Annotated in this window: 52 protein-coding genes, 3 tRNA genes and 3 pseudogenes (1 of these 58 running past the window's edge); 35 read left to right on the plus strand and 23 right to left on the minus strand. The window is 39.0% G+C overall.

Going from position 1 to position 57,671, the window contains the following annotated elements:
• The 3 genes from EHQ59_RS09480 to EHQ59_RS09490 all read right to left on the minus strand — a co-directional run.
• The coding region (locus tag EHQ59_RS09480; RefSeq protein WP_244245468.1) for a hypothetical protein at positions 1-720 on the minus strand (720 nt) is incomplete at its 3' end.
• The gene (locus EHQ59_RS09485) at positions 717-1,106 is read right to left on the minus strand and encodes a DUF2200 domain-containing protein (RefSeq protein ID WP_135619428.1); all 390 of its coding nucleotides are present in this window, start codon (positions 1,104-1,106) and stop codon (positions 717-719) included. The genes EHQ59_RS09485 and EHQ59_RS09480, both read right to left, overlap by 4 nt.
• Before the next feature lie 6 nt (positions 1,107-1,112).
• A complete protein-coding gene (locus tag EHQ59_RS09490; protein WP_135619429.1) occupies positions 1,113-1,670 on the minus strand; it encodes a dihydrofolate reductase family protein in 558 nt (185 codons plus the stop codon).
• Positions 1,671-2,045: 375 nt separating this feature from the next.
• On the opposite strand from EHQ59_RS09490, the gene EHQ59_RS09495 reads away from it, so the two are divergent.
• Together EHQ59_RS09495 and EHQ59_RS09500 are read left to right on the plus strand one after the other, a co-directional pair.
• Positions 2,046-3,476 carry a hypothetical protein gene (locus EHQ59_RS09495; protein WP_135619430.1) on the plus strand — a complete coding sequence of 477 codons (1,431 nt, stop codon included), beginning with the start codon at positions 2,046-2,048 and terminating at the stop codon, positions 3,474-3,476.
• Positions 3,477-3,510: 34 nt separating this feature from the next.
• Positions 3,511-4,083 (plus strand): phage tail protein, encoded by a 573-nt coding sequence (locus tag EHQ59_RS09500; protein WP_135619431.1) that lies wholly within the window; start codon positions 3,511-3,513, stop codon positions 4,081-4,083.
• A 112-nt stretch (positions 4,084-4,195) separates the two neighbouring features.
• Here EHQ59_RS09500 and EHQ59_RS09505 read toward each other — a convergent pair whose 3' ends face one another.
• The 3 genes from EHQ59_RS09505 to EHQ59_RS09515 are packed head-to-tail and all read right to left on the minus strand — an operon-like array spanning position 4,196 to position 6,338.
• Positions 4,196-4,654: a DUF3995 domain-containing protein gene (locus EHQ59_RS09505; RefSeq protein ID WP_244245469.1), complete on the minus strand. Its 459-nt coding sequence runs from the start codon at positions 4,652-4,654 to the stop codon at positions 4,196-4,198.
• 20 nt (positions 4,655-4,674) lie between these two features.
• Complete coding sequence (locus EHQ59_RS09510; protein ID WP_135619432.1) at positions 4,675-5,280, minus strand: hypothetical protein; 606 nt, start codon at positions 5,278-5,280, stop codon at positions 4,675-4,677.
• Positions 5,277-6,338, minus strand: coding sequence for a WG repeat-containing protein (locus EHQ59_RS09515; RefSeq protein ID WP_244245470.1), 1,062 nt, complete (start codon positions 6,336-6,338; stop codon positions 5,277-5,279). The genes EHQ59_RS09510 and EHQ59_RS09515 overlap by 4 nt, the downstream gene beginning before the upstream one ends.
• A gap of 420 nt (positions 6,339-6,758) precedes the next feature.
• On the opposite strand from EHQ59_RS09515, the gene lsa14 reads away from it, so the two are divergent.
• From lsa14 to EHQ59_RS09535, 4 genes are read left to right on the plus strand one after another with little or no spacing between them, the layout of a single operon-like run.
• Positions 6,759-7,151: an adhesin Lsa14 gene (gene lsa14, locus EHQ59_RS09520; RefSeq protein WP_135619434.1), complete on the plus strand. Its 393-nt coding sequence runs from the start codon at positions 6,759-6,761 to the stop codon at positions 7,149-7,151.
• Between the two features lie 12 nt (positions 7,152-7,163).
• Entirely contained in the window at positions 7,164-7,481 is a 318-nt protein-coding gene (locus tag EHQ59_RS09525) for a TRL-like family protein (RefSeq protein WP_135619435.1), read from the plus strand.
• Between the two features lie 2 nt (positions 7,482-7,483).
• Positions 7,484-7,819: a TRL domain-containing protein gene (locus EHQ59_RS09530; RefSeq protein ID WP_135619436.1), complete on the plus strand. Its 336-nt coding sequence runs from the start codon at positions 7,484-7,486 to the stop codon at positions 7,817-7,819.
• A gap of 3 nt (positions 7,820-7,822) precedes the next feature.
• Positions 7,823-8,818, plus strand: a complete 996-nt coding sequence (locus tag EHQ59_RS09535) for a hypothetical protein (protein WP_135619437.1) — start codon at positions 7,823-7,825, stop codon at positions 8,816-8,818.
• Between the two features lie 141 nt (positions 8,819-8,959).
• Here EHQ59_RS09535 and EHQ59_RS09540 read toward each other — a convergent pair whose 3' ends face one another.
• Both EHQ59_RS09540 and EHQ59_RS09545 read right to left on the minus strand, forming a co-directional pair.
• Positions 8,960-9,742, minus strand: a complete 783-nt coding sequence (locus tag EHQ59_RS09540; protein WP_135619438.1) for an alpha/beta hydrolase — start codon at positions 9,740-9,742, stop codon at positions 8,960-8,962.
• Between the two features lie 14 nt (positions 9,743-9,756).
• Positions 9,757-9,960, minus strand: coding sequence for a hypothetical protein (locus EHQ59_RS09545; RefSeq protein ID WP_135619439.1), 204 nt, complete (start codon positions 9,958-9,960; stop codon positions 9,757-9,759).
• A 123-nt stretch (positions 9,961-10,083) separates the two neighbouring features.
• Between EHQ59_RS09545 and EHQ59_RS09550 the strand changes: the two genes are divergently transcribed.
• From EHQ59_RS09550 to EHQ59_RS09565, 4 genes are all read left to right on the plus strand, one after another.
• On the plus strand, positions 10,084-11,577 hold the full coding sequence (locus EHQ59_RS09550) for a protein adenylyltransferase SelO (protein ID WP_244245472.1): 1,494 nt from the start codon (positions 10,084-10,086) through the stop codon (positions 11,575-11,577).
• Positions 11,578-12,316: 739 nt separating this feature from the next.
• Complete coding sequence (locus EHQ59_RS09555; protein WP_135619441.1) at positions 12,317-12,568, plus strand: hypothetical protein; 252 nt, start codon at positions 12,317-12,319, stop codon at positions 12,566-12,568.
• Positions 12,569-12,715: 147 nt separating this feature from the next.
• On the plus strand, positions 12,716-13,624 hold the full coding sequence (locus EHQ59_RS09560; RefSeq protein ID WP_244245473.1) for a hypothetical protein: 909 nt from the start codon (positions 12,716-12,718) through the stop codon (positions 13,622-13,624).
• Positions 13,625-13,823: 199 nt separating this feature from the next.
• Entirely contained in the window at positions 13,824-14,507 is a 684-nt protein-coding gene (locus tag EHQ59_RS09565; protein WP_135619442.1) for a hypothetical protein, read from the plus strand.
• A 108-nt stretch (positions 14,508-14,615) separates the two neighbouring features.
• On the opposite strand, the pseudogene EHQ59_RS09570 reads toward EHQ59_RS09565, so the two are convergent.
• Positions 14,616-14,798, minus strand: a pseudogene (locus tag EHQ59_RS09570) (response regulator); the annotation flags it as partial.
• A 300-nt stretch (positions 14,799-15,098) separates the two neighbouring features.
• Positions 15,099-15,866, minus strand: coding sequence for a hypothetical protein (locus EHQ59_RS09575; protein ID WP_135619443.1), 768 nt, complete (start codon positions 15,864-15,866; stop codon positions 15,099-15,101).
• A 515-nt stretch (positions 15,867-16,381) separates the two neighbouring features.
• On the opposite strand from EHQ59_RS09575, the gene EHQ59_RS09580 reads away from it, so the two are divergent.
• A complete protein-coding gene (locus tag EHQ59_RS09580; RefSeq protein ID WP_135619444.1) occupies positions 16,382-17,509 on the plus strand; it encodes a hypothetical protein in 1,128 nt (375 codons plus the stop codon).
• Positions 17,506-18,624, plus strand: coding sequence for a hypothetical protein (locus tag EHQ59_RS09585; protein ID WP_167481394.1), 1,119 nt, complete (start codon positions 17,506-17,508; stop codon positions 18,622-18,624). The genes EHQ59_RS09580 and EHQ59_RS09585 overlap by 4 nt, the downstream gene beginning before the upstream one ends.
• Positions 18,625-18,712: 88 nt before the next feature.
• On the opposite strand, the gene EHQ59_RS09590 is transcribed toward EHQ59_RS09585, so the two are convergent.
• Entirely contained in the window at positions 18,713-19,594 is an 882-nt protein-coding gene (locus EHQ59_RS09590) for a hypothetical protein (RefSeq protein WP_135619446.1), read from the minus strand.
• 128 nt (positions 19,595-19,722) lie between these two features.
• Positions 19,723-21,873, minus strand: a complete 2,151-nt coding sequence (locus tag EHQ59_RS09595) for a PAS domain-containing hybrid sensor histidine kinase/response regulator (RefSeq protein ID WP_135619447.1) — start codon at positions 21,871-21,873, stop codon at positions 19,723-19,725.
• A gap of 327 nt (positions 21,874-22,200) precedes the next feature.
• Between EHQ59_RS09595 and EHQ59_RS09600 the strand changes: the two genes are divergently transcribed.
• A complete protein-coding gene (locus EHQ59_RS09600) occupies positions 22,201-22,887 on the plus strand; it encodes an SH3 domain-containing protein (protein ID WP_135619448.1) in 687 nt (228 codons plus the stop codon).
• 240 nt (positions 22,888-23,127) lie between these two features.
• Here the strand turns inward: EHQ59_RS09600 and EHQ59_RS09605 are convergent, their stop codons facing one another.
• On the minus strand, positions 23,128-23,484 hold the full coding sequence (locus EHQ59_RS09605; protein ID WP_135619449.1) for an Lcl C-terminal domain-containing protein: 357 nt from the start codon (positions 23,482-23,484) through the stop codon (positions 23,128-23,130).
• Positions 23,485-23,639: 155 nt separating this feature from the next.
• Here EHQ59_RS09605 and EHQ59_RS09610 point away from each other — a divergent pair, with 155 nt between their 5' ends.
• Positions 23,640-24,131, plus strand: coding sequence for a DUF6933 domain-containing protein (locus EHQ59_RS09610; RefSeq protein ID WP_135619450.1), 492 nt, complete (start codon positions 23,640-23,642; stop codon positions 24,129-24,131).
• A 264-nt stretch (positions 24,132-24,395) separates the two neighbouring features.
• Here the strand turns inward: EHQ59_RS09610 and EHQ59_RS09615 are convergent.
• Positions 24,396-24,578: pseudogene (locus tag EHQ59_RS09615) on the minus strand (rod shape-determining protein); the annotation flags it as partial.
• 192 nt (positions 24,579-24,770) lie between these two features.
• On the opposite strand from EHQ59_RS09615, the gene EHQ59_RS17790 reads away from it, so the two are divergent.
• The 3 genes and pseudogenes from EHQ59_RS17790 (at position 24,771) to EHQ59_RS09630 (ending at position 29,530) form a co-directional block, all read left to right on the plus strand.
• On the plus strand, positions 24,771-25,064 hold the full coding sequence (locus EHQ59_RS17790) for a hypothetical protein (protein WP_208652357.1): 294 nt from the start codon (positions 24,771-24,773) through the stop codon (positions 25,062-25,064).
• A gap of 603 nt (positions 25,065-25,667) precedes the next feature.
• Positions 25,668-26,998: pseudogene (locus EHQ59_RS09625) on the plus strand (DDE-type integrase/transposase/recombinase).
• 513 nt (positions 26,999-27,511) lie between these two features.
• Positions 27,512-29,530 (plus strand): delta-60 repeat domain-containing protein, encoded by a 2,019-nt coding sequence (locus tag EHQ59_RS09630; protein ID WP_135619451.1) that lies wholly within the window; start codon positions 27,512-27,514, stop codon positions 29,528-29,530.
• A 278-nt stretch (positions 29,531-29,808) separates the two neighbouring features.
• On the opposite strand, the gene EHQ59_RS09635 is transcribed toward EHQ59_RS09630, so the two are convergent.
• The 3 genes from EHQ59_RS09635 to EHQ59_RS09640 form a co-directional block, all read right to left on the minus strand.
• A complete protein-coding gene (locus tag EHQ59_RS09635) occupies positions 29,809-30,444 on the minus strand; it encodes a transposase (protein WP_244245474.1) in 636 nt (211 codons plus the stop codon).
• The gene (locus tag EHQ59_RS17840) at positions 30,414-30,605 is read right to left on the minus strand and encodes a transposase zinc-binding domain-containing protein (RefSeq protein WP_244245475.1); all 192 of its coding nucleotides are present in this window, start codon (positions 30,603-30,605) and stop codon (positions 30,414-30,416) included. Before EHQ59_RS17840 ends, EHQ59_RS09635 begins: the two co-directional genes overlap by 31 nt.
• 454 nt (positions 30,606-31,059) lie before the next feature.
• Complete coding sequence (locus tag EHQ59_RS09640) at positions 31,060-32,082, minus strand: rod shape-determining protein (RefSeq protein WP_002972591.1); 1,023 nt, start codon at positions 32,080-32,082, stop codon at positions 31,060-31,062.
• 143 nt (positions 32,083-32,225) lie between these two features.
• On the opposite strand from EHQ59_RS09640, the gene EHQ59_RS09645 reads away from it, so the two are divergent.
• The 4 genes from EHQ59_RS09645 (at position 32,226) to EHQ59_RS09660 (ending at position 40,083) form a co-directional block, all read left to right on the plus strand.
• Positions 32,226-33,827, plus strand: a complete 1,602-nt coding sequence (locus EHQ59_RS09645; protein ID WP_135619452.1) for a Ppx/GppA phosphatase family protein — start codon at positions 32,226-32,228, stop codon at positions 33,825-33,827.
• Positions 33,824-36,391 (plus strand): SpoIIE family protein phosphatase, encoded by a 2,568-nt coding sequence (locus EHQ59_RS09650; RefSeq protein ID WP_135619453.1) that lies wholly within the window; start codon positions 33,824-33,826, stop codon positions 36,389-36,391. Before EHQ59_RS09645 ends, EHQ59_RS09650 begins: the two co-directional genes overlap by 4 nt.
• Before the next feature lie 187 nt (positions 36,392-36,578).
• Positions 36,579-38,618 carry a Kelch repeat-containing protein gene (locus EHQ59_RS09655; protein ID WP_167481395.1) on the plus strand — a complete coding sequence of 680 codons (2,040 nt, stop codon included), beginning with the start codon at positions 36,579-36,581 and terminating at the stop codon, positions 38,616-38,618.
• A 253-nt stretch (positions 38,619-38,871) separates the two neighbouring features.
• Entirely contained in the window at positions 38,872-40,083 is a 1,212-nt protein-coding gene (locus EHQ59_RS09660) for an MFS transporter (protein WP_135619455.1), read from the plus strand.
• A 147-nt stretch (positions 40,084-40,230) separates the two neighbouring features.
• On the opposite strand, the gene EHQ59_RS09665 is transcribed toward EHQ59_RS09660, so the two are convergent.
• Positions 40,231-41,715: a leucyl aminopeptidase gene (locus EHQ59_RS09665; protein WP_135619456.1), complete on the minus strand. Its 1,485-nt coding sequence runs from the start codon at positions 41,713-41,715 to the stop codon at positions 40,231-40,233.
• On the minus strand, positions 41,712-42,185 hold the full coding sequence (gene bcp / locus EHQ59_RS09670; protein ID WP_135619545.1) for a thioredoxin-dependent thiol peroxidase: 474 nt from the start codon (positions 42,183-42,185) through the stop codon (positions 41,712-41,714). Before bcp ends, EHQ59_RS09665 begins: the two co-directional genes overlap by 4 nt.
• Before the next feature lie 78 nt (positions 42,186-42,263).
• Between bcp and EHQ59_RS09675 the strand changes: the two genes are divergently transcribed.
• Together EHQ59_RS09675 and EHQ59_RS09680 are read left to right on the plus strand one after the other, a co-directional pair.
• Positions 42,264-42,662, plus strand: a complete 399-nt coding sequence (locus EHQ59_RS09675; RefSeq protein ID WP_135619457.1) for a hypothetical protein — start codon at positions 42,264-42,266, stop codon at positions 42,660-42,662.
• Between the two features lie 28 nt (positions 42,663-42,690).
• A complete protein-coding gene (locus EHQ59_RS09680; RefSeq protein WP_135619458.1) occupies positions 42,691-44,163 on the plus strand; it encodes a potassium/proton antiporter in 1,473 nt (490 codons plus the stop codon).
• Between the two features lie 25 nt (positions 44,164-44,188).
• Here EHQ59_RS09680 and EHQ59_RS09685 read toward each other — a convergent pair whose 3' ends face one another.
• Both EHQ59_RS09685 and EHQ59_RS09690 read right to left on the minus strand, forming a co-directional pair.
• Positions 44,189-45,559 (minus strand): APC family permease, encoded by a 1,371-nt coding sequence (locus tag EHQ59_RS09685; RefSeq protein WP_135619459.1) that lies wholly within the window; start codon positions 45,557-45,559, stop codon positions 44,189-44,191.
• The gene (locus EHQ59_RS09690) at positions 45,560-46,075 is read right to left on the minus strand and encodes an LIC10415 family protein (protein WP_135619460.1); all 516 of its coding nucleotides are present in this window, start codon (positions 46,073-46,075) and stop codon (positions 45,560-45,562) included.
• 174 nt (positions 46,076-46,249) lie between these two features.
• On the opposite strand from EHQ59_RS09690, the gene sppA reads away from it, so the two are divergent.
• From sppA to EHQ59_RS09745, 11 genes are all read left to right on the plus strand, one after another.
• Positions 46,250-47,215, plus strand: a complete 966-nt coding sequence (gene sppA, locus EHQ59_RS09695) for a signal peptide peptidase SppA (RefSeq protein ID WP_135619461.1) — start codon at positions 46,250-46,252, stop codon at positions 47,213-47,215.
• Positions 47,212-47,820, plus strand: a complete 609-nt coding sequence (locus EHQ59_RS09700) for a hypothetical protein (RefSeq protein ID WP_135619462.1) — start codon at positions 47,212-47,214, stop codon at positions 47,818-47,820. The genes sppA and EHQ59_RS09700 overlap by 4 nt, the downstream gene beginning before the upstream one ends.
• Positions 47,821-48,561: a 5'/3'-nucleotidase SurE gene (surE, locus tag EHQ59_RS09705; RefSeq protein WP_135619463.1), complete on the plus strand. Its 741-nt coding sequence runs from the start codon at positions 47,821-47,823 to the stop codon at positions 48,559-48,561.
• Between the two features lie 5 nt (positions 48,562-48,566).
• A complete protein-coding gene (locus EHQ59_RS09710) occupies positions 48,567-49,238 on the plus strand; it encodes a tetratricopeptide repeat protein (RefSeq protein WP_135619464.1) in 672 nt (223 codons plus the stop codon).
• Between the two features lie 59 nt (positions 49,239-49,297).
• Positions 49,298-49,369 (plus strand) — tRNA-Pro (locus EHQ59_RS09715).
• 17 nt (positions 49,370-49,386) lie between these two features.
• A tRNA-Arg gene (locus tag EHQ59_RS09720) sits at positions 49,387-49,460 on the plus strand.
• Between the two features lie 18 nt (positions 49,461-49,478).
• A tRNA-His gene (locus EHQ59_RS09725) sits at positions 49,479-49,550 on the plus strand.
• Positions 49,551-50,319: 769 nt separating this feature from the next.
• Positions 50,320-52,185: a methyl-accepting chemotaxis protein gene (locus EHQ59_RS09730; protein WP_135619465.1), complete on the plus strand. Its 1,866-nt coding sequence runs from the start codon at positions 50,320-50,322 to the stop codon at positions 52,183-52,185.
• A gap of 101 nt (positions 52,186-52,286) precedes the next feature.
• Complete coding sequence (locus EHQ59_RS09735; protein WP_135619466.1) at positions 52,287-52,910, plus strand: DUF2306 domain-containing protein; 624 nt, start codon at positions 52,287-52,289, stop codon at positions 52,908-52,910.
• A gap of 131 nt (positions 52,911-53,041) precedes the next feature.
• Complete coding sequence (locus EHQ59_RS17950; RefSeq protein WP_135619467.1) at positions 53,042-55,237, plus strand: ABC transporter substrate-binding protein; 2,196 nt, start codon at positions 53,042-53,044, stop codon at positions 55,235-55,237.
• 96 nt (positions 55,238-55,333) lie between these two features.
• On the plus strand, positions 55,334-55,630 hold the full coding sequence (locus EHQ59_RS09745; RefSeq protein WP_135619468.1) for a DUF805 domain-containing protein: 297 nt from the start codon (positions 55,334-55,336) through the stop codon (positions 55,628-55,630).
• Between the two features lie 191 nt (positions 55,631-55,821).
• On the opposite strand, the gene EHQ59_RS09750 is transcribed toward EHQ59_RS09745, so the two are convergent.
• Entirely contained in the window at positions 55,822-56,910 is a 1,089-nt protein-coding gene (locus EHQ59_RS09750) for a tyrosine-type recombinase/integrase (RefSeq protein ID WP_135619469.1), read from the minus strand.
• 295 nt (positions 56,911-57,205) lie between these two features.
• Here EHQ59_RS09750 and EHQ59_RS09755 point away from each other — a divergent pair, with 295 nt between their 5' ends.
• Positions 57,206-57,421 carry a hypothetical protein gene (locus tag EHQ59_RS09755; protein WP_135619470.1) on the plus strand — a complete coding sequence of 72 codons (216 nt, stop codon included), beginning with the start codon at positions 57,206-57,208 and terminating at the stop codon, positions 57,419-57,421.
• A gap of 145 nt (positions 57,422-57,566) precedes the next feature.
• On the opposite strand, the gene nadB is transcribed toward EHQ59_RS09755, so the two are convergent.
• A protein-coding gene (nadB, locus tag EHQ59_RS09760; protein ID WP_135619471.1) for an L-aspartate oxidase crosses the window boundary here: on the minus strand, positions 57,567-57,671 show its 3' portion. The gene runs 1,497 nt beyond the window's last position; the window shows 105 of its 1,602 coding nt (coding positions 1,498-1,602); the start codon falls outside the window, past its right edge; its stop codon occupies positions 57,567-57,569.

The following is a 57,671-nucleotide window of genomic DNA, read 5'->3' on the forward strand; positions in this document are numbered from 1 at the left end:
TACTTTTGTTAATAAATTCTGACCAATTGTATTTAAAGAATCTACTTTAACATGAACTGCATCTTTAGAGTCACGGATTTCTAAAAAAGTATGGAGTAGAGGCAAACTTGCCATTTGATTCACTAATATAATCTTGGTTAAAGCTCTCTTTTCTAAATCTTCTAAAAGGAAAGTTTCAAATTTTGTTAATTTGATTTTTTGTGTTACAAGATAATTTTGAATGAATAAAGATTCTACAGCATAAGCATCTGCTTCAAATAAGGCTTTTACAATTCGATTGTTCTTATAAAATATAAAATAACTTTGACTATTGAAAAAATCATACGCATGAGTGAATTCGTGAACAAGTGCAGAGTAAAAGATACTTGGGTTTTTTTCATATTGGTCTAAAAAATATGTACCCACAACGATTGCTGGTTTTCGTTTTTCATTATAAAAATCAACAAATCCCATAGCGGACAAATCTTGATTTGCTTCTACATCGATTAAAAAAGTGACTTCTCCTTTAACGACTTGGTTCATCATGAAATTAACTTTTTGCTCTACTAAATCATGTTTTTTTGTGGAAGATTTGTATACGATTTCAAACTGTGTGATTGCGTTTCGTAATATAGGTTCATAATCTTTGAGAGTTTTTGTTTCTGCAAAAATAGAATAAGGAAAGAAAAGAAATAAGAACGGTAGGATTGTTTTCTTTAAAAGTTTTGTGGATGGATTCACTTGATTTGCTTCTGCTTTGTTTCTGGTTTTCTTAATATTTTTTCCATGGACTTACCTTTTGCAAGTTCATCCACAAGTTTATCTAAATAACGAACTTTTTTGGCGATTGGATTTTGAATTTCTTCCACTCGGTAGCCACAGATTAGTCCTTTGATGAGTTTTGCATTTTCATTTAGCTTTGCTTTGGCGAAAAAAACTTCAAAGGATACATTCTCTTTGATTAATCTATCAATTGTTTGTTCATCGAAGGAAGTAAGCCAAGTGATCACTTGGTTCAATTCCGCCTTCGTTTTTCCTTTTTTTTCTACTTTGGACAAATACAAAGGATACACAGATCCGAATTTCATCGTAGCTAATTTTTGAATGTGTTCTTCCGTTGGTTGCATTGGCATTTACCTGCGTGTTTGGTAATGAAGGGCTATTGTTCCCGAAGGGAAAGTTTTAGAATCGAGTAAATCCAAAAAAAGAGAATTCGTTAACGAATGTTCACCAAATAGTCGTGGGCCACTTCCGACAAGGACTGGATGGATGACAAACCGATACTCATCGATGAGTCCAACCTGAGAAAGTTGGGCAGCAATACTCAAACTACCGATACAAATATCTCTTCCTACTTGTTTTTTTAATTTAGAAACAGTTTCGACTAAGGGAAGATTGGCGACAGTTGTATTTGGGTCATCTACCTTGGTGATGGTGCGAGAAAATAATATTTTCTCCATACCAGTAAACACCTCCGCAAATTCATTGCTAACCTTTGACATGGATTTGTTTTTTGCCACTTCCGGCCAAAACGGAACCATCAATTCATATGTTGTTCTACCATAAAGAATTTGGTCTGCAGTTTTTAATAAATCAGTGAAATATTGATGTAACACATCGTCCACTACCATGCCTGTATGACCATAAAATCCATCGGCACTTGTATTGATCCCAAAGATAACTTTTCTCATTCGTCTTTTTTTAAAAAGTAAGTCAGATCTTGAAAGTACATTTTGGAGTAGGAGTAAGTCAATTTGCGAAATTCGGACAGTTTGATCGCCAATACGATATTAGGTGATTTAGGGAATAGGATCATTTTTGAACGATTGTTCTGCAGTTCAGTTGCATTAACGGACTAAAGTTGGGAAATGGATATGGTTCTACTTTTGTAAATTTATTGTTAGTTGAAAAAAAAGTTGACTAAGCAATTCGCATTTCTGACATTTGGCGACACTATCATACGCTAAAGTCATCTTTATGTATGATTATTGATTTGAAAACTAAAGGTAAAAAATATGCGCAAAGTAATGTTTGTTATCTTTGCTTTTTCGTTTTGTAACATATCCATGTGCAAAAGTGAAAGTGGGGTAACTAATTTAGATAAGATGTTTGTGTTTGGTTCATTTTTTGCTTCCAACTCAGTTTCAGTAAAACCTGAAACAGGAACAGTGATCCAAGCACCAACTATGAGTTTGACGATACCACTAGGTGCGTTAGACGAAGAAACGGTCATAACGTATTCTGAAACTTCCTTGCCTCCCGCAAACGATTCAGTTGTTCCAATCCAGGTGGCTTATCAGTTTGGTCCAGAACATTTGCAATTTAACAAACCAGTTCAAATGAAAATTTGTTATGATGCAAGACCTGAATTTTTGCAAGGCAAACGTGAGGATTCTTTACAGATCCAACACTATGATCCCAATACAAAAAAATATATCAGTTATGGTGGTGATGTTGATTTAGTAAACCATTGTGTAACTACATCAATCTATCATTTCTCCAATTATATTTTGACAGCTCAAAATTTAGTTTTGGGAAATAACCCTCCCACAATTGGTGGTGCAACGTTTTTTCCTGGTAGGTTAATTGAAGGTCTTCCCGCAGTTGTAAGAACGACGATTACGGATTGGGATGCGTCGGCGATTGTAACAGCTAGGTTTTATTATCGAACACAAGGTAGTGGTTCGATTTTCAAAAGCATTAACATGTTACCAGATGAAAACGATGGAACCAATCAATTTTACCAAGCGAAAATTCCAGCAACCGATATCGTAGCAGCAGGATTGGAATACTACATCGAAGTTTATGATTCGTTAAATGCTCGAGTGACAAGGCCGGCAACTGCTCCAACGGCATTCGATACAATCAATGGCGATATAAGAGATGCTGCATCACCAATTCGGTTTCAAACAACGATCACACGTATGACTGCTGGTTTTTCACGAGACCTAACTGTACAGGTAAAAGGAAATTCGTCTGCAACCTATTATCCAGTGCCAGCGGAAACTATGACGTTTGCAGGTGGAAAAGGTATTACCTCGAGACCAACTTGGCTTAGTGCACGTTATACGGCTCAAATCATTGGTGGTTCTTACATTCAGGCAAGTTATGGAAATTTGAATCTATCCATGCCGATCAATGTATATCCAGGAGTGATGGTTCGAATGTTGATTTTATACAATTCAGCAGAATTACCAAATCCTTTTGAGGTCACAGCTGGATCTACCACTGCACTTGATGCTGTCGGATATGATTCATTTAACAACTTCATATTTGTTCATCCAACATTTGCCTCGGATGGAGTGATCGGTTCTTTCGCGGATCCATTTTCGGATTTTGGAAAATTTACTGCCTTGTATTATCCAACCGATCGAACGGGAACAATCTCAGTGAGTTTAGGTGGATTCACTTCCACATACAACATTTTGGTGAAGGGATTTGGTGTGCTATGTCAATATGATGTAGGAACATTTGATTCTACATGCATATTCAATTGAAAAAATTTTGAGAAAACATAAGAGGAAAAATGATATGAAAGGTAATATTAAAGAATATTTAAAAAGTGGATTTTATAAAGGTGTAGGAATCACTTTAGGTTTTTTTACAACCAGTTTGGTTGCGGCAGCAGCAGCGATGAATCTATTTGCTCCAGGAGAAGTGATCAGTTCTGCAAGACTCAATCAAAACTTTATGATCGCAGCTCCCGAAGGAGCAGTCGTTGCATTTTATTTGAACAATTGTCCAGAAGGTTGGGCTCCAGCTGATGGAACGAATGGAACACCAAATTTACGCGGTGCTTTTGTGAGAGGGATTGACAATAGCGGTAGCACTTTGCGTGATCCTGATGGAATTCGTGCCATCGGTGATGATCAAGACGATGCATTTCAAGGTCACTTTCATGATCTTCATTCTAACTATGCTTCATATTCTGGGGTTATGGGTGGAATCATTGTTACACGTGATTCTCCTGCGATTGGATACACAGCAATTCAAGCTGGATCTGCAAGTACAATCAAAACCGACGGAATTAATGGAACCCCAAGAATCGCCAATGAAACTCGTCCGAAAAACGTTGCATTGACGTATTGTATGAGAAAGAACTAAGTCTCTTACAACATTTCTTAGTAGAAGAGAAGTGTTCGATTTGTAAAGATCGATCACTTCTCATTGATTCCATCTTCTCTCTTTGTATTGAATTTCACCTAACACCAATCCCTTACCATCCAATCATCATCACCAAAAACGTGATTCCGAGAAAGATACAAAGTGGGTTGTAAATACGTTTGGTATTCTTAACAAAAATTGGTTTCCAATGTTTGGTGATGAAGGGTAAATATCCCAAGACCCCTCGGAGGAAAAAGATCCCTGAAACAAAATACAATAGATAGGGCAGCAAAATCAATGTTTGGTGGTCGAGTTCTAAACTAAACCGTAACATCCAAATCCAAGGCAATGCTGAAAATAAAAATAATCCTGTTGCGACAAAAAAACAACTAAAGGTCGATGGAAACTGGGTTCCTTTCCCAAATACTCTATCGATTAAGTCTTGTTTGGTTTTGCCTGGCCACAAACCTCCCAGTCCCCAATAGATATGCAACATCGAAACTGCCACGAGGAGAATCGAGGTGACAATCGCAAGAGTATACAAAAAATACATGGAGACAATTGGGTTCATAAATCTAGTTCCTATGTTTCCTATTTTGTAATTTTTAATGTCGAAACAATTTGTTTGATTTCGTTTAAGGTTGGTTCAAAATCTTCTGAAACAAAACTGGAACCAACTAAGTAAAAGAAATCCTTACGTGGGAAAATCCAAATCGCTGAAACTACTTGGAATTCCTGATTGTCTTCGTCTAATAGTTTATAGGTGAAAACTGCATATCCAGCCAAATTTCCGTTGATTCTTACTACTTTTGGTTCCAATATATATTCGAATTTTTTTAAGACATAGGACATTCGAGAGAGGAGGATACGAAGATCATAAGGTATATTGTTAAATTCTAAATCGGATGATTGCGCTTTGATATTGATCATCGTCAAATATTCGTCAGTTTCGGGGTTTCCTTTGCGCATCGAATACAACGGTAGTTCTTTGTTTTCGTGTAATATCTTCGTAAAAGTTTTTGTTTTGAGTTGGAGTCGATTTTTATTATCACTAAACTCATCGTTTGTCACTTCTTCCCAAGAATCAGGTTTTTCAATCGATAACCCAAGGGATTTAAACTCTACTGTTTTTGTAGGACTGGCATAAAGTACAGTGGCAATAACACTCATAGTGATCATCAAATAGATCGTTTTCATTTGTTTTGGCATCCTCGTAAATTGACAAATCCCCATTTTCCATCTAAAGCAAAAGTGAAAACACCTTCCCTGAAACGAGTTAAAGATTGAAAAACAGGTGGCACAACCCATTCCCCGTTTCGATTGATAAATCCTTTTTTGCCATCTTCTTGTACAACGGCAAGGCCGTTCTCAAAGTTGGAAATGGATTCATATTTTGGTTCGATTAAATATTCTCCCTTTTGATTGATGATTCCAGATTTTTTTTCAATTTCAACAGTTGCATATCCTTCCTCAAAGTCGTATTCGGAATCAAATTTGGCTTCAATGACAACTTTTCCTTTTTGGTCTAAAAATCCCCATTTGTCTCCAAGTTCAAAACGAACCAGGCCTTCTTGAAAATTTCCCAGATAATCGTAGATAGGTGGTATGATGACATTGAAATTAGAATCCATAATTCCAGATTTTTGATAATGTTTAAACACAATTGTTCCTGCGTAAAAATAACCGCGTAAATCGTATTTGTCATGAACAAACTTTTTTTCGATTCCTTGCGCATTCACAAGGCCTTGGTGTTCTTCTCGTTTGAAAACTGCCCATCCATTATGGATTCCTGTGATTAAATCATATTGGATTGGGACTACAATTTTGCCAGTTCGATCGATGAGACCATACTTTCGATTGAGTTCCACGGCACCATATCCATTTTGAAAGTTATAGGTCATATCATAATACTTTCCACCTAACAAATCACCTTTTTTGTTGAGAAACCCCCTGGGACCTTTTCGATCCTCACCTTCCCGAAACACTGCATAACCATCATGGAAATCACCAATAAAAGAAAACTCGAAGTCCATCACTACGTTTTCTTTGAGATCAATGAATCCGAATTTTCCATTTTTTTTGGCTTGGATCCAGTCTTCCGATACAGAAGATAAATCATCGTAAATGATTTGGCTCACTTGGATGCGAGGATCACGGAAGATCAGTTTGGTGGGGGCATTTGAGTTGGGTCCAGGTTTTTGGATCGTAAAACGTAAATCGCAGGCGTTGATGACTGGATTTTCTTTTTTTGGCAAACTCAAGCAGGAAAAAAAACAGAGTAGTAGGAGGCAAAATGGAACCAAAAACGGTGAATTCATAGAACTCTAGCTTGTGAAATGAACTCACGAATGAAAATCAATTTTCACTGCACCCCGGATAGAAGCGGAAATCCTTTGCGATGCAAAGATTGGAGCGGATAGCCGGAAATGTGCGCCCCGAAACTTGGAAAAAAATATAATTTTTTCCAAAAAAAACGACTTTCATGCAATAAAATAAAGAGGACGAGACATTTGTTAGGTTCCCACAAACAGCGATCTGTTGCTAGGAAAGCCACTTAACAGCCTTTCCACTACAAAATCACCATTCCATTGTATGATTTTATTCTGATGGAACCAACTTTATTGACAATGATCATGAGAAAAATTAAAACAGTCAAAAATCACTAGGAGAACCATGTGAAAAAGAGCATTTTTTTTGCGATCTCACTCACACTACTATTATTAACCCAAAATTGTTCAGGTAACAATATGTATGTCTATCTGTACTCGCCAGGAGCGAATACAAACCCTACCAGGGAGTATGCATCCCCTTATGTAGCTGCAAAAGGTGGATTTTTCTTCCACAAAACGGCTGTTCCAGGTCCTCTTGGACTCAATGCGGAAGGAACTTCTGAAGGAAAAGGTTGTAGCCATTCAATCCTTTATCTTTTTGCGTTTGGTGATTCATCCATCGAATCTGCTAAAAAAGCTGGAAACATTACAAAAGTTGCCTACGTAGATTATGAGCAACTTGGAATCCTTGCGGGTCATGTTTACCACCGAGTTTGTACAGTTGTAAAAGGATCGTAATCGGAGTACCTTATGAAAATGAAATTAGTTTTTATCTCTCTTTTATCAGTATTTTTATTCGCAAATTGTGCAATTGGACCAACACATGGTGGTCTATATACTTCTACAAAATTTGCAGGAACTTTCAACGCTGAAAACAATGTGAAGGTTTCAAAAGAAGGAAAAGGATGTATGTGGACAGTTCTTTATCTCTTTAGCGTTGGTGATGCAGGAGCAGGTTCTGTTGCCAACAAAAACGGGATCAGCAAAATTGCAACAATCGACCACTCTACTCTTTCTATTCTTACGGGTTTATTCCGTAACTATTGTACCATCGTATCTGGAGAATAATCATGAAATACCTTTTACTTTCAATTTTTAGTTTAACGCTATTCACAAATTGTGTAACCACTCCAATCCCTGGTTACTTTTTTACCAAAACAACCCAACATCTCAATGGGGATGCAACTGGAAATATGGTAACTTCTGCAAAGGTGGAAAAGTCTGGTAAGTCTTGCAGTTTTTCAGGTTTGGTAATCAACTTTTTCTTTTATGGAGCAGGAAACTCAATTGAAGAAGGTGCACAACACGCAGGCATCAAAAAAATTGCCGTTGTGGATAGAGAGTCTTTAACGATTTTACCATTCGGACTTTTTTATCGCGAATGTGTGATTGTTTGGGGGGAATAGTCCGTGTCCCATAACAAAATTATCCTCACTTTGGTGACGTTGTTTCTTTCCTTTGGGAATCTTTTTGCCAAGGATTATGATTCAACACATGAATTGCCAGAAGTAAAACAACCTGATAAACATAGAGTGTTTTTAAGACTAACCGATGGATTTGGTACTCTTTACATTCCGGAGAAGGATTACACAAGAAACGAAGACATTTCTGGTTATGCGGTTAGGAATACTCCAATCTCTGGATTTGATTTGTATTCGTTTTCTCAACAGATTCCAAAATTTGATGCAACGTCTTCTGGACGTGAACTAGAGTATCGTAACCAAGACAAGTTCCGATTTTTCTATGAAACCAGAAATCTTGTGAATGTTGGAAAACCTGCCAGTGATGATGTTTACAGAACTAAGTTTTCAGAGAAACAGAATAGTGTTGGTTTTGCTTACTTTCATCCATTAACACCTAACTTCAATGTGGGTGCAAGTTTGCGTTATACAACTGTTGACCAGTTAACAAAAACCAATCCTTTCTCTCAGTCGCTTGTCGGAAATAACTTCATTTACGCTATTTCCCCAAGAGATGCAGAGATGTCGGCAAAAGGATTTGTTCCTGGAGTTCACTTAGAATTCAAACCACTTCGTTGGTTTGAGATCCATTTAGGGCAACAGTTCTATATGTTAAAAGGATCAGAATCGCGACCTACTATTTTTCTTGCCGCTGGCGGTGGAGCAAGTGCAGGTGGTGCTATTTTTGAAAGTGCTGATGTAACATACACGGGAACCAAACAAAACCTTGACTTTGTTTTCCGTTTTTCTTCTTGGTTTGCCACAAAATGGGGATATTCCAGAGAAAGAATGTTAGTAAGGTCTAGTAATCCACTTTCGATTGGATCTGGTTTTAGTGCAGCTAACTCAGTCAGTTATGCACTTTGGAATGGTGCTCAAACACAAAAGTTTGATTTAACTGCTCTCAACCTTACCTTTGAATTTTCAAAAAGTTTTGGCGAGTAATTCACTCTAAAACAATCCTAACAGGAGAATCCCTGTTAGGTGTAGATTTCCTTCTTTCAAAATCCTTCCTCAAATATCAATGCGCAAATTTTCCGACCAAACGATTGGAGTGGTTCCTCCAAAACATTGACCTATACCCATTCATTCCACTGTTAGTTTTTGTTGCGTTACAATGAATTGAAACGCATTTTCAGATAATGATTTTCCATTGATGGTGGCTGACCAAGCACTGTGACCGGCTCCTTCCAATCGATTGTATTCGTAAGGGGCACCAGAACTTATATAAGCATCACGCAGAGCTTCTGCTTGGGTGATCGGAACATCCAAATCAGCAGATCCGTGCACAATGCTAATTGGAGGATCGTTGGCATCAAATCTAGATTGACCAGTGATGGCTTGCAAATAGGTCATATGATTGATCCCACCCCAATGGTCGATGATGGTGTGGTCTGTGGAACCAGCGGAAAGATTAGTAGAACTCAGTGTGGAATCTGTAGTAATTAAGCTCTCATCTCGAAAATCACTTGGGTTAGTGATTCCAAGCATATTCGCTAAGAAGGATCCAGCAGATCCTCCTAACGCAGTCACATAGTTCGTGTTAATACCATAAATAGAAGCATTTGCATACAACCAACGAACAGCCGCTTTTGCATCGCGAGCAGCTGGATACATGGCGTAACTCTGTTGTTTTTCTGCTGGAGTCAGTGTCGGATGATTCAAAACATAATTCCCCCATGAAGTGGCAAGAGATCCATAAGCCGAGATGAGTCGATAGTTGATGGAAATACAAACCCATCCTCGACTCGCAAAATAATTTGCCATAGCAACTATGTTAGTGTCTTCTTTCGATCCAGTGGAAAATCCTCCTCCATGAATCAAAATCATCGCGGGACGATTGGTGGATGTATTCTCAGGTAAATACAAATCTAAACTTAAGTTTACGACACCTGCAGATACAGCAGTCCTTGGAGCAGTAAACCAGTGGCAAGTAAGGAAATATTTTGAGAATCGGAAGGATTGTTAGTTTTCTCACCAATGTTGATACAAGAAATCATAAACAAACAGGGAATGAGTATTACAACCAAAATGTCTGAAAATCCAAATGGAAAACGAGTTGTTCGAAACTGATTTGTTAAATTCATGAATCTTATCCTTTCGACTCTTTATAACAATCGATGACGGTAAATGTTCAAAATAAAATCTGAAATTTCCTAGGAGAAAGAACATGTTTCATACGCAAGATTTTGATAAAATTGGGAATCACAATGGAACATAAAAAAAGTCTAAAGCATATGCCTTCTATTTCCTTTCCTCCCTATCCAAACATAGAGAAAACTTATACATCTTTACCAGAGTCATTTTTCCAATACACAAAACCAACACCAGTTGCTTCCCCCAAAGTTTTATTCTGGAATGAGGAGTTGGCACTTGAGTTTCAATTGGCGGATTGGTCAAAGGAAGAAGAGGCACTTGCACAATTTTTTTCTGGATCTCGTTTACCGGAAGGCCTGCAACCGTTTGCAGAAGCGTATGCGGGTCATCAGTTCGGACACTTTACCATATTAGGTGATGGAAGAGCCATAGTGATGGGAGAGATCCAAAATCGAAGTGGGGAACGTTTTGATTTCCAATGGAAAGGTTCAGGAAGAACACGCTATTCGCGAAATGGAGATGGCCGTGCAACCGTGAGTGCCATGTCTCGGGAATACATCATGAGTGAAGCAATGGCGGGATTACAAATTCCAACGACTCGAAGTTTGGCAGTCGTCACCACTGGTGAACCTGTCTTACGGGAAGAAACCCAGGAAGGTGCAGTTCTTACCCGAGTGGCAAAAAGTCATATTCGTGTTGGAACGTTTGAATATGCTTACCAAACTTTATCACTCAATGAATTGGAGGCTTTGTTTCGTTATACGGCCGAAAGACATGCTCCCGAAGTCTTGAAACAAAACAACCCGGCTTTAAGTTTTTTAGAATTCGTAATGAAGAGACAAGTGGATCTCGTCATAAACTGGATGCGAGTGGGATTTATCCATGGTGTGATGAATACGGATAACATGAGTATCGCAGGTGAGACGATCGACTACGGTCCATGTGCCTTTATGAATGGATATTCTGCCAAACGAGTGTTTAGTTCCATCGATGTGAATGGACGTTACGCATACGCAAACCAAGTGGGGATTGCCCAGTGGAATCTTGCTTGTTTGGCCAATTCACTTCTCCCACTCATTGACAAAAACCAAGAGACAGCCATTACATTGGCAAAAGCAAAAATGTCTGAATTGGAAACATGGTTTCAGGAACGTTATATCCGTATGTTGGGTGAAAAAATCGGAATTCCTCACCTAACAGAGAAAGATTTACCACTTTTACAAAGCCTTTATCAGTGGATGCAAGACACCGAAGCAGATTTCACCAATACCTTTCTTGTATTGGAAGGTGTTTATGCACCCAAGGAATCGATTTACAATGATATTCGTTGGAATGACTGGGTAAACACTTGGCAGGAAGAAAAAAAGAAGAAGGGAATCCGAGAAGAAGATGCGACCTTTTTAATGCAAAAGACAAATCCTAGTTTCGTTCCCAGGAATCATTTAGTCGAAAGTGCACTGACAAATGCAAACCAGGGACTCACAAGTGTTGCCGATCAGCTGATAGAAAGAGGTAAATCTCCTTATCTTCGCGAAAAAGGATATGATTACGAATCGGAAGTGCCAATGGGAGGAGATCGCAACTATCGCACGTTTTGTGGGACTTGAGGATTAAAATAGGAGAATGGTTGGAACAGATTGAAAGTCTGTATCAATCTGTTCGGTCAAATCTTGTTTTGTCCGTCAAACTTTTTTTATCGAGACATCTGTATTTTCTGAAGTAGAAATCGATAAGGAATTCATTTATACACAGTATTTCAGCAATCCGCAGGTTATCATCAAGAACGATAATGGATTGAAGGTAATGATTGCCGTGATCACAAGATAAATAGGAGTGCTAAAATATTTTTTAAAATTAAACTTTTGGAAAGGTATGGTTAAAGGAAGTAGTAAGCCAAGTACAAAGATGCAAAAAGTGAGTTGATCAATGAACTTGTAATGTAGCGGAATTGCGACAACTTTGTTCAAATACTGATACGAGATTTGAGCGAAAGAATAACTGAGAAATATAGTGAGAACTGAAATTGAAAATGAAAAGATGATCTTGATCATTAGAGTTTTCACTTAGGAAATGATTATGGCTCAACAAATGAAAGTCAATTCGAAAGAGGCTTCCAAATTCATTCCATTGGTTGATTTGGCCTCCACGATTCGATTTTTGAAGGCTCTCTTCATCTAATACAAGAGATGGAAGGATAGGTTTTGCACCTCGAACTAGAATTCGTATCACTATCTGGTTTTTTTCGCAAAAAATTGACACGAAATCGATTGCCAATCTTCTTTTTCTTTTTTACACTAAGATTTCAATTTCTTTCGAATCTTTCGATTTCCTCTAGGAGGTTATGACGTGATACAACACCTAACCAAAATTCTCATCCTCGCCGCTATCACTTGGGTATCGGTTCCTGTTTTTGCTGGGGCCGAAGCGAAAATGAAATCTGAGGCATCCGTTCCTTATGATCCAAACAAAAAAAAACCGGGAGAAGAATGTAAATCTTCTGATGAATGCCAAAATCACCACGAGTGTAAAAGTGATGGTGAAAAAAATGTCTGCACGGCTCCACCACCACGAAAGTTACCACCAGGAGTTGTGACCTAACACGGGACGTAAGTGGGAATCATCGGATCTAAAAGTTTGCTTTTGCCAAAAATTTCCCACTTCGATTTTTTCTTGATCATTGGGACCACACTTCTTGCCAGTACGATGGCGGGAGTGACTGTGTTCTGGCCTTTACTGTTCATCCCTATGTTAACTCTACACAGTTGGCTTTTTGGGTATGAACATTTATGGTCTACTTACACAAGACTCTTGTTTCATTCGGAGGATCGCAAACGGTACTCGGCATTGTTGTGGATTGTGTTCCCGATTGTTTTTTTCATTTTGTTTGCGATCGGGAAAACGTGGGGACTCAAAGGAATTTTTCTTACTTATTTTATCGGCCAGTTTTATCATACCGTTCGGCAGAGTTGGGGGATCACACAAGCTTACCGTCGTGACGCGGGAGGGATGAGTTGGGATTCTGAATGGTTGTCTGAATTGACTTTGTGGTCTGTGCCTATTTGGGGTTTCCTCCATCGCTCGTCTCAGAGACCAAATGAATTTTTGTTTCAAGACTTTTGGCTTCCTCCTGTGCCAAAGGTGGTTGTTTCTGTGGCAGGTATCATCTCGATCATTCTTTGGTTGTACTGGGCCTATACACGTCTCATGGCGTTACGTCGAAAGGAACTCGATGCCCGCCATACTTTGTTTATGATATCCCACTTTTTTGTTTTTTTTCTGGGTTATATTTGGATCGAGGAATTGTGTTCTGGTTGGTTACTTGTGAACGTTTGGCACAATGTGCAATACATTCTCTATGTTTGGGCATTTAACCAAAAACGTTTTGTCCTTGGAGTGGATTCTAAGGCAAAAGTTTTGTCTTGGCTTTCGCAAAAAAAACTAGGTGTTAGTATTTTATATTTTCTCTTCACGATCACACTCGCCTTACCAATGATTTATTTTCTTCCTTTGGCTGGAATGACACTTGATGAATTATTTAAGAACCAACTTGTTCCGTTTGCAGTTCTATTGGCGATGTCTTTTACCTTTCATCATTATATGGTGGATGGAGTGATTTGGAAACGAGAGCATCTTCCCGCATCAATCAATCGTTGAAAATCGATTTTCTCCAAAAATAGGTTCGGCAAACATTCGATTCGCAAATTCTCTTCCGAAATTTTACTGATAAAAACGCTTCCTGATCATCGTTCAAACCGATCCGAAACCACAAAAAAGAGTATGATATCATGATTGGCGACGATTAAACTTCCAAAACCAATTATCCTATTGGATACCAAGGAAAGGAAATGAATCTATGAACAAAAATCTTCCCCAAAACCATCTCTCCCAAAAAAGAAATCTGCTTAGCGTTCTCATCGTTTTTGCTCTTGCCAGCACGATTGGATGTGCTTCTAGTTTGTATCCGGTTCGCACAACTGTTGAGAAAAAAGAATCAATTGCTGTTTTCCTCAATAAAGTGGAATCAACTCCTGCATTAGTCCAAGGTACTCATATGGCGAAAGCTTCCAAAAGTATCGCTGAGTATGATGCCCTCTTGGAAACATTGAAACAATCCCTACAAAAAGAATTCCCAGGTTCAAAAGTGGTAGAACCAAAAACAACGAAAGATGAAATCTTGGGACAAACAGTTTATATGTATGACTTTGCTTCCACAAAATCAAAAATCGGAATCGAATTTATTCCAGCGACGACTTATACGATCGATGGAAGTTTTGAAAAATCTTGGACACAAGAGACAAAAGTTATGATTCGCTTCCGAGAAATCAATGGAGATCGAATGGGAAAATACATGGGAAGTCGGTTTGGTTATACTTTGGCAACAGTGACTGAATCAGGAAGTTGTGGTGGCACTTGCCAAAAGAATGCCAATGTTCTCGTTGAAATGTCAAACCCAGCCAAACATGTACCAAATCTGAAATCACAAATCCCAGAAAACTTGAAGAAAGTGATCCAAGAAATCATGGCAAGTGAACCGTAGAGTTCCTTCGGTTACAAACATTACCTTGTGATCGCAAAGATAAGATCATGAATGTAAACTGAGGGAATCGGTTTTACATTCATGATCTTTGTAACGTATGATCTCCATAAAAAGTTTTAGAGCCATTTTAATCGATGCATCTAAAACGGTAATCGTCGAACTTTTAACAACATATCCATAGGAAGTAATTCCTTCTGTCTTTGTTACGATTTCTTTCTCTGTATGGGAGGATAAAAAGATGAGTGGAATGTCTGTTTTTTCCAGAATGATTTTTGCAGCTTCTGTCCCCTCGATGCACAAGTTACGGAATATCCGTATTGTTCTAAACTTTTTTTTCGGTGAGAGAAAGAATCGCCTCATCTTCCACAAGCAATACTTTGAGGGGATGGTTTTGCATGTTCGGATGGTTCCTTGTTTTGGTCCATTTATAATGATTCTAGGAAAGTAGATCTTTGTCCTCTGCGCCCCGGATTGCAGCGGAAATCCTTTGCGAATGCAAAGATTGGAGCGAAAAGCCGGAAATGTGCGCCCCCAATCAGTGAAGCCTGACAAATGTTTTGCCAGACTTCTTTTTAATTCAGTTAACGAAGGTTACCTGTTTCCTTCGTTCATAATCTCACTATGATTTTTGTTGAGTCCAGCGGCTGTTAAGGACGGAGCGCGGACGTGACCAGAATACTGTGTGTATGTTGTATTTCCACTCACCACTGAGCTTTGGCACTTATCTAAACCACCAGCACGATTGTATCCACAAGCAGAGTGAAACGCAACTGCATAGTCATCCGCACCTGGAAGGATGAAGGAAGAACCAAATCGAGTTTTGTAACCTGGAACATGATTGATGAGAACCGATGCTGTTACGTTGTGATTGAACGCACCACGAGCCGTTGTTACTCGAAGTGACTGATCCATTGCGTTTCCGCCCCCACCAATTAAGTTTGCGAGTTCAGAACCACCAGAAGCAGCAGCAAGAGCCGTTACTTTTGTAATATTGAAACCTTTTGCAGTCGTTGTATCACCGAGGCTTGCTAACCAATATTCGATGGCATAACATCCAGCGGAATGACAAACGATCTTACAAGTATTGGATCCCTTGCAATAATTCATTAGGCCAGTTGTGATATTGGTTTGGGCTCTCGCAGATCCGTAGGTTCTTGGATCAGAGCTTCCATCGTAACCAATGAAGATTTTGGATCCCGAAACCACATTCGCATTCGTTCCCCAATAACTGTTCACATCGGTGGTTCCTACCCCGTCGTGATTTTTACTGGACTTCCCGTGAATGAACACGGTATAAGTCTGTGCGCTCATGCTGGTCGCAAACAGCATGGCAAAAATTAGGTTGATTGTAATTTTCATCTTTCTCTCCTTTTTCAAGTAGCCCAGAAGTACAAATTTGGTTAAAGTATGTCAAATATTTATTTTTATGGCATAATTATTTCTAAAAAATGAGTAAATGACACAAAAAGCTCCGTAGTTTCGTAAAAATACTCAACACTTGTCAGGAAATTTTGGAGGTGAAACGAGAGAGGTTCAGGGATTAGAAGAAGGCACGGGCAGAAGGGGAAGTGTTGTTCCTTGAGTACGGAGGAGAGGGGTGAGGGCACCTCGCAATGGTTCGGAAGTTAGAAATTCTTTCGTGCAAGCGACTGGGCTTTCCGTTCCAATCTTTGCGTTCGCAAAGGATTTCCACTGCTATCCCTGGTGCAGGGACATTGAATGAAAATCGATTGCCGTGTGTAAATTTTAGCAATTACTTGCCCTAAAGAAAAGAATTTCCATTTTTTAAATCACTCCCTTTCGAGGGATTGGTGATCTCGAATTCGCTTTTCTCCTGCAATACCAATTCACTGAGTTGATCACGAGGCAATGATATGATTCCGATTCCAAAACGATTTCTCCTACTGCTAATTGTTACCAATGCATTTAGTTGTCACCTGCATCATGCCAACATCCAAGGTGATGCTTATGGGGCAAAAGGGATGATCTTTGGAAAGGAGCCATTCTTTCAAGGAACCTTACCTGTCAGGGTTGAATTTGATACTAGTGATAAGGCATTTGTTAGAGATTATCTCAAACGCAAAGGACAGAATATAGTCGTTTCTCATGATAGAATCGACAGTTACTTTTCGGAAGAGATCGTCGCAAAATTTCGAAACAGTAAGTATTTTACTCACAACCCTTCAGCAACAATGAAGATACGAGTCGTTTCTTCCTTAGAAGAAGTTAAAATTGCTGTAGTTAGTTTGATCGCTGCGGTTGGAACATTGGGAATCATTCCTGCCGTCAGTCGTACTCATGGAAGCATCCAATTTGAACTCTTTGACTCTTCTCAGAATAAAAGCATTCGTACATTTAAATATTCCATTCATCATCGCGAATTTTTGGGCACTAGTACAATCATTTTAGGATCTTTTCTTCCGTTGTTTAGCGAACGATTTGATCGTTCAACAAACGAAAGAACTTTTGCCGTTATGCGAGTTGCCTTCAAACAATTCGAAAATGATTTGATGATAGAATTAGATCAAGATAAAACTTTGTTAAAGAGATTTACTGCCGATTTGAATAAAATTTATGCACTTTTGCCTTTTAGAAATAAAACAAATTCGATCAATTCCTATGAAGACCAACTTCATTCTGAATTGGAATCACAGTTTTTAAAATCAGGCATCGCTTTGGTAGAAAGAAAAAAACAAGATATACTTCTTGAAGAAATTAAGTTCTCAAATTCAGGTTTAACTGATTCGAATCGACTTGCCTTTGGTAAACTTACAAATGCCAATCGAGTCATCATGATCGAGGATTTGGTGATCAAAGAACCAAAAACTTCAAATTATACAGAAATCTTATTTTCTATTCGTTGTGTGGATATAGAATCTGGCCAAATCGTATGGTCAAAACCTTCTAAATATGTGAGTTTCGAATCCAATTCCTTGGATTGGCATATTGGTATGTCAGCTCGTGAAATGATCTACCAATTGCAAACCAGTGGTGAATTATGAAGCATCGGATGTTTCAAGTGGAGAAACATATAAAAATAATATCTATATCTATTTTTGTCTTGGGATTCGACAACTGTTTCATGCACTATACTGAGAAGATCCCACCAAATCAAATCCATGACGGAAAGGAAATATCCTTATTCAGGAGACACCTACCCATTAAACTCAAACTAAACCGGTCTAATATTCCAAAATCAATTCCGGTAGAATTTGTAGAAAAAATAAAAGATGATAAGACCAATGAGTATAAACTTCCATCGCTTCATAAACAGTTTATTGATAATTACATTGAAAATTATTATTCAGAGGAAATTTTAGCCAAATTTAAAATAAATGAATTGTTTATAAACAATCCAAATGCAAATATCATGGTGGAGATCAAAGCTCTCCCAATCAAAATTGAAGTTGATAAATCTAGTAGACTATATAGTGCATTTTCGTTAGGTATGATTCCTTATCAAACTTATACATATGGACAAATTACTTTCGAATTAGTCGATTTGGATCAAAAGGAAAAAATTAAGGAATATACATACAAGCTAAACCATCGTCAATATGTGGGAACTTCTCTGTATATATTCTCTCCCTTGATCCTCTTATTTTCGGATTATATAGACCACTCTGGGACTGCGAATACATACAGTATTATGTGGCGCGCTCACGAAGCCTTCCATCGAGATCTTACCTATGATTTGAGTCGCGATCCTAAATTATTAGAAAGATTTTATATACATGAATCACCAAATTATTCTCTTCAAATCAAGAGCACTGAAAAAGGAAAAGAATTTGAACCCTTATTTCAATCTATGATGGAATCAGCTTTGATTGCTAAAGGGTTTCATTTATTTGATATTGATAGATCCTACTCAGGGAAAAAAAAGATCGATCGCAGTATCCTGATCGAGAAATTTATTTTTGAAAGGAATTTAGATGGAAAGGAAGAGGTTTCCAAAATCAAATATGAAGCAACGTGTCAGGATTTGATCTCTGGAAACATCCTTTGGAAACAAAGTATCAGTTATGCCACGATGCAAAAAGAGTTATTGGACCAAGAAATTATTCAAATCGCAACGCAGGAGTTATTTCGGCAACTGAGTCAAGATGGAATTATTTGAAGGATCGATTGTTTCCTTTGAATGGAAAGAGTTGATGGTATCTCCGCAAGGGAGTTGGACCCTTGGGGAGATGTTAAGCACCGAATCCTTACGGTTTTGGATACAAGCTTGGCATCAGTTTTCCAGTCCATTTCGCTCTTAAGACTGCGGTGCTGTTATTGTTACTGATATTATTGTCCCAAAAACTAAATCCAAATTTTTCCCGATGAAAAAAAGGACCGGTGTGACCTCCCCAAAATCCTTCTGCGGCAAGTGTGTTACAAAATGCGCGAGACCATTTGAGTGACCAAGGAATGTTTGATTTTGCTGCACTAAACACACCTTCTGCACCGGCTTGTGCTTTGCAGACTAAGTTCGCATCACTGAAGTAAGGTGCTTGGTCTTCTGCATCAGGGATAAAACTTGCTCCGCAGTGTGCATTTTTGGAACCTTGGCAAGGACCAAAAGCAGAACCAAGTTTACCCGGATATTTTTGATCCCACTTGGTTGTGAATTTTCTCTCGTCTCCCCAAAGAGCTCGTTTGAACATACACTGGTCTTTTTGCACTTGTCTGTCTGGGCTTGAATATCCAACCAAGGCTCTGACATGATTGATTGCAATTCTATGCCATTCATCGACTTCCGCTTTCGTTGGATTTTGATTATCCTGAAACGGATTGTGCCTATAGAAAACTTCTCTGATTCCGCGTACACGATCTGCACTTGGACAGATTGCAGCAAAAAACTGCGCCTTAGTCATCTTAGTTGGATCATAGATGGTTTTTCCATCCCATTTAGAAGCTTCCCATTGGGCTTTTGTAATCCATTTTACGCTATCTGGGTCATGTCCAGTGTTTCCAGCGGCCAATGGCTTGGATTGGAACGATTTCCAGTAAGCTTGCTCTGGAGTGTACTGCACAGTATCGTTTGCATAGAGCATTGAAATATTGAGAACAAAAATGGCAAAAAATATAAAAAATTTCTGAGACATTGGGTTCCTGAAAGATTCGTAATTGGAAATCATTCCTTCATTAAGGAAAGATATTTCCTAGTATGCAAGCTTTAAAAACAATTAGGTGAGTCTCGAAATCGTTGTGATATTTATTTCTAAGTTGATTGTTATGTTGAAACTTGATTCGGTAACCATTTCACAAGAGTTTCTCTTAAGTTGGCCAACCGAGCAGGTTTGATCAAAAGTTCATCCATTCCAATGGACAAACAGTAATCCCGTTCTTCTACCAATGCATTGGCAGTGTAACCGATGATCGGTATTCGTTTTTCAAAATTAGATTTTTCTATATTTCTGATCTCTTGAGTCAACATATAACCATCTTTTATGGGCATATGGCAATCGGTGATGATGAGATCGTATTTATGTGTTAACCACAACTGCAAAGCTTTTTCTCCATCATCCGCTCCATCCACTTGTAAACCAAAAACTTTTAATTGGCGTATAATGATTTCTAAGTTCACTGAATTGTCATCAACAGCTAAAATACGAGGTGTATAAGTTTCGCTAAAATGAATTGGTTCAATTGTGGCTAGGACCTTCTCCTTCGAATTCTGGCTTTTGATATCCATTTTAGCAGTGGGAAGCGACAGGGTAATGCTAAACGTAGATCCAACACCTGGTGAACTATCGATTGTTATGTTCCCATCCATCAGTTCTGACAATCTCATACAGATAGAAAGTCCAAGCCCAGTTCCACCATACAATCTAGCGGTGTCAGCAGTTGCCTGTGTATAAGACTGAAATAATTTTGATTGATCACTCTCACTGAGTCCAATACCCGTATCGGTGACCGAAAACTGGATTTGTTGTAATGAATCAATATTTTTAATTAAGTTTGCTGAAACTTTGATACTTCCTTTCTGAGTAAATTTAATTCCATTGCTAACGAAATTATTGATAATCTGAGACAAACGTAAGGGATCCATAATATGCGCACTTGCAATTTTTTCATCCACTTCATATCTCAAATTCAAACCTTTGGAACTTGCGATTTGTAAATAGGTTGTCACTACTTCTGAAAGAAGTTGACTAATCGAGGTTGGTTGGAGGGATAACTCCAATTTTCCCTCTTCTATTTTGGAAAGATCGAGTATATCGCTCAGGATACGAAGTAAACTATTGCCTGAAACCAAAGCATTGTTCACTAACCTTTTTTGGTCATCACTAAGAGTTGTTTGATATAGTAACTCTAACATACCGATAAGCCCACTTAAAGGTGTACGGATTTCATGGCTCATCGTAGCGAGAAAAGCATCCTTTGCTTTGTTTGCCATTTCAGCATTTTCTTTTGCCTTTTCTAAAAAAGTTTTTGCTGCAAATTCTTCCGAGATATCGCGAAATACTAATATTGATCCAATAATTTCACCGTTTTTGTTTCGAATGGGAGAACATGTATCAGAAATATTGATTTTCCTTCCATAGCGGTGGATTAAAATTCCATCTTGGCTACTTGCTTTGACCGTTCCATTAGAGATGACTTCGAAAATAGGAATACTTTTAGGTAATCCAGACGATACATACACTAATTGTAAAACATCGCTTACGTTTTTACCAATCGCTTCTCTTTCTGTCCAACCGGTAAGGGATTCGGCAACTGGATTTAATCGATTGATGATTCCATGTTCATCTGTAGCAAGAACAGCATCGCCGATAGAACTAAGTGTGATGGATAAATTTTGTTCGCTATTGAGTAATGCTTCATTCTTTTCGATCACTTCTTTCGCACGGGTGATCACTTCTGATTCCATTTTGGAAATGCGCTCAGTCATTTCATCCGTTAGTTCCGATTGATGTACTTTTTGTTCTTTTAAATATACAAAATCCGTAACATCTTCAGCTGTATGTACAATACATACTAAATCACCATTGGAATCGAAAACTGGTGAATTTCTTGGACTCCAATATCTGACTTCGAAACCACTTCCATCCGGCTTCGTGATATCATATTTTTGTAATGCCATTGTGCTTGTGCGTTTATAGTTAAGCACCTGCGTAAGGGATGATCGAAGTTGTTTGACTCCATCCGCCGATACATCATCTGGATTGTCTGGGAAAACTTCAAAAAGATTATGTCCAACTACGTTTTCTCTTTCAATCAAAGTAGCCTTTGCATAGGCGTCGCTGATATCAATAATATTAAAATCTAAATCCAACAACATATAGAGTTCTGGTAGGGATCGAAATATATTTTGAAAATCAAAAATTGGAAATTGATTGTTTTGGGAAGTCGATTTCGACTCTCGTTTTTTTTGATCCATGGATTTTTCCAGAACAGAGTTGAAAAAACAGATTAGAATAAGAGAGCATAAAAGTATCGAATGATCAATCAATAAATATCTTTGGTCTGGATCAAACGCAAAAATATAAAGTAAACTTAGGATACTCCCCAGAATTTTGAGACAAGGCAGGCGTTACCTTCAGAATAGAATTCCAAACATGGGAACAGAATGTTCGAGTAAACATTGATCTTGGTTTATCGATCCGTATCTTTTAGTCCAAACGTTTTCCTTGACTAGTATGAGATTTAATTTGTATGATTTCCAGCGATCAAACTACTATACTGACACAAGGTGAACCAAGTTCTTATGAAAAAAATTATTTTCATGACATCGATCTTCGTTTTTACTCTAGCTTGTTCCCGTGGCAAGGCCATGGTCGTAACTGCTGAAAGTGGGTTACGGTTTCACACGGAACCCAAACTTGATGCCACAGTGCTTGAGCTCTTACCCAATGGCACTCATGTGAAGGTACTGCAGGCAGAAGGTCCGCAAGCTACCATTGACAATATCACCGCCAATTGGATAGAAGCAGAAGTGCATGAAAAGAAGGGATGGTTATTTGGTGGTTACTTGAGTGAGGATCCAGTTTTACTTGAGAAAACAGACCAGTGTTTGCAACAAACTGGTAAAGCGTGGTTTCAGGATCGGTGCGTGAACGAGAAGATCGCACAGTTTTTGATAACAGAACCAGTGTTATTTGGCTGGTGTGGGGCACAGAACTATCACTTCAAACATAACCGAAAAATTTATATAGAAGGTATGTATGTTCCTGATCCATTTTTTACTTCTTGGGAAATCAGGGAGGATCAGTTATGGATTCGAACCAGGAGCGAACTATCAGATCCAAAGAGTTTGGTTTCTTGTCAAATTACCTTTCAAGAGAATGTTGTCATCAAAACTTGCCCACCTGACAGAGACGGAGTTGTGTATCCAAGTAAATATAAAAAAGATAAAGGCAATACCTATCATTTTATCGGGGAATGTGGTTTATAGGACAAACGTGTGTTATGCTATTGGCACCTCGCAAATGTTTCGTGGAACCAAACGGTTTCAGTACGAGCGACCGCGCTATTCGTTCCAATCTTTCAAGTCTTTTAGCAGATGAAAATAATTCAGTGTATGGAAAGGATTTCCGCTACTATCGCTGGTGCGGGGTGAAAGTTTGAATCAGTAGAAAGATCAATCACCCAAAATAGGGTGATTCATTTCAAACAATACTTCGACTGACTTCCTTCACTCGACACAGCGAACCCAAGCTCTTCTTTCTGGATCTGGATGAGCCAATTGATTTCCTGCGTGAACGAATATGCCCTTTTCAGAACTCCAGTAACTAGAATTTTCATATCCATCACCAGGAAAATATTTTTGAGAGGTATACACTGCCAAAAGTTCAGAAGCAGTAGGGAGTCGCAAAGAAAGATTGGCACAGTAAGCAATTGCTTCTTCGTGTGTTTTTAATGGACTCTTTGCACTCCATTTTTGACCTGCGATGGAAGTTAATTCTTCTTTTTCCAGTTTTGTCTCATTTGTTGCACATTGGCAAAGGAGTAAAAGGGAAACGATGATCGTCGATTTGAGATGATTTGGCATAAGAAGGAAAGCCTCCAATTTAGGTTTCAGATTTAAGCAAAAGGAAGAATGGAGTAAAGGATAATTTGAATGATCATCAATTTCTTATGAGTTTTTCTAGGAGCAAAAAAAAATAAACTTTCTCTTTCGTTAGATAGAATTGAAACCTTGATACTATGATACTCCGTCTGACAAAGAAAGTACAAGATAACTTTAAATTAAAAAATTTACAGCCAATCCCAGAAAACAATCTAGAGAAAGAATGGTATGTACATACCTTTACAGCCGGCAGGTTGAAATATTATTTAGTCACTCATGCAGAAACATTATTTTCTGTGTTCTTTCGCGGTGCAGGGATCAGATCGGAAGGTGAATTTTTAGACAGAATCATTCAAGAATTCAAAAGACAATTGGAGGATGAATCCTTTTCTGCCGCCTTTAGCAAGTTAGTGGTACCACAGGCTCAAGAAATTAAGATTACTTCAACAGTGAATCGAAGGATTATAGGTTCAATGCAGGATATGATCCAAATGTCAAAGTTTATCATCAATGATGATCCTAGTTCAGAGAATACTTCTCCATTTGGGATGAGCAAATTTGTGAATCGAACACCTTTCTCCTTTCTCGGCATGGATGATCCCAAAACTAGAATGGAGAAATATAAATAAGTGGGAAGTCACAAAATTTAATATCCTTCTATCGATGGTAACTTAGTTTGTGATTTCATAGAAGTAGGAAGTATTTATATTTGTTTAATTCCTTCCGGTATATAACTCATATGGTTGCCTCGTCGTTTCGATACGCTTCGCTACTTAGGCGACCGAAACGATGGAAATAAAGTGTAGATTCAACGACCGAAACGACATCCGACCAACAATACCGAGCCCGAGCCTTGAGTAGGCCGAAGGCCGTATCGAAAAGCGAAAGGCGAACTACCTGATCCCCGGCTTAATGTATTTCAACTCATCCAAGTAACGACCTGTTCCAAGAACCACACAAGTGAGTGGGTTTTCCGCGCGGAATACTGGAACTCCTGTTTCTTTGGTGAGGTAGTGTTCGAGACCACGAAGGAGGCAACCACCACCTGTGAGAACGATTCCTCGTTCTACCGTGTCCACACGTTTGTCAGCGAAGGCAATGGGCACCTCGCATTTTTTCGATTAGGGTGCTCTTTACTTATACGCGACCGGGCTTTCCGCTCCAATCTTTTCGCTAGTGCGAAAAGTATTTCCACTGCAATCCCTGGTGCGGGGGTAGGGATTTTTATTCTTGCCGATCCGTAAAATCTGATGGGTAATGATTGCTAAATGAAAATTGTGATTGTTGCAGGACCAAATGGAGCTGGAAAAACAACTTTTGCTCGATTTTTTTTGGGCTCTATGCCTGAAATCTCCCACTATCTGAATGCTGATACAATTGCTGCTGGACTTGCTCCGCTAAAACCTGAAACTGCAGCAGTGGAAGCAGGTCGATTTCTACTGACACAAATGGATCAGCTTGTAGGACAGAAAATAAACTTTGCATTCGAAACTCTTTATCTTCAAAAAATTATCTACGACGAATCAGAATCTGGAAAGCCTGTGGATATGATGTTAGGCTAGTTTTCCTGAGTCTGCCAAGCCAAGATTTTGCAATCAATCGAGTAAAGCAACGCGTGAAACAGGGCGGTCATAACATTCCAGAAAAAGTAATTCGAAGAAGGTTTAATCGTGGATTAGAGAATTTGGACGCATACAAAAAGATTGTCACAACTTGGCAGGTGTTTGATAATAGTGTTACACCCCCAATTTTAATTGAATCAAGTGATGTACAGAATGAAAAAAGAAAAAAATAATCTAAATGATTCAGTAATTGTGGAGAAGGCTTTGAATGAAGCCGCAAAGTATGCAAAGAAACTTGCAGTTCAGACTAAGACGAAGTTCATTACTCGGAAAGTAAAGTCAAAGAAATCTGTTTTCGCAGGTAAGTAGCGAGCTTCATCTACCACATAGGAACTTGGTAAGAGTTTTGCCAAGAACCAGTCCCCCCGACTCAAGAATGGTTATTCCATATTCGTCACAGATTGCTCATTATGGGAATCCACATATTGCCTCAAAATAGATAGTATCTCAAATCAGAATAATGCTTCAAAAGTAAATGTATTCGAAGTAAAGTCTACCTCTTCATGAGTGATGACCATTCAAACACTCAAAGGGAGGTTCAAAATGGAGCTTACTTTGGACGAAAGACATGCAATGATTAAGATACTCTCGAGGAAGTACAGCCTTAGCTCGAAAAAACAAAAATCATATCTTGTAGATGAGCTGGTTTATCTGTCTGGATTTAACAGGACGTATGCCACAAGAGTCCTCAGGCGATATGCTACAAATCCACAGAGACCAAAGACTGCGAAGCGATCTGGACGAACTACCGTCTATGGTGAGGATGTCAAAAAGGCTCTTGAGAAGATTTGGGTCATCATGGATTACATTTGCGGGAAAAGATTGGCTCCTTTTCTTCCAGAGATCATTTCTAAACTAGAATTCTTTAAAGAGATTGAATTTCCACTTACTGTCAAAGAGAAACTCACAAAAATCAGTGCCTCAAGTATTGATAGGCTTTTGAAGGATGCAAAACGGAAACTAGGCAGAAAAGGTTCCTCAACCACAAGACATGGGAAATACTATTTAATCGATCAGATACCAATTAAAACATTTGCTGAATGGGATCATACGGTTCCAGGTTTTGTTCAGGTAGATTTGGTTGCTCATAATGGTGGCAATACCTATGGCGGGTTTCTATACACATTAAATGCGACTGATGTTTCGACAGGTTGGACAACTTGCACACTTGTTCGAGATAAAACACAATTCCAAATGCTAAAAGCATTTATGAAAATGAAGTCGTCTTTTCCTTTTCCGTTAAAAGGATTTCATTCAGACAATGGAGCCGAGTTTATCAATGAAACAATTGTTGCTTTTAAAGAAAAGTATCAACTTGAATTCACCCGAGGAAGAGCTTATAAGAAAAATGATAACCCTCACATTGAACAAAAAAATTATACAATTGTAAGAAGGAATACAGGTTACTTACGATATGATAAGCCTGAACATGCTGAAATATTGAGGGAACTATACAGTAATCTCAATTTGTATGTTAATTACTTCCAACCATTATGATATTGCTCGAAAAACATCGAAAAGGGGCAAAAGCAATTAGGAAATATGATTATCCCAAAACTCCTTATCAAAGACTGATGGAATCAAAGGAAGTAGATAAGAAGACGAAACAAAAAGAAAAAATCATCTACGAAAATCTAAACCCAGCAGAAATCAAAAGAAGAATCAATGAATGCCAAGATAAATTGATTCACCTAGCTGCCCCACTCCGTGCTCCTAATGAGATCGTGAAGATTCGTAGAAAGAAAATGGTAATTCACACAATGAATCCAAAAGAAAGAAACCATAACACGAAAAATCCAAATCCTTTTTTAGAAAGACAGAAATTTGAAGAACTTAGAAGAGCAGCGAAATTAATTTGGGATCAAAGAAAATAAACTTGAACTAAAATTCGAAAGATAGGATAATCACTGTTATCTTTGAATACCAAGGTTTTGAAGAAACAATTCCTTATTTGGATGCTATTTTTTTGAATCAAGTCGATCCAGTCGGCTTAAAGACGACTATATTTTATATATTTTTTGCTTACAGGGAATATGAAATGGAACCATATACCTTGCAACCAAAAAAGACCTTGTTTAGGATGTTGCGACAAACTCTCAGGCATTATTGCAAACGAACACTTGACAAAATAGACCTATTTTTTGGATGCTTTTTTTGTGATTAAGTTAACAAAAATTATACTTATTCTTATATTCTGTATTCATTGCAAACTTCCGCAGCTGAATAATAGCTGTGATCCCAAGTCCAAGGATTTTTTCCAAATTCTAACTCTAAAATATATCTTGGGCGATGTAACTCCCCATTGCGGAATTTCTGTATTTAGCCCGAACACGGATCCAGTAGATTTTTGGATCCCCAATGGTGATATAAATTCAATTCATATTGCTATGGATAGAATTTATATGACAGGCAATTTTTCCTATTTGGGGCCTAACACAGGAACTGTGGCCCTTTTTGATTTAGAAACAAACTCAATAGTGCCTAAAAGATTTTGCCCTTATATCGAATCCAATGGTACAATCTACGCAAGCCTACCAGATGGAAATGGCGGTTTTTACGTGGGAGGAATCTTTGATGTAATCCAAGGTCAAACCATTGAAAATTTGGCCCATGTCAATTCTGAATGTAGAGTAGATCTGAATTTTAGACCAAATCCTGATGGTAATGTAAGAGCTATCACAAAATTGGGAGATAGTATCTTTGTCGGTGGTATCTTTGCATCCATTGGTGGGACAACAAGATCTGCACTCGCCAAACTCAATGCCATTACAGGTGCCGTGGACACAAGCTGGGTGCCAGGAACGACCAGTGGAACGGTTTGGGCCTTGGAAAACTCTGGCACCTCACTCTATGTAGGCGGTGATTTTTCCACACTCAGTGGACAAGCTCGCATTGGATTTGGAGTTTTAGATACAAATACTGCGGTCGTCGATCCAATTACTAGAAATACGGATGCTACTGCTATCTATACTATCTACAAGGACGAAACTTCCCTGTACTTAGGTGGGATCTTTACACAAATAGATGGCCAACCGCGCGCTGGCTTTGCTGAGCTTTCCCTATCGGGACTCACGCTCACAACATGGGCTCCTTCCGTGAGCGGTGGCGGCTGGATCAATTCCATTGCGAAGGATGGAAACAAACTTTATGTAGCTGGTAATTTTTCTACATTGAGTGGGATTCCCCGATCCAATGTCGGATGTTTTGATTTAGGTGTAACTACACCCACTTCTTGGAATCCAAACGTTAACAATACTACAAATTCTATTTTTGCCACGAATGGAAAGGTATTTGTAGGCGGATTTTTTAACGAAATTGGAACTAAAAACCGAGAGTTTTTTGGAGTGATCGATGCGGCAACTGGAGTTGCTCTCGATGACTTCAATCCCATTGCAATCAATCCCATCTACACAATTCATAAGATTGAGAATCGGCTCATCCTAGGTGGAAACTTTATTTCAATCGGCGGTGTAAAACGAAATTATGCGGGAGCCTTGGATCTAAAAACAGGAAAGGCCACCCCTTGGGATCCGAATACGGATACGGCTCCGATAGGACTCACGTCGGATGCAAACTATATTTATATCTACGGATCTTTCTCAAGCTTAGGCGGAGGTGCTTACTTTCGAGAATCTCTTGCTCAAACAGATCCAATTACGGGAATACCAACTAATTTTGATTATATATTTTCATCCAATTCTGTAAACTCTGCAGTTGCACACAACTCGATCCTATATTTGGGAGGTACATTTACAACTGTCAATCTGACTAGTTATGGAAATTTGGCGAGTATTGATTTGATTTCGGGCACAGTCCTTCCTTGGAACCCACAAGGAGATGGATCGGTTCGAACCTTAGCGATCTACAATGATTCTCTTTATGCTTCTGGGGATTTTTCAAACTTCGGAGTCGTACCAAGGAATCGTATCGCAAAATTCGGATTAGATGGCACACTTGATACTACTTTCAATCCCACAAATGATTCCACATCGATGTATCATTTTTCTATCAGTGATGGCCTTTTGTTTGTAGCAGGTGATTTTAGCAATTTTAATGGGACACCAAGAACTGGAAAAGTTGAGATCGATGCGATTTCTGGAACCAATACAAATCTAAATTATACGGCAGACAATGGAACTTTTTTTTCCAGCGCAAGCCCTACTCATTACTTTATAACAGGCTTTTTTACAACGATCGCGGGCCAACCAAGAATCTCCTTGGCAAAGATTGAAAAAGGCACGGGGGATCTCAGTTCCTGGAATCCAAAATTACAATTCGGAAACGCTAACCGAATTCTCGTCCATGAAAACTATGCACTGATCGGTGGTAGTTTCATAAAGGTGAATGATCGAATGAGGCCCTTTTTTGCAGTGGTGGATCAAGAAACTGGAAGTTTAATAGAATAACGAGACTTCCGAGACTTTCGAATTATTTTCACCACATAGGAACTTGGTAAGAGTTTTGCCAAGATCCAGTCCCCCCGACTCAAGAATGGTTATTCCATATTCGTGACAGATTGCTCATTATGGGAATCCAGTCGGCTTAAAGACGACTATATTTTTGCGAAAATTTCGCAAAAATGAGACATAATTTTAGATGAGACATAATGAGGCCTCATCATTAGAATTGGCATTTTTTTGACAGTGGAAACAATAGAGTGAAGAGATCGGAAAACTAGATTCCGCTATAAAGCTTTTGGTGGGTCTCGCGATGGCTTTTGGTAAAAGTATCCATCTATCAATGTGTAATTTTTCTTCAGCTCCTTCTCTTTGTTAGATGCGTGATAAGAGTAGATCATCTTCGATTCCATTGCGTTTTTACAAATGGGACAAGCTAGCGGATCTCTAACATCAAACGATGATTTAATGGCTTCTGACCAAGTAGATTTCTTGGCCTGAGATTCTAACTTTAACCTCTTTGCAGGTCTTACATAAATTCCATAATAGCGAACAGACTTCTCATGTTTGTTGGGAAGAAAAAAAAGCATACGGGCAAGAAATTCATCAATCGGCATCGTTAAACTTTGATACAACTTTTCTTTGGTGATGGATTCGACATTGCTTTTGTAACGGAATGTTAACGTTTGTTTATTTTGATCTACTTTTTGAATTTGGCTATTATGAAAAAGTCCAAAGGCAATGTATTGGGCGATACGATATATGGAATCAGATTCTCGAACGTTAATTTTTTCAAAGTAAACATGGAAACCTTTTGGATAACTTTTCGTGAAAAAAGTATATTCGTCTTTATTTATATATTTCTTTCGAAGTAAGTATTTGCAAACAGTCCTTAGAGCGTTTTTCGATAACAAGACAAACATAGCCGACTCTTACACGAAAAAGGAACGGCTAAAACAATTTTACAATCTTTGCATTCGTTCCATACAAAACCTCTATTGAATTTACCACAGGTAAGAAGTTTTTCCACCTCTCGAAGCTTCCAGATTGGAATTTTTCCGAATTTAGATTCGAATTTGTCCACATAACTTGTAATAAATGTCTCATAATGATTCTTCCAAATATTTTTATACTCGGACTCGCGGGTGTGGGCAGGTGTATAGGCTTGCTTGGCTTCTTTGGAAGAAATGAATATTTTGAATCTCCAAGTAGAGAAAAAACTCTCCTTAGAGAAAGGTTAGGAATATTGGAGAAGTGATCTTTTTTTATTTTACGTCTCAATCCCTCCGCGACCCGGATCGACCGAGCGCCCTCGTCGAGGGAGAGCCGGAAATGTGCGCCCCAAAAAAAAAAGGGAACCATCGATTGGTTCCTTTTGTATTTTATATTGAATGGTTTGAATACTCGTCGTTTCTGTCGTTTCGATACGCTTCGCTACTTAGGCGACCGAAACGACCATCTGAAACGATGGCGACCTAAAAGGCGGAGCCTCGAGTAGGCCGAAGGCCGTATCGAAAGGCGAAATGCGAACTACGCCCCTATCTTATCCCAGGCTTAATGTATTTCAATTCGTCCAAGTAACGACCTGTTCCAAGAACCACACAAGTCAGTGGGTTTTCGGCACGGAAGACCGGAACTCCTGTTTCTTTCGTGAGGTAGTGTTCGAGACCACGAAGGAGGCAACCACCACCTGTGAGAACGATCCCTCGTTCCACGATGTCGGCTGCAAGTTCTGGAGGAGTGCGCTCAAGAACCGATTTGATCCCGTCTAGGATTTCGTCTGTTGGTTCTTTGAGGGCTTTGCGGATTTCGTTGGAATCGAGTTCGAGGGTGCGTGGGAGACCAGAGATCGCGTCACGACCTTTCACTTCCATCGTGTCGACACGTTTGTCGGCGAATGCGTTACCAATCGTGAGTTTGATGTCCTCGGCAGTTCTTTCTCCCACCACTAGGTTGTATTGGTTACGGAGGTATTTCACAATGGCTTCATCAAATTCGTCACCACCAGTTCGGATGGACTCAGCGATTACCATACCACCAAGTGAGATCACGGCGATTTCTGTGGTTCCCCCTCCGATATCCACAATCATGTTCCCTGCTGGTTCATGGATCGGGATGTTGGCACCGATGGCAGCAGCAAGTGCTTCTTCGATGAGGAAGATTTCGCGGGCTCCGGCTTGTTCAGCGGACTCACGAACGGCACGTCGTTCCACTTCGGTAATTCCCGAAGGAACCCCGATGACGATGCGTGGTTTTACAAATGTAGTGCGGTTGTGGACTTTTGCGATGAAGTAACGAATCATCTTTTCCACTGTTTCGAAGTCGGCGATCACCCCGTCTTTCATGGGTCGGATGGCAACGATATCACCAGGAGTTCTTCCTAGCATCCGTTTTGCTTCTTGTCCTACAGCGAGGACTCGGCCAGTTGAGGCTTGGACTGCCACGACCGACGGTTCTGATAGGACGATCCCTTGTCCTTTCACATGCACGAGGGTGTTCGCGGTTCCCAAATCGATTCCCATATCGTTCGAGAAAAGTCCATAAAGATTATCAAATATCATATCAGATCCTGTGAAAGAAGTACGAAAGGGGGAATTTACGGTGGGTTAACACCAAAACTTTACAATTCTACCCGTTCCCCATAATTTTCGGCTGGTTTTTGCTTTCAACCGTAAAAATTTTCGATAGGCTAGTTAGATACAAAATGCTACCTTTCTCACAAATCTTACGAAAACCAAACCAGGCATTTCGCACGGAAAAGATCCTTGCTGCCATTGATTTGGGCACCAATTCCTTCCACATTGTCGTCGTAAAACTAAGACCGGACGGTACACTTGAATACCTGACCAAAGAAAAGGAATCGGTTCGCTTAGGAAGTGGTAGCAGTGATTATGCGGTCATCACAAACGAAGCAATGGATCGCGGCATTGCTTGTTTGAAACGTTTCAAAACACTCGCTGATAGTTACCAAGCAGAAATCCGTGCGGTTGCCACCAGTGCGCTTCGGGAAGCCGAGAACCGATTGACCTTTCTCGACAGGGCTGAGAAGGAAACGGGCATCCAAATCCAAGTGATTTCGGGAAACGAAGAAGCACGTCTCATTTATTTAGGGATTTTACAGGGTCTTCCGGTATATGAAAAACGGATCCTTCTCATTGACATTGGGGGAGGGAGCACGGAACTACTCATCGGGGAAAAAGGAGAAATTCTTTTTTCCACCAGTATGAAGTTAGGTGCCATTCGCTTAACAGAAAAATACTTAAAAAAAGATCCAATTTCAGCCACGGACTTACAAAAATGTAGGATTCACATTGAATCTGTTTTATCTGCTTTTTTACCTCAAATCGAAACTTGGAAACCCTTTCTGGTCGTAGGAAGTTCGGGAACCATCACTTCTGTGACTTCCATGGTCTTAGAAAAAAAAGGGGAAAAACGAGAACGGTTAAATGGAACTGAGATTCCCATCGATGCCTTTAAAGAGATCCGCAAACAAGTATTAGATGCCGAAAGCATCAAAAAAAGATTAAAAATCCCAGGACTTGATGCCAAACGTGGAGATATCATCGTGGGAGGGATTTTGGTTTTGGACGAAGTGTTACAACGGATCAAAGCTCCTTCCTTTACCGTAAGTGACTTTGCCCTTCGGGAAGGGATCGTGTATGATACGATTGAGTCCTGGTACAGACATACCGATACCTCTCTTCCGAGACTAGATAACATTCGTGAAAAAGCAATTAAAACCGTTGCCAATCTTTACCCGCAAGGGAAAGAACATGCCGAAACGGTCGCAAAACTCACCTTGCAGATGTTTGATGACCTAAAAAGTTTACATGGACTTGGAAATTTAGAACGTGATTATTTAGAAACTGCTTGTTACCTCCATCAAGTAGGACTTTGTCTTTCTCACCACAATTACCACAAACATAGTTATTACATCATTCGAAACTCAGAAGCTATGGTTGGGTTTTCCAATGCGGAAATTGAAATCATTGCACTCCTTGCTCGTTACCATAGAAAAGGTGGACCCAAAGGAAAACACGAAGAGTTTAAAGTCCTTAGGCCAGAAGACCAACTTTTGGTTCGTAAACTTGCCTCTTTTCTTCGCATTGGAGATGGGTTGGATCGTTCTGAAAAATCCATCATTGAACGACTCGATGCAGTCTTTGAAAAAGGAAAAGTGAACTGCCGGTTGTACATTCAAAAAGGAGCGGATCCTAATTTAGAAATTTGGTCTGTATCGGAAAAAAAGGATTTGTTCGAAGATACATTCGGAATCAAATTAGACTTTCACTTACATTCCCTATGAATCGAATTGTTTCCATAGTCATTTGTTTCTTATTCCTTTCTTTTTCGATCGATGCTTTACCGATTGATCTCACAAAAAATTGGTATGTGACAAAAGGATTTGTAACCAAAGAAAATCCAGATCCTAAACAATGGAAAACTTTGGAATCACTTCCATTATCGCCGATTCTCAAACAATTTGATTGGGAAAAAGGAAAACTTCGCAAAGTGACAATGGCAAAAACCTTTTTATTGTCACCATCTGACTTTGAAAAGGTGGAAGATGATGCGTTTAGTCTTCATGTACCTTATATATCGAATTACTTTGCCATTTATATCAACCAAAACCTCGTGATTTCAAGTGGAAGTATCAAAGAGGATTCTATTGAGACAAGTGGGTATCGACGACATATCCTTGTACGATTGAAACGAAATGGGTTAAATTTAGGTCAAAACCAAATTAGGATTCTTATCGCCGCCGAAGAAGGTGAGGAATTAAATGTTTATGATCTTTTTAATGATTATCCAGCAAACATTGATTTGGCGTCACAGCATTTGGAAATTGAAGATGAATATTTGACTTACATGTTGTTGTTTTTGTATTTTTTTGTTGGAATTTATCACGGCCTTTTTTATTGGAAACGTAGGCAAGAAACATATAATCTATATTATGCGCTCTTCTCGGTTTTTTTGGCAATATATATGGTATTTCGCTCTCAAGCCGTATACCATCTAGGATTAGAACCATTTACACAAACAAAAATAGAATACTTCGTCGTTTTTTTGACACCTAGTTGGTTACTTTTGTTTACGGATATTTTCTTTCGTGGAAGAATTAGTATCGTTTCTAAAATCTATTTATCTGTGAGTGTTTTGTTGGCATTCACTCAAATTTTTGTAAATCGTGCTGCCTCTGTAATTCTACTTCGGATATGGCAGATATCGGTTTTAGTATTTGGTGTGATTTTATTATATCTCATCATCTCAGCCGTACGTAAAAAAAATAAAGATGCAAAACGCCTCCTAATGGGTGTTTTGTTTTTGTTAGGAACAGGAACTTGGGATGTAATGGGTGCTTCGGGAATGTTACCCATCCAAAATCTCAACTTACTTCGTTATGGTTATGTTGTATTTGTTTTGGGAATTGCTGTAGTATTAGCCAATCGTTTTTTACGTGTTCATAGGCAAGTTGAATCACTGAATTTGAGTTTGGAAAGAAAAGTGGAGGAAAGGACAAACGAATTACAAAACACATTAACGAAAGTCCAAGAGCTAAAAGTCCAACAAGATGGTGATTATTTTTTAACCTCTCTGTTACTAGATCCGCTTAGCCAAACAAAAATCCAATCTACTTTAGTCCTTTTACAAGCCTATGTAAAACAAAAGAAAGAATTTGAGTTTCGAGGGAAAAAAAGAGAAATCGGTGGAGATATCATCATCAGTGATCATATCACTTTAAACGGCAAATCTTACTTAGTTTTCATCAATGGAGATGCAATGGGTAAGTCCATCCAAGGTGCTGGTGGAGCCTTGGTCCTTGGAGTCGTATTTTTATCCTTTATCAAACGAACACAAATGATTTTGGAGAACCAAAACAAATCTCCCGAACGTTGGATCAAAGAATGTTTTTATGAACTGCAAACGATATTTGAATCCTTTGACGGATCCATGCTCGTATCGGTGGTGTTAGGTCTCGTGGAAGAAGATACAGGTGTATTGTATTATCTTAATGCCGAACATCCGTGGACCGTTTTATATCGTGATGGTGTTGCCTCCTTTATCGAAGAGGAACTGGAACTACGAAAAATCGGAACCAAAGGGATGGAGGGAGATGTACGAATTCGAATTTTCCCTTTGGAAACAGGTGATGTATTATTCATCGGATCGGATGGAAAAGATGATTTAGTTCTCGAAGAGAGTTTAGATGGTAATCGCCTCATCAATGAAGATGAAACCAAATTTTTAGAAGTGGTAAAAAAATCAAAAGGTGACTTAAACTCAATCGTAGAAAATCTTTTAGAGGTGGGAAAGTTTTCAGATGATTTAACACTTCTTAGGTTAGAATGGCTAGGTTCATTCAAACGAGTCTCCACGGACGACCTGACTCATCTCAATTCAGATGATTTTTTGTATTCCAAAATCAAATCCCTTTTGGATCTGGGGAAAGCGGAAGAAGCCTTTCAAACGATTGAAACGATTTTGTCCAATGAAACCTTGTTAGATGATATTAGGATCAATTTGATCCGTGAAAAATCTCGAATTTCTTTATTACTCAAAAAATTTGATGTCGCTGTAGATTCTCTTGAGTCGATTTTCCCATATTTTGTTACGGACAATGAGATATTATTGCAACTCAGTTTTGCCTACCGGAAGTCGAAGAACATGAAAAAGGCGATTGAGCTTGGGGAACGACTGCGAGCAAGGGATCCAAAACACATCCGCAATCTAATTAATTTGGTGGAATGTTATCGCCTAATTGCCAATAAAGAACGGGCCAAAAAGATTTTCACCCGTTTGGCGGCCTTGGCTCCCGAACACCCTCAAGTGGTGAAATTGAGAGAGGTTTTGGAGCTGAATCCGAGTTAGGTCCAGAAATTCGACTTTAATACCCTTCTTTTTTATTTTTTTTTCCAAAAACCGTTAAAAACGTTCTGAAAACGTCGTTTTACCGTTTTTAACGTTCTGAACCACCACCCTGCCAATCCAATAATATTGCAAATTTAAGGCATTTTTGTGTTACTTGCCCTAAGCAAAAAAAATGGAAGGAATGCGAATGGATGTTACCAATCAAAAACGAAAATTTTCAATTCTCAATTTAGCGTATCTCATCGTCATGGCAACTGGTCTCATCCAGTGCGGTGTTGTTTCCGAATTCATGGGAAACCCTGCCTTAGAAAAAGAATTAAAAGACACCCAAACTCTCGCTTTATTAGGGCTTATCAAACCTGGGGAAGTTCAAACGATTAACAACGGTACGCCGATTGAAAATCCTAACAATAACAGTGGAACAGATCCGAATTCGATCGCTCCACTGACCCCACCACCCGAACCACTGAAAAACATTTGGGCGACACTCAGTAATTTGCCTAGAAATTTTGCTCATTCTACATCCCAGACAATTGGAGATAAGATATATATTTTTGGGAGTACAGGGATAGGTGATAATACTGTTTATTCTTACAATACTGTAACGGCACAATGGAATAAATTGAAGAATATGCCTTCGGCTAGATATGGTGCTACATCTGCTCGTATTGGCAATAAAATCTACGTTTTAGGTGGGTATGAATATGTATATCAAATGACATATGATCCACCACCATATTGTGCAAACCAATTATTATGGCACTGTTTTCAATGGGTGGATCCTCCGCCTCAATATGGATATGTTGCTAATGCCAGAAATTCAATGTTTATTTATGATACAGTAACTGACACTTGGACAACAGGCGCACCAATGTTAGTCTCTTCGAGCTTTCATTCTAGTGTAGGATATAACGGAAAAATTTACCTTTTCCGAGATGGAAGTGTTGATGTCTATGATGCATCATCCAACCAATGGAATCTTCTTTTAACGAATTCGCCAATCAGATTCCATTACTCGATACAAGTGTTTGATGATAAATTTTATTTCTTGGGAGGTTATTCTAACGTAAATGGTTACTTCAATAATGTATTTGAATTTGACCCAGAGACTCTTACTTTCAGACAGATGACAAATATGCCTACAAATAGAACGTTAGTTGTAACAGCACTAGTGGGGGATAAAATATATGTAATGGGTGGACATGAAAATGAACATTCTCTTGTGGTAGAAGAATTTTCCCCTGATACAAATTCTTGGACTGCCAAAACTTCTCTTCCACAAGGAGCATTCTTAAATCGCGGAGTTGGTGGTTATGCTAACAATCGATTTTATGGAATTGGTGGCTATAGTAACGTCGTTGTATATTACGACCCCGCTAACGACACAACAACGCACCTGAAAGTACTGATGAATTTCTCTCGCTACTACTTTGCCTCGGCAGTTTACAATAATAAATATTATGTATTTGGCGGGAATATCAATGGGTATGCAATTAATGGAATCGAGTCTCTTGATTTAGTGAGTAACTCTTGGTCAAACCAAGGAAATTTACCAAATGCTAAATTTGGTCACAAAGCTGCAATCCTTGGAAATAAAATATATCTAGTTGGTGGGATGCGAAATGGATCAGCTCAGGCAGAGGTCGAGATTTATGATCCAGAAACAGGTTCGATTACACCTGGGACTCCAATGGATACTCCAAGGACTTATCATTCCCTTTGTGTCAACAATGGCAAGATGTACGCGGTTGGTGGAAATAATGGTAGTACAATATTAAATTCCATTGAGGAATATGATCCCGCAACAGATAAATGGACTTACAAACGTACGATGACGAGTGCTCGCACAGAAACCGCCTGTGCATTCCATGAAAATAAACTCTATGTATTTGGAGGTAGAATTGGAGATTCCAATTATACTGCTTCGGTTGAGTCTTACAATCCAGCGTCTGATAGTTGGACTCTTCATAAACCCATGAATACGCAACGATCTTTATTCGATGTCGTAAAGTTACGTGGTCGAATTTATGCAATTGGAGGTTGGAATAGTGGTTCTATGTCGCAAGTGGAAAAGTATGATCCAACCTTAGAGCAATGGATCCCAGAATATCCTATGAATTCAGTTAGATATGGTCACTCTGCCATTGCTCCTGATCCAAATCGGATCATAGTCGTGGGTGGGCACAATGGTTCGAATTCTTTAAACAGTGCCGAAGAATTTTACTAAACGAAGAGGATTCGTTTTATCCAAAGTGCGGGATCGAAAAAGGTCCCGCTTTTTTTATCGATCTCTTTTATCCAATCATCATAAAATAAGGGATCTAGATTTCTCTTGGCTGATTGGTTCCAATCTTTTCAAGTCGAGGCAATTCATCTAATCTCACATCTCTTTCGTGATCTCTTTTTTCCAGAAAATCCCGAACCTGATTCCTTGTTAATGATACGACAAAAAATCCAACCAGTTGGATTTTGGAATTCGAATGGATTTTAAATTCACACCATACCATATCTTTGTTGTTGGTCTCCAGGCATTTTTGCAGTTCACCGTCGTCCTCGATTTTATGATTTTATCCCCACTTGGTGTCCTCGTTATGAGTGAGCTCCAAATCCCAACAGAAAAGTTTGGTTATGTGGTTTCTGCATATGCCTTTAGTGCAGGGATATCGGGATTGTTAGCTGCTGGATTTGCAGATCGGTTTGATAGAAAAAAACTTCTTTTGTTTTTCTACATTGGTTTTGTTGTCGCTACTTTCCTTTGTGGGATTGCCGTACATTATGAATTTTTATTTTTTGTGAGAATTCTGACAGGGATGTTTGCTGGAGTTTTATCTTCCATCTCTTTTGCCATTGTTGCCGACTTGTTTCCATTGCAGGTAAGGGGAAGGGTGATGGGATTTATCATGACAGCTTTTGCTGCAAGCCAAGTTTTCGGATTGCCGATCGGTATTTATATCTCAAATATTTGGGGATGGCAATCCCCGTTTCTTATGATTGCAGGTGTAAGTGCATTAGTAGGTGTGTTTATCTTTTTATTTCTAAAACCTGTGACCCAACATTTAGATCAAAAAATGGATCGAAATGCATTTCATCATTTGGTGACGACTCTCACAGAACCTAAATATTTACCTTCATTTATCGCAACCACATTACTTGCAACAGGTGGATTTATGCTGATGCCTTTTGGATCTGCATTTTCCGTTCACAATCTTGGGATGCGATTAGAAGATTTACCCATGATATATATGGTAACGGGATTTGTCTCTATGTTAGGTGGACCAATCATGGGTAGACTAAGTGATGCAATTGGGAAGTATAATATGTTTTTTGTTGCTTCTACGATTGCCGCAGTGATCATCATTTACTTTACACAGCTCAAAGTCACTCCACTTCCAACGGTGATTGTCATCAATTCCTTGTTATTCGTTTTTATTGCTGCACGAATGATCTCAGCCAATGCTATCAATTCTGCTGTTCCCGAGTTACACGATCGTGGCGCTTTCATGGCAATCAGCTCTTCCATCCAACAGATCTCAGGTGGAATTGCGGCTTCTGTTGCAGGACTCATTGTCATTCAAACTCCCAGTGGATATTTGGAACGATATGAGGTATTGGGTTATGTGGTAGCGACTGCAATTGTTTGCACAATACTGATTATGTACAAAGTGAATGAAATGATTTCGGGGAAAAAGTAAGCAATCCTAAAAAAAGGAATAAAAAATATCGGAGATAATATAGAAAGGAATAGATATAGTAAATTCGAAGTTATCCTAAAACTACGGATAGGGAAACAAAAGAATTGTATCCTCTATCCGCTTCAAACTAAAATTTAGGTGGTAGATTTATTTCCCAGCCAATTCCTTTGCAAGATCAACTAACAAACGTACACCGTAGCCTGTGGGTCCATGGAATTGGGTTCCAGATTTCTTTTTTCTCCACGCAGCTCCTGCGATATCGATATGAGCCCAATTGATAGATTCATCAACAAACTTGGAAAGAAAAATTCCTGCAGAAATGGTTCCCGCACCTTTTCCACCACCAGTGATGTTTTTGAGATCAGCTATGTCTGACTTTAAGTCTTCGCCATATTCTTCCCAAAGAGGAAGTTCCCAAACTCGATCATCGGATTCATTTGATGCCTTAAAGAGTGCTTCTCTGAGTGGATCCGAATTGGTGAGGATCGCTGCCGCCTCATGACCAAGAGCAATGATGACAGCTCCCGTAAGTGTTGCCAAATCCACCATATAATCTGGTTTGTAGTTTTTGGAAACATACGATAAAACATCACCTAACACAAGTCTACCTTCCGCATCTGTGTTTTGGACTTCCACAGTGGTTCCGTTATAGGCTATGTAAACATCACCAGGTTTGATGGCTTTTCCATCTGGCATGTTTTCCGCAACTCCGATGGCAGCGATGATATGGATTGGGATCTCGAGCGCGGCAATAGCACCAATCGCGTGTATGGTGGCAGCGGCCCCACACATATCATATTTCATCTCATGCATTTCACCAGGAGGTTTTAAGGAAATTCCACCTGTATCGAAGGTTAATCCTTTTCCTACAATCGCAAATTTCTTTTTGGCTTTGGCAGGTTTGTATTCCAAAATCACCATTTTCCCTTCGAGTTCCGAACCACGAGAAACAGCGAGGATTCCACCCAGGCCCTCTTTTTTGAGTTGGGCTTCATCCCATACTTTTACAGAGAGTTTGTATTCTTTGGCAATTTCTTTTGCTCTAGAAACAAAATCGTTGGGAGTGAAGTAATTGGCAGGTAAATGCGCAATGTGACGGGCACCATTCACATGTTTTGCGACGATTTTACTTTTAGAAAGTCCATCTTCTGCTAAGTTTATTACTGTTTTGTCTTCAAACTTTAAGAAAACTGCACCAACTATCTTTTTCTCTTTATCCTTCTTTTTGGTTTGCAAAACAGAAACTGGATAACTTCCAATAAAAAGTGTATTAGCGATTTGATACGCAATTCGATCTGCAGAAAACTTTTTGGAAAGAGCCTTTGAAATTTGGACTTCTAAACCCATTCCATCATAATTTAGGATTTTTTCTCCATATTTGAAGAAATGAGAAATGAATTTGCGAAAACTTAGTTTTTCCTTTTCACCTAATCCAAGATAAATGGTGTGATTAACTTCATCTCGGAATTCTTTTCCTAGTTCCCCAGAAAACACTTTGGTTTCTATTTGGACTGGGAATTTTTTACCTAGTTCTTCTTTTACATCTTCTTGGAAAATGGGGATGAGTTTATAAAAAGAACCAGATTTAAACTGACCGATTTGGATTTGGAGTGGAGAGATTTCGATTTTCATTTCCCTTGGATTTCCTGAATGTCTTTGATGATTTCTTCAACGTGTCCTTTTACCTTCACGCTGTCATAGATTTTTTTAATTTTAAGCGAACTATCGAGTAGGAAGGACGAACGAACAATACCCATTCCTTTGCGACCCATAAACACTTTTTCGCGCCACACACCGTAAGCTTCACAAATCTCACCTGATTCATCAGAGATGAGATCAAAATTGAGTTCTTGTTTTTCGATGAACTTGGTATGAGATTTGGGATTGTCTTTTGAAATTCCGACCACATTGTAACCGAATTTTTTAAGTCTGGCAAAGTTGTCTCGAAAGTCACAGGCTTCTGTGGTGCAACCTGGTGTCATGTCTCTTGGATAAAAATAAACAACGATTCCATTTTTGCCTGTGAGTTCGGCGAGTTTCACTTTTTCACCGTTTTGATTGACACTTGTAAAATTGGGGGCTTTTTTCCCTACTTCCAACATAATTTTCACTCCTGGTAAATTCATTCTTTTAGACAATTTTCAGTTGTCAATTTCGGAAAATGGTTCGATACTTCTGGTATGGACTCCAAGGAAAGAGCACATCTCATCCGCGAAGGGAACACAGCTTTCAATGCTGGTGATATCCGTAAAGCGCGTGAACTCTTTCTGAAGACTGACTACAAAGATGGACTCATTCGTTTGGGTGACCATTTTATGTATGATCGTAAACTCCCCATGTTGGCCTTTGGTTATTACAAAAAAGCAGGCCGTCAGGACAAAGTGGATGAAATTTACCAACGGATGGTTTACGCTCTGTCGGTTTGGTTGGGTCGTGACAAATGGAAAACGCCAAGTCCTGCGAACCAAACAAATGACTCTGCTCGCGCGGACAAACAATCAACTTTGAATCCAGATGACTTCAAAGTGCATCCTATTTTAAAGGCAAAGGCACTCGAAATTCTTTCTTCCAAACATTAGTCAGATTGGATTCGTCTAAGGACAAAACATGATCGATAGTTTTACATTACAATCACTCGTTATCTCCACACTTATCATTTTTTCGATTCTTTCGAGTAAACTATTCTTTCGTTTTGGATTTCCCATATTACTTATTTTTTTAACCTTTGGGATGTTGGCTGGTTCCGATGGTCCTGGTGGGATTGACTTCAGTGATTATAGTTTAGCTCAGTCCATTGGTATTTTTGCATTAATTTACATTTTGTTTTTGGGTGGATTGGAAAGTGAGTGGGATAGTTTAAAAAACTTTTTGTCTGTTGGGATCAGACTTTCCATCATCGGAACCATATTAACAGCCCTCATTTTAGGTGTACTCATTCACCTTCTCTTCCCAGTTCTTGGGTTTATGGAATCGTTTTTACTTGGTTCCATTGTGAGTGCAACTGACGCCGCCTCTGTCTTTAATATATTTAAGACAGGTTCATCAGACCTTCCCGTTCATCTCAAAAAGATCATCGAATTTGAATCGGGTTCTAACGATGCAGTGGGGGTTCTTCTTACCACTATTTTTATGAGTCTCATTACCGCAGATTCTAGTTTTAGTGGCTTTCAGTTCTTTCGTTTTTTTGTCATGCAAGTGCTTGTAGGGATGATGATGGGATACAGTATGGGAATTCTCATATTATACCTCATGAACTCCGTCAAACTAGGGTATGACGGTCTTTATTTAGTATTTATCACGGCTTCGGTTCCCTTTATTTATGCTGTCACAACGGTTTTCCAAGGAAATGGATTTTTGGCAGTATACATTGCAGGGATCATCGTGGGACGGAACAAATTCATCCATAAAAAATCCATCTTTCGGTTTTTGAATGGATATGTATGGATCTTACAAATTGGTATGTTCCTTTGTTTTGGACTTTTGGTGTATCCAACCAGAATGGCTAATATTTGGGTACCTGGACTTCTCATTGGGGTGTTGCTGATATTGTTTGCAAGACCACTCGCAGTTTTTATTTCCTTGTTCAGAGTCAATTTACCAATCAAAGAAAAATTGTTTATTTCTTGGGTCGGACTCCGAGGTGCCTCTCCCATCATCCTTGCTACTTTCCCGATTGCCCAAGGACTTGTTTGGGGAGATTTACTCTTTCACATTGTGTTTTTTGTCGTACTCGTATCACTTCTCATCCAAGGCTCACTCATTCCCAGAGTGGCACAGTGGTTAGGAATCCTCAAAGTTGATCCAGATCGTAAGATCTATCGTCCTACAGACTTTGATAACATCGAGTTTCCTGGGATGACCTTACAAGAGTTAATTGTTCCATACAATTCAAGTGTTGTCGATAAAGCTTTGTTTGAGATTAAACTTCCTGACCAGTCCCACATCCTACTCATTGCGCGGGGAGAACAATTCCTCATTCCTTCTGGAAACACCCAAGTGAAAGGTGGGGATGTGGTATGGGTTTTGGCAAAAGACGATGTGATGCCAATCATCGGCAAAACCTTTATGTCAATTGCCTAACAAAGTTTTTGTTAGGTGACAAAAGTTATTTTTTAGAAGAAATCAGCTTTTTGTCCAATCGAAGTAGATAATACACAGGCAATGCAATGAGGGTGATCATAAGCCCCCATGATGCTGTAATTGGTTTTTCGACAAATAAAATCACCATCACTGCGATGTTTGCAAAGATATATAAAAAGATTGGAAGAGGGTAAAGAGGAATTTTATAATCCGATTTCATACCCATTTTTTCAAATCGAAACGGTGTTGCTGCCGTGAGACAAGAAAGGATAAGGATCGAACAAGTGATCATATACAGTAAGGCTTCTATTTCTTTCACAAACAAAAAGAGAATCGCAACGAAACCTTGAAAAAAAATGGATACATAAGGGCTATGCCATTTGGGGTGAACTTTGGAAAAGGAAGGCAAAAATACACCATCTCTTGCCATGGCAAAATACACCCGACTTCCCCCAATGAGGATCGCAGACATAGATCCTAAAATCACCCAAGCAATGAAACTAGTCGTTAAAATAGAATAATTAATACCGAATAACTTTTGAAAGGCGATAGCACCAATTCCGTCTTGTCCCGCCAATTCATCGATAGGCGCTGAGATCACAAACAGTAAATTGATCGCAAAGTAAAGTCCAGCGACAAGAAAACATGCAGTGATCGCAGATCTTACAATGGTTTTTTCAGGGTTTTTCACTTCTTCGGCAATATAAGTGATCATATTCCAACCCAGGTAGGAAAAAGAGACGGGCACAATGCCGATGAGAATTTTGGAATAAAAGGAAAGTTCCAGTATGTTTGGGAAGGGAGAGTTGAGAAGGTAATCCCAATGCGTGGAGCCGATGGAAAACCCAAGTGCCAAAAATAAAAGGAGTCCTGTAATTTTTAAAACAGCAAATACATTTTGCACGCGAACCGCAGACTTGATTCCAAAATAATTCAATCCACTAAAAAACAGAATGGGTAAAATTCCAATGAAGGTACGGGAACTCACTTGTAAGTCTAGACCGAGAAAGGTGAAGGTGGGTGATTCAAAGTAGGGGAGTTCAGGAAATAAAATTTGAACATATTTGCCAAACGCTAAGGCAAGAACCGACACACAGGCAGAAAAATTTGTGAGTAGAGAGGACCAACCACTCATAAACGCAATGGCTGGGGAATAAGCGACTTTTAAGTATACATAATCTCCTCCAGCAAAAGGAAGGAGTCTTGCCGCATAAGCATACGTGATGGAACCAGACAAAGCAAGAAGACCACCGATGATCCAACAAAGTAGGACAATCCAAAGGTTTCCAGTTTCTTTGATTAAATACCCAGAAGTGAAAAAAATCCCCGATCCCACCATGGAAGAGAAAAGAACCGAGATGGAATCAAAAGTATTGAGGCTACGTTTTAATTCCAATTAACCGCCAAGCAGACGTTTGACCATGGTTTCTGAAATCGGTTTCATGGAAGCAGTGGATACGGATCCAATTTTTCCCTTAAACTCTTCTGGGTTTAACATCATACCAAGGGAAAATATATTTTCACCTTCCACTTCCTTTTTTTTCAGTTCTGCGAGAAGTCCAGAAATCGTGGCCTTACTCGTTTCCAAAATTTCTGGTTTGGATTTGTTCCCTTCACCTAACTCGGGAAAGAGTGGCTCTCCCTCAAACAAAAGTTCTTTGAGTTTGTTTTCTTCTTGGGTATTGTCTTCCAAAAGTCCAATGCGAGATTGTTCCTTGGAAAGTTGTTTTTGTAATTCTGTGAGCCGTGATTGGATATTGTGGTATTGAACAGGAAGACTTACCACAAAGTCAGATTTCTCATCTGCTTTCTGTACTTGTGTTCCCACTTTTCCAGAGACATCTTTGGTGTCCTTTTTGTCCTGGATTAATTTTTCGGCTGAGTTGAGGAGACGATTGAGACGAACATCCATGTCCTACCTTCCTTGGTAAAGGCCTTATGTCTCGGCGGTGCCTGGACATAAATCCTGTGACTACCTGTCTAATTTTCGGATGACCCGTACAAGGAAAATAAACTTTTTCTAAAAAAAAGTAAAGAATTATTAAAGTTGACTCGAGTTTTTGCACAGTTTTCTTAGTGGGAGTTTATGGAAAGAAACCAATTTCTTCTCTTTCTCTCCTTTTTGTTCTCCACCATTGCCACAATTTTGGGTATTGCGATCCTAGTATCAGGTTCGAGTTTAGCTCGTTTTTCGAGTGGAACGGGGGGTAGTTTATTTCAAGCCAGTGAAATCGGGGCTGTGGTCATTCCCATCGTTGGGGAAATCCATTCCGGGGAATCTACTTTTGAGTCCACAGGGGCAGATACCGTATTACGCCAATTACGTGAATTAGAAGAGGATGGAAACGTAAAAGGCATCCTTCTCGAGATCAATTCCCCAGGTGGAACCGTAGCTGCTTCCCAAGAGATTTTTAACGAACTCATTCATTTACGCAAAACCAAAAAGATTGTGGTGAGTATGAAAGACGTAGCCGCTTCTGGTGGGTATTATATCGCCGCCGCCTCCGATTATATTTTTGCCGAAAACGGAACCATCACTGGATCCATTGGTGTCATTTCGTTTGCACCGAATGTAAAGGGACTTCTCGATCGTTACGGCGTGGCAGTGCGCACCTACAAAGCTGGAAAATACAAGGATATGTATTCTCCGTTTCGTGATTCCACTAACGAAGAAGATGACATGATTGGTAAACAACTCCAAGACACCTATCGTAAGTTTGTCGAAGATGTTGCCAAAGGCCGCAACAAAACCGTAAAATCAATTGAAGAGTTGGCAGAGGGGAAAATTTATTCAGGGGAAGATGCGTTTCGTAACAAACTGGTAGATGATATCGGTGGAAGACGAGAAGCGCATAAAAAACTTTCAGAACTTTGTCAATACGAAGGCCTTATTCCTTTATTTGAGCAGGAATACTCTCCTTTTGAAAGAATGATACGTTCGTTAGGTGTCAAATTTTTAGGAGAAGGATCACAGACAGCAAAAGTTCGTGCTCTTTTACAAGCACAAGTATTGGTGATTTTACCAACCGCTCTTGGGAAATTGATGTTATGAGAGATTTTTTCTTTGATTTGGTAGATACTTTGGAGTTGGTCTTTCTCGACCCACTCCGTTATTCAGAAGAAGTAAAAGAAATACCATTTGCCATCAGTTCAATTTCTAGTTGGTTGTTTTCTATTTTGGCCGCTTTGTCGTTATCAGTGGGGATGAGTATCCTATCTGCACCTTATACGCTATCGACTTTGTCATTTTTGTTTTTTGGTTTTATTGCCAATTTGATTTTGTTTCGATTTTTCCCATTTTTTTATTCACTGGTTGCTGACTATTACGTACAAAAAAAAGGTAGAACACAAAAACTATTGTTCCTTGTGATGTTCGCAAGGCACGCCACCGTAATCTTTTTGTTATTCGCACCGATTTGTATTGTGTTTCATGCAATTGGTTTCACTGGTGTGGGTTCCGGTTTTTTATTGTTACTCACATTCATTGCACTCTATGGATTTGTCATAGCACGCGGACTCAAATCCATTTATGAGCTAAGGAGTCGAGATTCGATTCGATTTTCCTTTTATGCATTGGGTTTAACGATTTTGTTTCCATTTTTAATGAACTTGTACACAGCAACGAGTGTCCTGCAATCGGTTTCAGGCGGTTTTTAATTGAATTTACTCATCACAAATGACGACGGAATTTCTTCCGCCGGGATCAAAGCATTAGAACGAGTCCTCGGCAAATCTTACAAAACATACCTCATTGCACCACTCAAAGAACGATCTGTGACTTCCATGGCACTCACTGTTTTCCAAGGAATGCGAGTCGAACGAATCAACGACAACCATTACATCGCTGATGGTTTTCCTGTGGATTGTGTGAACATTGGTTTGTATGCAGACATATTTCCAAAAATTGACTTTGTCATCTCTGGGATCAACAGAGGTGTGAACATGGGATATGATGTGCATTATTCAGGGACAGTTGGTGCGGCAAAACATGGTGCCTTACACGGTATCCCATCGCTTGCTGTGAGTTCTGGTCGCATTGATCCTGATGATGGATATGAAAAGGAAGCTGAACTTGTGTTAACCTTCTTAGAAAAATACAAATCCCAAATCCAATCAGGAGAAATTTGGAATTTGAATTTTCCTCCTGAAGTCAATGGAACGGGAACCATCAGTGAACTTGTTTTTACAAGACTTGGTCGTAGGCGTTATTCCGAAAAATATGAAAAAAAACAAATCATTGAAGGTGTCAGCGAATTTCAGTTAAACGGAAGTTTGCTTGGACATGATGAAGAAACAGGCACTGACTTTGAAGCGTATTACCAAGGTAAAATCCCTGTCACACCGATCCAATTGGACCTAACAGAAAAAATTCGACTGAAGGAATTACAGTCCAAATAAAACCTATGGCAGTAGACAACGATTACCTTTCTTATATGAACAAAGGCAATTATGCCATGGCCTTAAACCTTCTCGACCAAGCATTGTTGCAAAATCCAGAAGATCCTATCCTCTTATACAATTTTGCTTTGTGTTGTTTCCAAACAAAAAACTTTAAAAAAACAATCCAAGTTTTGGATCGAATCTTAAGTGAATACCCAGGTTTCATTGAACTAGACAATGTGTACCAACTCAAAGTGTTTTCCCTTGTGGAACTCAAAGAATGGGAATCTGCAGAAGAGATCATCAAGGAACGATTGCAGATTGCAATCGATGATGCCAAACTCCTCTCGTTTTTGGCCCATGTGTATGAATACACACACCGTTTGGAAGATGCGATCTCCATCCACAGACGGATTTTAAAAGCCAATCCTGATTATAAAAATAGTTTGAATTCCCTTGGTTACTTACTCGCTTTAAAAAAGAAACTAACAGCAGAGGAAAGAGCAGAAGCCATTCGTTCCTTAAAAAAAGCATTAGAACTGGATCCCAATAATCCGGCCTATTTGGATAGCTTTGGGTATTTTTTGCAATCCAATGGGAAACCAGAGGAAGCTTGGAAGGCATATCGTAAGGCCTTACAAAAGAATCCAAACCACCCAGTCCTCCTCGAAAGACTCAAGAACCTGAAGAAATAAATCTCCCTTTTGTTGACACAGTCCTTCTTCCAAAAACACTGGTGTTTCAAGGACTTTCTCGGGATGTAGCGCAGTGGTAGCGCATCTGTTTTGGGTACAGAGGGTCGCAGGTTCAAATCCTGTCATCCCGAATCAGTTGGTTCTATCTGACCCGGTAGCTCAGCTGGATAGAGCAACTGCCTTCTAAGCAGTTGGTCGGGGGTTCGAATCCCTCTCGGGTCGATGATTGTTCTAGAAACGGTGGATGTAGTTCAGCGGTAGAGCCCCGGTTTGTGGTACCGGTCGTCGCGGGTTCGAATCCCGTCATCCACCCACTTGTAAATTTCCCCTTTAACGATATACTTTCTCAAAAATGGCATAGGCGCCTCGCGTTCGCCTGGCCCTCCGTGGCCAGAGCTCCCGCACGCATACATCCGTGTATGCTGTTCGGCGCCCATGCCATTTTTGAGAAAGGCTTCGATTTCATTGGGAAATTGTGTACAAGTACAGATTTTACTTATGAATCAATTGAATTGGGATTCGAACGATTTTGCGATAGAGTTCGAGTAGCCAATTTGGCAAGACACCTTGCCTAATTGGCGTTAAGCGAGAACGACCGAGCGCAAGGACGCGCGAGGGCTCGCAAAAGACGGCCTGGAACGAGTTCGACCTGGATGGGAGAACCGTGGAAGGCGAATCCCGTCATCCACCCACTTGTAAATTTCCCCTTTAACGATATACTTTCTCAAAAATGGCATAGGCGCCTCGCGTTCGCCTGGCCCTCCGTGGCCAGAGCTCCCGCACGCGTATATCCGTGTATGCTGTTCGTCGCCCATGCCATTTTTGAGAAAGGCTTCGATTTCATTGGGAAATTGTGTACAAGTAATGGAGTTAATTAGGGTTAAAGTGTATCGGGGAATATGTATATAACATACGTTATGTTGTATGATTGTGCAATATTATTACTTACACCGATTTTTGAAGGTTAGGGAGAAGGATAGGATCCAAATTCAATTCAGAAATTTCGAATTCTATATTATTTTATTTTCTAATTCTCTACAGGTAATAAACTGCATACTACTGAAAGAGGGAAATCACTCGTATGCATTCTTATTTTTCCAACATAACCATTCGTTCCAGACTGATTCTTTTACCTCTTCCGATCCTGCTGTTTTTACTGATTGTACTCGTTTTGTACATTCAATCGCAAAACAAGGAAATCGATTTCTCAGTGAAAGAACAGAAAGGTATCGAGATCATAAAACCTGTTTATTTTGCTTACAAGGTAGCGTTGCCGAAATTCAAAATTGGGAATGAAAATAGTGATGATTTAAAACCAATGATTGAAGAAGGAAAAATAACAATTTCCAAATCAGGAATTCTTTTTGAAGATTCGAAAGAAATCCAAAAATGGAATTCCTATTTAACATTTAAAAGTTTCGATCAAGAGACAACTCGCAACTTTTTAGTAGATACCCAAGAACTTGCTGTCAAAATCGGAGATCATTCCAATTTAATTTTAGATCCTAAACTTGAATCCTATTACCAAATGGATATCATTCTTTTTCAAATACCTGCATTGTGGAAACACGTTGGTCAACTCAAAGAATTGATACGGGATGAATACTTAGGAGAGAATCGAAAAAATAAAACCTTCTCAAATATAAGTTATACAAAATCGATTATTTCAATTAATGCAATTGAGAATATTTGTGTGAACATAACCAATTCATACAAAAAGACAATTGAGAACGCGCCGTCCTATCAAAACTGGATTCAAAAAAACATATTACAAACGAACCAAGCTTGTAATGCCTATGTTGAAGAATTAAAAAGAATTTTAATCAAACAAGTGATCAAACCAGAGACATCAGATGAATTGTTCAACATCATTCATAAAGGCACATTTCTTGGGTCGGAAATTCAAAATTTTTCTATTTTGATATTTGAAAACTTAATTTCGGAACGTTTGTCTGAACAGAAATTTCATAGATTGATCAATATCATCATTTTAGTGTTAGCTTTGAGTATTTCCATACTTTTGATTTTCCTCATATTTAAAAGTATCAATGTACCTTTAAAAACTGTTTTGATGAAGGTTGAAGAATTATCAAGTGGTGATGCAGATCTAACAAAAAAACTTCCTTCCTTTGGTGAAAATGAGATTGGTGAAATTTCAGGTTCTATCAATCGTTTTGTGAATCAATTACATGATATCATTGTGCAATTAAAACACTCTGTGAATCAAGTGGAGAAGAGTTCAGACCAATTAAAACATGATGCACTCTCTGTGTCGGACAATGCATCTGGTCTTGCTTCCACTAAGTTAGCGGAACATGGAAATTTGTCGATTCGGAGCACCGATAATTCTATGGAAGAAATTCGATTAGTGACAAAAGAGATTTCTGGAATTGTAGATTTGATCACTGATATCTCGGAACAAACGAATTTACTTGCACTCAATGCAAGTATCGAAGCCGCAAGAGCAGGTGATGCCGGAAGAGGTTTTTCAGTTGTGGCAGAAGAGATTTCAAAACTTGCAGATAAAACAAGGATATCAGTCAAAAACATTATGAACTTAATTGCTAAAAGTGATTCAGCAGTGACAATTGGAGTGAGTCACGTGAACGAAACCGTGAAAGTGCTGAATGAAATTGTTGGCCAATCCAATCGAATACAAACTGGAGTTGAAAAATTAAAGGGAGAAGTTTCGTCGCAATCGAATAGTTTAACCAATGTTTCACATGAACTAAAAGAACTGCAGTCATTGGCAGAATCGATCGAAACTTCATGCCAAGAACAAAAAAGAACTTCAGAGGATATGGTGGTAAGCGTAAATTCACTTTCTGGAAGTGCTCAGGAACTTGCACAAAGTTCCGAGGATTTAAACCAAGTGAGTGTGGCAATCAGTAGTGTGGCAAAAACGATTTCTACGATCGCAAATTCATTTGAAACTTCTAAAGGTTAAAAAGATAAAAAAATGTTCTTGGAATCGTAATATTTGTTTTGAAGTCTCGAATTCTTTCTTGCCGTTTCAAAAATAAATTTCATAACTGAATTCGTATGTCCATGAATTCCACTACAAAAAAAGTTTATTGGGTGATCGGGTTTTTACTTTTCTTAAGTCTTGTTCCTAGTATTGCAGGCGTAATACGAATCTCCCAAATCGCAACTGGAGCTGGTTATACGGTAGAAAACCAAAGATTTTTTAATGATCCAATCCCTGTTTTGATTCATATTGTAGCAGTGCTTGTTTTTAGTATTTTAGGTGCATTTCAATTTGCACCTGGATTTCGGAAAAAAAATCTTCGATGGCATAGAATTTCGGGTAGGTTTTTAGTATTCTTTGGGTTAACAACTGCTATTTCAGGAATTTGGTTAACATTAGTTTATCCCAAGGTTCCGACAGATGGTGATTGGTTGTTTGGAATTCGTATCGCCGTAGGATTTTGGATGTTTTTCTGTATGATTTTAGGATTCGGATTTGCGATGCGACGTAAATTTATTATTCATAGCCATTGGATGATTCGTGGTTATGCAATTGGTTTAGGTGCCGGAACACAAGTGTTTACTCATTTGCCTTGGTTTCTGATGGTGGGTGGAGAACCTTCGGGGATTCCGAGGGATTTGATGATGGGAGCGGGTTGGCTCATTAATTTTTTATTTGCCGAGTGGTTGATTCGAAAAAAATAAACTCCTATTTCCAACAAATTGTTCCAAACAGTTTTTGAAACGATTTCCATTTCTCACTTGCATGGAATTTTCTTCCCGATAGACTCTTAGAGGCTTTTGGTGAACTGAGAGCTTCGAAGAGAGAATTAAGAGTGGCAATCATTTCAAATCAAAATCGGAAATTGCATTCTTTCTTTTTAATTTTCCTCTTTTTCATAGAACTCCTATTCGCTCATCCGATAGAGGCCAAAGAAACTGTAGACCTATATTTAAAATGGTATCATCAATTCCAATTTGCTGGTTATTACACTGCTTTGGAAAAGGGATACTACCAAGAAGTGGGTTTGGATGTCAACATTCATCAAAGCACAAAAGGATTAGAAGGACTCCACCAAGTTGTTTCGGAGAAAGAAGCACGTTATGGTGTTGGAACCAACGAAGTATTATTACAGTGGCATGTTGGAAAACCAATTGTTGTGATCGCTGTCATCTTTCAACATTCACCAGCAGTTTTGATTACCAAACGAACTCATCCCAATCAAAGTATCCATGATTTGAAGGGAAAAAGACTCATGTTGACTCCACATGTTTATGAACTTCTAGCCTATCTTAAAAAAGAAAAATTAGAGTTAACGGATTTCAAAGAAATCCCACATAGTTTTCGCAGCATCGATTTAATTGAAGGTCGAGCAGATGTCATCGATGGTTATTCGACCACACAAACATATGAATTTCAAAAATCTAAAATTCCCGTGATGATTTATTCCCCAAGGACATCAGGAATTGATTTTTATGGCGATAATCTTTTCACAAGTCAAATTGAAATTCAAAACCATCCCAACCGAGTGAAACGATTTCGAGAAGCAAGCCTTCGTGGTTGGATGTATGCAATGAAACACAAAGCTGAAATTGTGGATCTCATCTATCAAAAGTATTCTGAGAATGTTACAAAGGAACAATTGTTATATGAAGCAGAACAAATGGAGCCATTGATCCAACCAAATTTAGTAGAAATGGGATATATGTATGAAGGAAGATGGAAACATATATCGGAAGTTTATGCTGATTTTGGAATGCTTCCTAAAAATTTGAACTTAAATGGATTTTTGTACAATCCAAATCCAAATCCGAATTATGGCTGGATTGTTTCTGTATTCGTATCAGCACTTGGATTTTTATTAGTCGCTTGGTTAATACAAAGATATCGATGGAACAAACAATATTCTGAAAATTTAAAATCAGAAGTGTTCAAAAGAACTGAAGAGTTAAAAGAAATAAATGACACTTTAGGTTCGACGAATCAAATTTTAGAATTAAAATTAAAGGAATTAAAAGAAGCAGAAGGAAAATTATTAACCTCCGAGAAGTTGGCTACGGTTGGGAATGTTACCGCAGGTATGGCACACGAAATGAACACACCACTTGGTGCCATTGTTTCCTCGAATGGATCGATAAAAGATTTTTTTCTAAATCAATTGGAATCGATCATCAATCAACTACTTCAAGTTCCACAGGAAGACAAAAAAAGATTTTTTGCACTGATCCATGAATACTCGCAAACACCCATTGTTTTATTAAATGGTAAAAAAGAAAGGGACTTAAAAAAAGAACTCAAAATCAAATTGAAAACGATTTTGCCAAACAATGAAACTCAAGTGGATGATGCATTTTTGGATTTACTTTTGGAATCTTATGTCTATGGATTTGGTGAGACATTCCATGGGATTTTACAAAGTCAGAATCATAAAGAAATTTTACAATGGGGATCCAAAATCGCAAATGTATACAGATCAAATTCGATCATCACAATCGCCGCTGAAAAATCGGCTCATGTGGTAAAAACGTTAAAAAATTATCTACTCACAGATGATGTTTCACTGACAGAAGAAAGTGTGATCGATATTCGAAATGGAATCGAAACAATCCTTGCGTTGTATGATTACAATATGAACACTCGAGTGAAATTGATCAAACAATTCCATTCCACAAGGAAGTGTAAGGGGAGTCGCGATCATCTCAATTTAGTCTGGGTGAATTTACTCAATAACGCTATGTATGCGATCTCGTATGAAGGAACGATCGAAATTCAGATCAAAGATGATGATCCATGGATCGTAGTGAGTTTTATTGATGAAGGGATCGGGATTTCGGAAGAAATTCAGAATCGAATATTTGAACCTTTTTTTACTACGAAATCAGAAGGGGAAGGTCTTGGACTCGGTCTCGATATTTGTAGAAAGATAATTTCCAAGATGGGTGGTCAGATCCGTTTTGAAAGTCGAAAAGGATACACTCGATTTGATATATTCCTACTCGCAAATGATGAATCTTTCACTGATGCAAATTGAAAGATGAAAACTTTATTTTTTTCTTTACAATCCGGGAGAAAGGATATCTTTTCTCTAGTTTTTCAATTTTAAAAATATTGTAAGTAGGTTAACGATATGTCATTTCAGAATGCGATCCAAGTTTGTTTTCAGAAGTATATTGATTTTAACGGCAAAGCCAAACGACCAGAGTTTTGGTATTGGGTTGCGTTTTGTATCGCAGTGAGTTTCGGTTTAAATCTTTTTCTTCCCATTTTAGGTCTTGTGTTCTCTGTTTTGACCTTTTTACCAAGTATCAGCGTGGGAGCACGTCGATTGCACGATGTAGGAATGAGTGGTTGGTGGCAACTCATTGGTCTTACGGGAATTGGATTGTTGGTTTTAATTTTCTTTTGGATCCAAAAAAGTAAATAAATACGTTTTTTGGTTTTGCTTCCATTCCTCTCGCAAGACTCGTTTAAACTTTTGTGTTTTGCGTTAGGGACAGGAAGGGCTTGGTTACTTGCCATCGAACGATGGTAAGTAACGGAAGCGTTAGCGCACCCCGGAGTGGCCCGACCCAGATACAATCGATCAACGAATCGAAATGATTGGGAACGCCCAATTTATTTTTTGGGAATTTGGTCGAGTGGGCTTTTGATATTTTCCAGGCGGCTTCTTGCTACCTTTGTATAAATTTGAGTGGTTCGGACACTTGCATGTCCTAGAAGAGTCTGAATCATCCTTAAGTCAGTTCCGAGCTCTAACAGATGTGTGGCGAAGGCATGCCGTAAACTATGGAAGGTGACTTTTTTTGTAATCTTTGCTTTAGCGGCTGCTTGGTTAAAGATCGTCTCTGCTGTGCGAATGTGTAAAGGTTTTGTTCCCATACCGGGGAACAACCACTCGATTGATTTCACTTCGTTATAACTATACTTGAGCAATAAATTGTATTCACGCACTTTTAAGTATTCTTTGAGTTCCTCGATGAGAGAGCTCGCAAGAACTGTGTATCGATCTTTTTTTCCTTTCCCTTGTGTGACACGGATCATGTTCCTTGTTAAATCAATGTCTTTTGTTTTTAAGTGGATGACTTCACCCACTCGTAATCCTGCTGAGTAACTTAATAGAAGTAACATTTTATGTTTTAGATTGGGAAGTGCATTGAAGATCGCCCTTGTTTCTTCGACTGATAAAACTTCCGGTAACTGTTGGTCTGTTTTGACTTTCGGGAATTTTAAGGGAAGGATTTGTTTTCGAACCACTTTAAAATAAAAAAGAAAGGCTTGCCTGGCACTTCTTAAGGTCGCGACTTTCACGGATTTTTCTTTCACTTGGTAGTCCAAAAAATTTTCGATGTCTTTTGATCTGATGTTGATAGGCAATTTCCCTGTAAAGGTTAAGAGTAGGCTTATATGTGAGTAATACGTTTTAGTTGTGCAGAGACTGAAGTTTCGTTCTCGTGCTGCCCTAAAAAAATCTTCTAGTAATCCATAATGTTTTGGAATTTCTTTGAAGTTAAAACGAATGTCATATTCTGCAAAATCAACTAACACGCGTCTTATGGTATTCTTTTCATTTGGAAAAGACCAAGTTTTTGTATCTGGATGATACAACCCTTGGGGGATGGATTTCACCAATTTCACCAAAGGTTCCGAATAGGGAAAATGTAAATGGAATCGTTTGTCCAACGCAGATAGTTTGAGTTTGATCATAAATCACCTAACCTAGTGTATTAACTGCTATAGGTGGTGAGATAAACGAATGGTTCTCGGATCTCTTGGCTTTTTGTCCTGAATTCAGTGGGAAAGTTCTGAATTTGAGGGTTATGTGGTTTGGGGTTTGTGCGGAATACAATCCCCGCCCTCATTTGGGTGGGGCTCTAGACCCGCCACCCAATACGCTCCCTCTATCACGTCACAGGGAAACAGGCAAATGAAAAGGGAATTGTTCCGATTTTTTTCTTGGAAAGTTCACCCTTTCGCAGAGACTGCAATCTTTAGGAGATATATGAATTTAATCACTGTCGGACTAGGAATCTTTTTTATCCTGTATGGAATCACAACCTTTGTTTTGCGACTCTACAAACCGAGTTTTTTTTGGAAATTGGAACCAATGAAACAAAAATGGGGCGAAAAAAGAGGATACTACGTCCACGTTTTCAGTTATTCGATTTTGCCAGTGATCCTCGGCATCGTTTACACCGTATTAGGTGTGAGAGGATAAATCAAACGACATATGATTTAGAGGAGTGGGGCGCCTCCCATTCGAATTGAGATCAGACTCATACTCTAGATTGGACCGGGCCCTCCGCTCCAATCTTTCTCTTTCGAGAAAGGATTTCCGCTAGGGTCCCTGGCGCAAGATTCGGTTATAATTTATGAGAGAGAATTGTATCTTGTCTGGAAGGAGTTCTATCTTCTGGATAATCTGTACTATAATGAAGTCCACGACTTTCCTTTCGTAGTAACGCCGA

It is taken from the genome of Leptospira kemamanensis, from assembly GCF_004769665.1.
GTDB lineage: Bacteria > Spirochaetota > Leptospiria > Leptospirales > Leptospiraceae > Leptospira_A > Leptospira_A kemamanensis.

What these genes read in the sequence shown, in the direction of transcription:
- EHQ59_RS09660 (WP_135619455.1), top strand. Translation starts at nt 38,872, where the DNA reads ATGGATTTTAAATTCACACCATACCATATCTTTGTTGTTGGTCTCCAG.
- bcp (WP_135619545.1), bottom strand. Translation starts at nt 42,185, where the DNA reads ATGTTGGAAGTAGGGAAAAAAGCCCCCAATTTTACAAGTGTCAATCAA.
- EHQ59_RS09640 (WP_002972591.1), bottom strand. Translation starts at nt 32,082, where the DNA reads ATGATATTTGATAATCTTTATGGACTTTTCTCGAACGATATGGGAATC.
- EHQ59_RS09500 (WP_135619431.1), top strand. Translation starts at nt 3,511, where the DNA reads ATGAAAGGTAATATTAAAGAATATTTAAAAAGTGGATTTTATAAAGGT.
- EHQ59_RS09755 (WP_135619470.1), top strand. Translation starts at nt 57,206, where the DNA reads ATGAATTTAATCACTGTCGGACTAGGAATCTTTTTTATCCTGTATGGA.
- EHQ59_RS09680 (WP_135619458.1), top strand. Translation starts at nt 42,691, where the DNA reads ATGATCGATAGTTTTACATTACAATCACTCGTTATCTCCACACTTATC.
- EHQ59_RS09690 (WP_135619460.1), bottom strand. Translation starts at nt 46,075, where the DNA reads ATGGATGTTCGTCTCAATCGTCTCCTCAACTCAGCCGAAAAATTAATC.
- EHQ59_RS09730 (WP_135619465.1), top strand. Translation starts at nt 50,320, where the DNA reads ATGCATTCTTATTTTTCCAACATAACCATTCGTTCCAGACTGATTCTT.
- EHQ59_RS09735 (WP_135619466.1), top strand. Translation starts at nt 52,287, where the DNA reads ATGAATTCCACTACAAAAAAAGTTTATTGGGTGATCGGGTTTTTACTT.
- EHQ59_RS09530 (WP_135619436.1), top strand. Translation starts at nt 7,484, where the DNA reads ATGAAATACCTTTTACTTTCAATTTTTAGTTTAACGCTATTCACAAAT.
- EHQ59_RS09700 (WP_135619462.1), top strand. Translation starts at nt 47,212, where the DNA reads ATGAGAGATTTTTTCTTTGATTTGGTAGATACTTTGGAGTTGGTCTTT.
- EHQ59_RS09745 (WP_135619468.1), top strand. Translation starts at nt 55,334, where the DNA reads ATGTCATTTCAGAATGCGATCCAAGTTTGTTTTCAGAAGTATATTGAT.
- EHQ59_RS09575 (WP_135619443.1), bottom strand. Translation starts at nt 15,866, where the DNA reads ATGAAAATTACAATCAACCTAATTTTTGCCATGCTGTTTGCGACCAGC.
- EHQ59_RS09665 (WP_135619456.1), bottom strand. Translation starts at nt 41,715, where the DNA reads ATGAAAATCGAAATCTCTCCACTCCAAATCCAAATCGGTCAGTTTAAA.
- EHQ59_RS09645 (WP_135619452.1), top strand. Translation starts at nt 32,226, where the DNA reads ATGCTACCTTTCTCACAAATCTTACGAAAACCAAACCAGGCATTTCGC.
- EHQ59_RS09605 (WP_135619449.1), bottom strand. Translation starts at nt 23,484, where the DNA reads ATGCCAAATCATCTCAAATCGACGATCATCGTTTCCCTTTTACTCCTT.
- sppA (WP_135619461.1), top strand. Translation starts at nt 46,250, where the DNA reads ATGGAAAGAAACCAATTTCTTCTCTTTCTCTCCTTTTTGTTCTCCACC.
- EHQ59_RS09525 (WP_135619435.1), top strand. Translation starts at nt 7,164, where the DNA reads ATGAAAATGAAATTAGTTTTTATCTCTCTTTTATCAGTATTTTTATTC.
- EHQ59_RS09655 (WP_167481395.1), top strand. Translation starts at nt 36,579, where the DNA reads ATGGATGTTACCAATCAAAAACGAAAATTTTCAATTCTCAATTTAGCG.
- EHQ59_RS09490 (WP_135619429.1), bottom strand. Translation starts at nt 1,670, where the DNA reads ATGAGAAAAGTTATCTTTGGGATCAATACAAGTGCCGATGGATTTTAT.
- EHQ59_RS09510 (WP_135619432.1), bottom strand. Translation starts at nt 5,280, where the DNA reads ATGAAAACGATCTATTTGATGATCACTATGAGTGTTATTGCCACTGTA.
- EHQ59_RS09485 (WP_135619428.1), bottom strand. Translation starts at nt 1,106, where the DNA reads ATGCAACCAACGGAAGAACACATTCAAAAATTAGCTACGATGAAATTC.
- EHQ59_RS09600 (WP_135619448.1), top strand. Translation starts at nt 22,201, where the DNA reads ATGAAAAAAATTATTTTCATGACATCGATCTTCGTTTTTACTCTAGCT.
- EHQ59_RS09505 (WP_244245469.1), bottom strand. Translation starts at nt 4,654, where the DNA reads ATGAACCCAATTGTCTCCATGTATTTTTTGTATACTCTTGCGATTGTC.
- EHQ59_RS09495 (WP_135619430.1), top strand. Translation starts at nt 2,046, where the DNA reads ATGTGCAAAAGTGAAAGTGGGGTAACTAATTTAGATAAGATGTTTGTG.
- EHQ59_RS09595 (WP_135619447.1), bottom strand. Translation starts at nt 21,873, where the DNA reads ATGGATCAAAAAAAACGAGAGTCGAAATCGACTTCCCAAAACAATCAA.
- EHQ59_RS09750 (WP_135619469.1), bottom strand. Translation starts at nt 56,910, where the DNA reads ATGATCAAACTCAAACTATCTGCGTTGGACAAACGATTCCATTTACAT.
- EHQ59_RS09675 (WP_135619457.1), top strand. Translation starts at nt 42,264, where the DNA reads ATGGACTCCAAGGAAAGAGCACATCTCATCCGCGAAGGGAACACAGCT.
- EHQ59_RS09650 (WP_135619453.1), top strand. Translation starts at nt 33,824, where the DNA reads ATGAATCGAATTGTTTCCATAGTCATTTGTTTCTTATTCCTTTCTTTT.
- EHQ59_RS09580 (WP_135619444.1), top strand. Translation starts at nt 16,382, where the DNA reads ATGATTCCGATTCCAAAACGATTTCTCCTACTGCTAATTGTTACCAAT.
- EHQ59_RS09560 (WP_244245473.1), top strand. Translation starts at nt 12,716, where the DNA reads ATGTTAACTCTACACAGTTGGCTTTTTGGGTATGAACATTTATGGTCT.
- EHQ59_RS09565 (WP_135619442.1), top strand. Translation starts at nt 13,824, where the DNA reads ATGAACAAAAATCTTCCCCAAAACCATCTCTCCCAAAAAAGAAATCTG.
- EHQ59_RS09710 (WP_135619464.1), top strand. Translation starts at nt 48,567, where the DNA reads ATGGCAGTAGACAACGATTACCTTTCTTATATGAACAAAGGCAATTAT.
- EHQ59_RS09635 (WP_244245474.1), bottom strand. Translation starts at nt 30,444, where the DNA reads ATGTTTGTCTTGTTATCGAAAAACGCTCTAAGGACTGTTTGCAAATAC.
- EHQ59_RS09550 (WP_244245472.1), top strand. Translation starts at nt 10,084, where the DNA reads ATGGAACATAAAAAAAGTCTAAAGCATATGCCTTCTATTTCCTTTCCT.
- EHQ59_RS09545 (WP_135619439.1), bottom strand. Translation starts at nt 9,960, where the DNA reads ATGAATTTAACAAATCAGTTTCGAACAACTCGTTTTCCATTTGGATTT.
- EHQ59_RS09585 (WP_167481394.1), top strand. Translation starts at nt 17,506, where the DNA reads ATGAAGCATCGGATGTTTCAAGTGGAGAAACATATAAAAATAATATCT.
- EHQ59_RS17790 (WP_208652357.1), top strand. Translation starts at nt 24,771, where the DNA reads ATGAAAATTGTGATTGTTGCAGGACCAAATGGAGCTGGAAAAACAACT.
- EHQ59_RS09630 (WP_135619451.1), top strand. Translation starts at nt 27,512, where the DNA reads ATGGATAGAATTTATATGACAGGCAATTTTTCCTATTTGGGGCCTAAC.
- EHQ59_RS09590 (WP_135619446.1), bottom strand. Translation starts at nt 19,594, where the DNA reads ATGTCTCAGAAATTTTTTATATTTTTTGCCATTTTTGTTCTCAATATT.
- EHQ59_RS09610 (WP_135619450.1), top strand. Translation starts at nt 23,640, where the DNA reads ATGATACTCCGTCTGACAAAGAAAGTACAAGATAACTTTAAATTAAAA.